Genomic DNA, 56559 nt, shown 5'->3' on the forward strand with positions numbered 1-56559 from the left:
CACGTCGGCCCAGGTGACGCTGCTGGCGGATGCGGTGGAGTGCGCCGGCGGGCGTATTTCGCTGGCCGACGTCGCAGTACGCGCGAAGGACGCCGGCATCGACCTGTCAGCACAGGGCCGCTGGGGCGGAACACCGCGCTCCGTAGCCTTCAATGTGCAGGGCTTCCGGGTGGGAGTGCACACCGGCACGGGTGAAATCCGGATTCTGCAGAGCGTGCATGCCGCGGACGCCGGAGTGGTCATGAATCCGCTGCAGTGCCGGGGCCAGATTGAGGGCGGTATTGCCCAGGCACTGGGTGCGGCTCTGTTTGAAAAGGTTCAGGTGAGCAGCACCGGCGAGGTGACGACGAAGATCCTGCGCGAATACCATGTGCCGGCTTTCGCGGATGTGCCGCGCACAGAGGTGTACTTTGCGCAGACCAACGACTCGCTGGGTCCCATGGGTGCCAAGTCCATGAGTGAGAGCCCGTTCAACCCCGTGGCACCGGCCCTGGCCAACGCCGTCCGGGATGCCACCGGGGTCCGGTTCAGCGTTCTTCCGCTGGCCCGCGACGTGGTCTTTCTTGCGCTGCGCGAGGCGCGGGCCTAAAGCCGTCCCGCCTCCGGGGATCCCTGCCGGGGGGGCTGAACTCCTCAGGCTCCGGACCAAAGCACGTAACCGCTCAGGTTGCTTAGCTGTGACATGTCATTCCAAGGCGTGCCATCATCAGCCGGCCGTACTTTATAGTCATCACCCATCCATCGCAGCGACATGCTCACGCGCATCAGATCGCCCTCCGCGGTTTCGAAGGCAAGGTCCATCTTTGCTTCCGAAGGGTTATAGGACTCGAGCGTGCAGCCACGAACTTGGATGCCGCTCTCCCCTGACGAATCCACGGCAGTGCCCGTGTCCCGGACTGCGGCATCCCGGCCGGGCCCTGGTACCAGAAGCTGTTCGGACATCTTCATCATGACTTCGGGCGATCCCGAAGATCCCAGGGCGATGACGTTCATAGCCGACTAGAGGGCGCCGCCGGTGAGCTGGCGAAGCACGGCCGGAAGCCGCTCTCCTCCATTATTCCCGGGCCAAGGGATATCGGATCACGAGGCGTTGCCATCCCATCCACCATCTTCCAGTTGGATATCGGCGCTGTATCCAGCGCCAGCTCATCGGTGGGCGGCAAGCCACACGCACTTTTCCGTTCAACGTTGTTGGTGCCGGTCGAGGCGGACGGGCCCGGAGCTTCAGAAGTGGAATTGCTGCTTCCGAAGGTTGGGGTTACAACAGACTGTGCACTGTCGTCTTTTGCAGGAAGCAGGAAGATGACAACGCCGGCAGCTATACAAGTGACCCCCAGCAAGACTGAGAGGACAAAGCCCGGCTTGGTGAACGGGGTGCTTTCAGGAGCGTTATCCGGGGACCTGTTCACGGAACCTCTCCTTAGTCACCGAGCCCTCCGCCTCCCGGGGCTCCCTGTCCGGCGGCGGCTGAACGCAGCTCGGCAATGCGCAGCCGCAGGAAGATGATCAGCAGCACCAGTGCCCAGACCGACAAAACCGCGACCGCCGCGACGATTAAGAAATAGAGGATGCCGAAAAGTGCGCCGATTCCGGACATAGCTGCCATTGATTCCCCCGATGAAAGCCGCCCGGAGCGGTGCCGCTCCGGGCTGGTGCCCCCGATCCTACACGGGCTCAGATGGCCTTGCCGGGGTTGAGGATGCCCAACGGATCCAGGGCCCGGCGGATGGAGTGCTGCACTCCCACCGATACGTCGCCCAGCTCGGCACCCACCCAGTCCCGTTTCAGCAGCCCCACGCCGTGTTCACCGGTCAAGGTGCCGCCGAGCCGGTTGGCCAGGAAGAACATCTGCCCCAGGGCATCCTTGGCCGGACCCTCAGTGACCGAATCCTCGGGATCCATCACGATCATGGGATGCAGGTTTCCGTCCGAGGCATGGGCGATGGTGAAAATCCTTACCCCGGTAGCAGCGGAAATCTCTTCAAGGCCGGTGACGGCTTCCGCCAGCCGTCCGCGCGGCACGCCGATGTCCCCGATCGAGACCCGCCCCATCTGCTCCAGGGAAGGAATTGCATCCCGGCGGGCACTCACCATCGCCGCTGCCTCGTCGTCGTCGGCCGCCTTCCCGCACGAGCCGGCGTAGGGGCGCACCGCTTCCAGCACTACGTCCTGTTCCAGGAACGCCCCGTAGCCGTCTGTCTGCACCAGGAGGAAAGATGCGCCTCGGGAGCGGTAATCGGAACCGGTGGCGGCGTCCACGGCTTCCAGGGTGGGCCCGTCCATCAGTTCCATCATGGACGGCTGGATCCGGGCGGCAACCACGGCCGACGCCGCGCGGGCCGCGCTTTCGACGTCGGGGAAGAAGGCGGCGACGGTGGCGGTGGCCACCGGCAGCGGCCGCAGGCGCAGCGTTGCCTCCACCACGATGCCGAGGGTTCCTTCGGAGCCGATAATCAGGGCGTTCAGGTCATAGCCGGTGACACCCTTGATGGTTTCCCTGCCCGTGCGCAGTTCGCGTCCGTCGGCCAGGATGACCCGAAGCGCCAGCACTGATTCGCGGGTGACACCGTACTTGGCGCAGCGCATGCCGCCGGCGTTGGTGGCAATGTTGCCGCCAATGGAACAGATGGCCGTACTTGCAGGATCAGGTGCATAAAACAGGCCGTACTCCGCGGCGGCCGCATTGATCTGAGCGTTCAGGACTCCGGGCTGGACCACTGCCAGCTGCTCCTGCGGGTCAATTCGCAGGATCTTGTTCATGCGGGAGACGTCCAGCACCACTTCGCCCGAGCGTGCTGATGACCCTCCGGCCAGTCCGGTTCCCGCACCTCGGGGCACCACCGGTACGCGGTGCCGGGTGGCAAGACGCAGGGTCTCCGCCACGTCCCCGGCGGATTCGGCGAACACAACGCCGTCCGGATGGGTTTGGGCCACGAATCCGGAACGGTCGGTGCTGGCCTGTTCACGGTGACCGGGCTCGAGGGAGGCGTTCGGAGCCTGGCCCAGCAGGGTCGCGGCAGGGGCCGGGTCCGGCAGCCCTACAGTGGAATCGGAGTCGGAGAAGATGCTCATCAGGGCACCATCCAGCCGAGGATGGACGTTGACTGCAGCCAGATCAGCAGCGTCATCATGACCAGCAGGCCAAGACTCCAGCCAATGAGTTTACGCAGCAGCGTGCTTTCAGCACCTTCCAGTCCCACGGCGGCTGAGGCGATGGCCAGATTCTGCAGCGACAGCATCTTGCCGAGCACTCCGGCGGAGGAGTTCGATGCCGCCATCAGGGTGGCGGACAGTCCCGTCTCGTTGGCCGCGGCCACCTGGAGCTGGCCGAACAGCGAGTTGGAGGAGGTGTCGGAACCCGTCAGCGCCACGCCAATCCAGCCCAGCAGCGGGGACAACAGGGCAAAGAATCCCCCGGCGGAGGCCAGGGCCACACCCAGTGTGGTGGTTTGGCCGGACAGATTCATGACAAAGGACAGAGCCAGCACGGCGCAGACGGTGACGATAGTCCAGCGCAGCTGCTTCAGGGTATCCCCGTACACGCGAACACCTTCGCGGGGCCGGATCCGGTACAGCAGCATGGTCAGGATCCCGGAGAACAGCAGGAGGGTTCCGGTGGCCCGGATGTGGTCGAACCGCAGGGTCTGCGCGGCAACCGCCGTCCCGTTGGAGTCCACCACGTCCAGCCCCGGCCAGTGGAAGGTGACACTGCCAATGGATGTCAGCCAGGTCTTGATCACCGGAATCTGGGCCAGCGAGAACACCACAATGATGATCAGGTACGGCGCTGTGGCCATCCATACGCTGCGGGCATCGGGGCGGGCGGTGTTGCTCGTGGAACCGGGGCCGCCGGGAGCGGTGCTGCCTGCTCCCCCGGAACCGGCCGCGGCACCTGCCGATTCGCCGGCCGAACGCCGGCCCCGCCCGGTTTTGACCGGTTCTGCGGGGCCGGCCCCGTCGAGGGTTTCCGTTGTACTGCCGGAACCAGCGGCGCCGACAGTTTCCCGCGGCGCTGCGGCAGCGTCCTGGTCTTCCTGCACCTGGCCGGACATGCCGATGATTTCTGCCGGCTGCCAAACGCGGAGCATCAGCAAAACCGCAATCACCGTGGCGACCGCCGCCACGACGTCGGTCAGTTCCACGACAAAGAAGTTGGAGGCGAAGAACTGGGCCAGTCCGAAGACAAAACCCGCCACCAGCGCCACGGGCCAGGTTTGTTTGAGGCCGCGTTTGCCGTCCACCAGGAACACCAGGATCAGCGGTACCACCAGGGCAATGAACGGGGTCTGCCGGCCGGTCATGGAGGACAACTCGTGCAGCGGAATTCCGGTGACGCCGTTCAGCGCAATGATCGGTGCGGCCATGGCTCCGAAGGCAACCGGAGCGGTGTTGGCCAGCAGGGCGACAATCGCCGATTTCAGGGGCTTCATGCCCGCTGCCATGAGCATGGCGGCCGCAATGGCTACCGGCGCACCAAACCCGGCCAGTGACTCCAGCAGCGCACCGAAGCAGAAAGCAATCAGGATGGACAGGATGCGCAGATCATCCGAGATGGAGCGGATGGTCCTGCCGAGGACTTCAAACCACGGGGTGGCCACCGTGAGCTTGTAGATCCACAGGGCGTTGATCAGGATCCAGAGAATGGGAAAGATTGCGTAGAACGCACCCAGCCCGGTTGCCGCCGCCACCTGGCCGATCGGCATCTGCCACCCGATCACCGCAAGCAGGATGGACAGCACCAGCGAGATGAGCCCGGCCTGGTAGGCCTTCATCCGGAAGACGCCCAGCAGGACAAACAACAGCAGCAGCGGCAAGGCCGCAAGAACCGCGGACAGTGCCAGCGAATCGGCGATGGGATCGAGCGGCTGTTGGAACGCGGCTAGCTGTGTCCTCACAAAAACTCCTTTGTCTTTGTTTCACATCCCTTCGCGCTGGGTAACCGAACCAGCCCCATCCGCGGTGACATTGGGTTGACCCTAGGCCCGAAGCCGCAAATAGGTCAACGGTGGCGGCGGGAGAACTGCGGCTGCTCATGTGAGAGGACACTTTTGCTCACATGATAAATTGAGCCGCACCTATCCGACCCAGGCCTCAGGTGGAACCATGAACAAGCTCAATTCCGCGTCCTTGTCCGGCCTTCCGGCCGGGCTTTCTGTTCCCGGGTATGACCGCTCCGAGCTGAGTGTGGGCATTGTCCATTTCGGGGTGGGAGGCTTCCACCGCGCGCACCAGGCAATGTACGTGGACCGTCTGATGAACGACGGCGGCGCCAGGGACTGGGCGATCTGCGGCGTGGGCGTCCTGCCGGGAGACTCGGCCATGAAGACGGTGATGGATGCCCAGGACTGCCTGTACACGCTGGTGCTGAAGAACCCGGACGGCACACGCGAGGGACGCGTCATCGGCTCCATGATCGAATACCTGCTGGCGCCCGAGGACCCGGAAGCCGTCATCGAGAAAATGGCCGCACCCGGTACCCGGATCGTTTCCCTGACCATCACCGAGGGCGGCTACAACTTTCATCACGTGACCGGCGAGTTTGATGCCGCGAACCCCGCGGTGGCGGCGGATCTGCTGCCGGACGCCGTGCCGGCCACCGTTTTCGGGCTGGTATGCGAGGCTTTGCAGCGCCGGAGGGACAGGGGGCTGCCGCCGTTCACGGTCATGTCCTGCGACAACATCCAGGGCAACGGGGATGTAGCCCGGAAGATGTTCACGGCCTTTGCCTCCCTGCGGGATCCGGAGCTGGGCGCCTGGATGCGGGAGAACGTAGCCTTTCCCAATTCCATGGTGGACCGGATTACGCCGGTCACCACGGATGCGGACCGGACGATGGTGGCCCGGGACTTTGAAGTGGAGGACGCCTGGCCGGTGGTCAGCGAGGACTTTGAGCAGTGGGTCCTGGAGGATCACTTTCCGCAGGGGCGCCCGCCCTTTGAAGACGCAGGGGTTCAGGTGGTGGAGGATGTGGAACCGTATGAACTCATGAAGCTGCGTCTGCTCAACGCCAGCCACCAGGGCCTGTGCTACTTCGGCTACCTGGCCGGCTACCGTTATGCCCACGAGGTCTGCCAGGATCCGTTGTTTTCCGGGTTCCTGCTGGATTACATGCTCCGGGAGGCAACCCCCACACTGGCGCCGCTGCCCGGGGTGGATCTGGACGCCTACCGGCACCGGCTGATCGAGCGGTTCTCCAATGAGCACGTCCGCGACACGCTGGCCCGGCTCTGTGCCGAAAGCTCGGACCGTATTCCCAAGTGGCTGCTGCCGGTGATCCGCGAGAATCTGGCCTCGGGAGGAGAAATCCACCGCTCGGCAGCAATTGTGGCAAGCTGGGCGCGCTACGCCGAGGGTACGGACGAGCAGGGCGCACCAATCGACGTCGTCGACCGGCTCCGCGGCCCCCTGATGGCCGCCGCCGCGCGGAACCGCACTGAGCCGCTCGCTTTTGTTACGGACCCGGATCTCTTCGGAGATCTCGCGTCCGAGGACCGCTTTGTCCAGTCCTACACGGCCGCCCTGGCCGCACTGCATGAGCACGGCGCCCGGGCAACTCTGGAGGAATTGGCCGCGGGGCGGCTGACCTAAGCCGTCCTGCTTGTCAGGCGGGAGCGCCGACGGACAGCGCCGCAGCGAGTTCTCCATCCACCAGCAGAGTGGTGACAAATCCGGCGGCCAGCACCGCCCGCACTGCATCCGCGCGGGCGGCACCCCGGGCCACTGCCACTACCAGGGGCGTGTGCTGAAGCTGGTCTATGGTCACGGCCAGCACGCGTTCATCCAGCTCCGAGACCACCGGTTGCCCGGCCGCGTCCAGCAGGCGGCCCGAGCATTCGGCAACGGCCCCGGCGCGGGCAGCCTCCAGACGCAGGCGGTTGTCCACCCGGTCCCAGACGGTGGAGAGCCCGGGCTGCCAGGCACCCACCGCAACGATTGCGGCATCCAGGGCGCCGGCCTGGGCGAGGGTCCCGCCAATCTCGGGCAGCCGGCGCAGACTCTGCGCGGTGGCGGCGTTTTCCACCACCAACGGAGCCCACAGCGGCCAGGTATCCACCCCGTCCAGCCGGCCCAGAGATTGAATCAGTTCCAGCGAATTGCCGCTGCCGGGAACCGGCAGCGCGCCTGCCAGCTGGACGATGCTGCAGGGCGGCAGGTCCGTCACATATCCGGCCGCAAGGTCCAGGGTCCGGGACCATGACACTCCCAGGGTGGCGCCGTCGAACGCCGCCGCCATCAGCTCCCCGGCCGCACTCCTGCCGAGGGCCTCCCGGGTGCTGCGGTCATCAGCGCCGTCGGCGAGATGCGGACGCGGCCCACGCCGAGTTCAGCCGCCAGCTGCTGAGGATCCGGGCCGGAAACAGCTTCGGGAAAACGGACGTCAATGCGCACAATGCCCAGCGCGCGTGCTTCTTCCAGATAGCGGGCTACCTGAAACCGGGAAATGCCGAACCGGCGGGCAATATCAACCTTCGAATGGTTGTGCAGGTAATAGTCTCTGCCAATCCTGGCCAGCAATTCCTCATGGGACGCATCTGTACCGGTAATGATTCGATCCCGCCTGTCTTCGAAAGATCGCAGCCTATTGCTCATTCGAGCCTATCTGTTTAGAGTTCCCCCCAAATGAGCAGAATGCAATTCTCAGATGAGCAAAGGTGAGGCATGAGAGCAGAACGCAGCACGCCCGGCCGCCGCAGGCGGAGTTCCGGAAGGAGCATGGCAGCGGGTGCTGCGGCCCTGGCTCTCGTACTGGCAGGATGCGGCAGTGACTCCGGCGACGGCCCCGAGGAGATTGTGGTGGCCATTGTCTCGAACCCGCAGATGACCGACGCCATTTCCCTCGAGGACGAATTCCGGGCCCGGTATCCGGACGTTGACCCCCAATTTGTCTCACTCCCGGAAAATGAGGCCCGTGCCAAGATCACGGCGTCGGTGGCCACCGGCGGCGGGGAGTTCGACGTCGTCATGATTTCCAACTATGAGACGCCCATGTGGGCGGAGAATGGCTGGATTACCAATCTGCAGGAGTATGCAGATAACACTCCCGGCTACGACCCTGATGATTTCATTCCGAATATCCGCGAGTCCCTCAGTTACGAAGGCGACATGTACTCCGTGCCCTTCTACGGGGAATCCTCTTTCCTCGCCTACCGCGAGGATCTGTTCGAGGAAGCCGGCCTGGTCATGCCGCCCAAGCCCACCTGGGCGGACATCAGCGCGTTCGCCGAGCGGCTCCATGACCCGGACAACGGCTTTTCCGGCATCTGCCTGCGCGGGCTGGCCGGCTGGGGCGAGGTCATGGCACCCCTGACCACCATGATGAACACCTACGGCGGAGGCTGGTTCGACCAGGACTGGAACGCCACCCTGGATTCGCCCGAGGTGGAGGCCGCCGTCACCGACTACGTGAACCTGGTCCGCAACTCGGGACAGCCGGGTGCGGCCACCTCCGGCTTCGGTGACTGCCTGACCCAGTACAGCCAGGGCAATGCGGCCATGTGGTACGACGCCACCTCCATGGTCTCCACCGTGGAAGATCCCGCCTCGTCCCTGGTGGTGGGCAAGACCGGATACGCGCAGGCCCCCGTGCAGGAAACCGACTCGTCCGGCTGGTTGTACAGCTGGTCCCTGGCCATTCCCGCCACCAGCGAAAAGAAGGATGCCGCCTGGGACTTTGTCTCCTGGATGACCAACAAGGACTACATCCAGCTGGTGGGGGACAAGATCAGCTGGGAGCGCGTACCGCCCGGCAGCCGGCTGTCGACTTATGAGATTCCCGAATTCGCGGACGTCGCCCGGGCCTACGCGGAACCCACGCTGACGGCCATGGCCGGGGCCTCGCAGGAGACCAGCATGACCGGTTCGGTGCCCTATCCGGGACTGCAGTTTGTGGGCATTCCGGAGTTCCAGGACCTTGGCACCCGCGTGGCCCAACAAATCTCCGCCGCGATCGCCGGACAGAAGACCGTGCCTGAAGCCCTTGAACAATCACAGCGCTATGCCGAAACCGTTGCGGAAAGCTACCAGTCAGGAGAGAACAAATGAGCGCCCTGGTAGACAAGCACCATGCCAAAGTCCGGCGGGAGGCTGAGCAGCGCCAGGCCCGCGGCATGTCCCGGGCCGAAGGGTGGCGGCGCCGCGGACCCCTCCTGCCGGCGCTGATCTTCACGCTTGTGGTGACGCAGGTTCCGTTCCTCTTCACCATTTGGTATTCACTGCAGAACTGGAACCTGCTCAATCCCGAGGGAGACCGTTTTGTGGGGCTCTCCAACTACGTCGAAATCTTCGCTGATTCCACCTTCCGCCAGGCCGCGCTGAATTCCGTGATCTTTACCCTGGGCTGTGTTTTCTTCGCGATGCTGCTGGGCATCGTGTTCGCCATCCTCCTGGACCGATCCTTTGCCGGCCGCGGGGTGGTCCGGACCCTGCTGATCACCCCCTTCCTGATCATGCCGGTGGCCGGTTCCCTGCTGTGGTCCGTATCCATCCTGAACCCCAGCTACGGACTGCTGAACTGGCTGATCGGACTGGTGGGAATCTCCCCGGTGGACTGGACCTCGGCGCATCCGATCGCGTCCATTCTCATGTCCCTGGTCTGGCAGTGGACACCGTTCATGATGCTGCTGGTCCTTGCCGGCCTGCAGTCGCAGCCCAAGGACGTGCTGGAGGCGGCGCAGGTTGACGGTGCGGGATGGTGGCGGACGTTCATTTCGGTCACCCTTCCGCAGCTGCGCCGGTACATCGAGCTGGGCGTCCTGCTCGGGGCCATCTACGTGGTGAACACCTTTGACCAGATTTACCTGATGACTGCCGGCGGTCCCGGGACCGCCAGCGCCAACCTGCCGTTCTACATCTACCAGCGGGCGTTCCTGGGCTTCGATATCGGCCAGGCGGCTGCCATGGGCGTGGTGGTGGTCATCGCGACCATTGTCATTGCCACCTTCGCCCTCCGCCTGATTTTCCGCAGCTTCGACGTAAAGGACTAGCCGTGAGCACGCAAACCGAACCGTCTCCCGCCCGGGGCGCTTCTTCCGCCTCCGGTTCCTCCTCCGCACGGCAGCGGAAAGGCAACCCCCGCACGGGAGCCTCCCTCCTGACCGCGCTGACCTGGATCCTGGCGATCGGGTTCTTCTCACCCGTGCTGTGGATGGTGCTGACCTCTTTCAAACAGGAATCCGCCGCCGCGTCCAATCCGCCCGTCTTCTTCTTCTCGCCCACGCTGGACCAGTACCGGGCAGTGCTCGACGCCGGAGCCGGCAGTTACTTCGTCAACTCCATGATCGCCACGGGCGTTTCCACGCTGCTGGTGGTGATCATGGCCGTTCCGGCGTCCTATGCGCTGAGCATCCGCCCGGTAAAAAAGACCTCCGACGTCCTGTTCTTTTTCATCTCCACCCGGATGCTCCCGGTAGTGGCGGTCATCATGCCCATCTACGTCATTGCCGGGCAGCTGAAGGTGCTGGACAACATCTGGACCCTGGTGGTCCTGTACACCTCCATGAACCTCCCGATTGCGGTGTGGATGATGCGTTCCTTCTTTCAGGAAGTACCAGCCGAAGTGCTTGAGGCCGCCCAGATGGACGGCGCCGGCCTGATGAAAACACTCTGGCGGGTCCTGATGCCCATGGTGGCGCCGGGGCTGGCGGCCACCGCCCTGATCTGCGTGATCTTTGCATGGAACGAGTTCTTCTTCGCCCTGAACCTCACGGCGGCCAAATCCGCCACGGTACCGGTGTTCCTGGTGTCCCAGATGACCAGCGAAGGCCTGTACCTGGCCCAGCTCTCCGCCGCCTCGGTCCTGGCTTCCCTGCCGGTGGTGATTGCCGGGTGGGTGGCCCAGAAGCAGCTGGTGCGCGGCTTGTCGATGGGTGCCGTGAAGTAGGAGGAACCGCTCAGGCGTTGGCTGCGGCGTCCTTGATGTCCTCGTCCTCGATGCCCAGCATTTCCAGTTTTCCGCTCTTGCGGTCCGCCAGGTACTGCTTCATTTCCCGCTTGATTACCGGAAGCAGGAGGTAGACGCCCAGCAGGTTCACAAAGGCGCAGACAAACAGTGCGGCGTCGGTGAATTGGATGACCTGGCTGAAGGACAGCACGCAGCCTGCAACGGTGAAGGTCAGGAAGATGACCTTGTAGGCGATTTCCCGGCGGCGCCCGCGGCCAAAGAGGTATTCCCAGGACTTCAGTCCGTAGTAGGACCAGGTGATGAGGGTGGAGTAGGCAAAGAGCACGACGGCGATGGACAGCACCACCGGGAACCACGGCAGGACGGTGGCAAAGGCATCGGAGGTGATGATTACGCCGTCGGCAGCGTCGCCGCCGCCCTGTACTTCAGCGATGCCTGCCTGCAGGCTCGGCGCACCTGCCATGATGATCGCCAGGGCGGTCATGGTGCAGATCAGGACCGTGTCCACCAGAGGCTCGTACATGGCCACAAAGCCTTCGCTGACGGGCCGGCGGGTCTTGACCGCCGAATGGGCAATGGCTGCGGAGCCCACCCCTGCTTCGTTGGAGAAGGAGGCCCGCTGGAACCCGATGATCATGACGCCGATAATGCCGCCGGCGAAACCTTCGGGCCGGAAAGCGCCCTCGATGATGGTGCCGAAGGCGGCAGGAACATTCTCGAAGTTCACCACGATGATAAACAGGCAGGCGAGGATATATACGCCGCCCATGGCCGGAACCAGCTTCGACGTAGTGGCCCCGATGGACTTGATGCCGCCCAGGATCACCACGGCCACCAGCGCGGCCAGGATTACCCCGAACAGCAGGGCAGCTCCGGCACTGCCCAGGATGCCGTCCTCGCCTCCGGTGACGTTCTGGACCTGGGCGAAGGTCTGGTTGGCCTGAAACATGTTTCCGCCGGCCACGCCGAAGAGCAGGATGGCGACGGCGAAGGTCCCGGTGAGGATTTTCGCGGGCCACCGCCCGAAACGCTTGAACGCCACGGGCAGGTACTTGAACGGGCCGCCGCTGATGGATCCGTCGTCGTGGACTTCGCGGTATTTCACTCCGAGGGTACATTCAGCGAATTTGGTGGCCATGCCCAGAAGGCCGGCCAGAATCATCCAGAACGTGGCGCCCGGGCCGCCAAGGGTAATGGCGGCACCGACGCCTGCGATGTTTCCCAGGCCTACGGTGCCGGACAGGGCCGACGTGAGGGCCTGGAAGTGCGGCACTTCCCCCGGGTCATCCTTTGAGGAGAACTTGCCGCGGACCACCTGGGCGGAAACTTTCATGCCGCGGAACTGGATGAAGCCGAAGTAAATCGTGAAGACAACGCCGGCGATAATCAGCCAGGCCACAACCGCCGGAAAGCTGAAGCCGCCAATCGTGATGGGAAAAAACACGATGGCGGAAAATGCGGCCGTTATGGGTTCGAAGAAGGAGTTAATGCCGGCATCAACCGATCCCAGCCACTCCTCTGATGCAGGTGCCATGGGAACTGCCCGTGTTATGTCCATTGTTCAATCCTCGGATAGAAGTAAGCCTGCTGCCGAATGAAGAAACCCAGCCTTACTTAACCCATGAAGGTAATCCAAATCACAAGTAGTTTCCTGCGCCGCCCGGACCGCCACCCACCAGCCCTTCGAGATGGCAGAAGGGACCCTTCCGGCCTGGCGGGTTCTAGTGTCGTTGCAATCACGTAAACGCTCGGCGGGGCTGTCTGTCCAAGCCGAGCGTTTTGGCCATCCGTTGAGCTTGTGGACCATGAACTCAAGATCCTCCAGACTATGCACGGACAAATCCGTGATTTTGGGGAAGTACTGACCCAGCAGCCCGTTGGTGTTCTCGTTGGATCCGCGCTGCCAGGGGTGGCCGGGTCACGGAAATAGACTGGCATCCCGGTCGCCATGCTGAAGGAGCGGTGCCCGGAGATTTCCGCTCCATGATCTCCGGGAAGGTGCACCAGCATCACGTACCGGGGGCTGCGCTCGACCAGGGCACCGATCACGGAGCGGTTAGGGGCCCGGTGATCAGGTCTCCTCCCCAGTGCCCGGGCGCCGCACGGTCCGTACCCTCTGCCGGACGTTCGGAAATCATCAACATTTCATCCACGCACCGGGCCCGGCGCTGAGCCGGTTCGCTACGGGTAACCCACTGGTCCCTGCCTGTAACGCCGAGGTCTTATGTCGTCCATGACTTGCTTCCACTGCTCCACAGTGCCCTCGCCCATGCCTCCGCTACCGACGGCAGCATGACGAGGATGTCAACGGCCCTTAGGAATGGATCCTCCGGGGTCGCTTGGTCATCCGCTTAGTCCTTGATGAGCTCTTCAAACCGGGTCGCGACATGCATGATGAGCAAGGCACTGAACTTCTTTTGGTCAACACTAGTAAAAATGCGGCCCGGATCACTCACGTACTGGTAGTAGCCGGCCCCGCGGACCATGACCCCAGCGGATCCACCGCGATGGGGGGTGCTTTTTTCATGCGAGACTGACGCGACCAGTGGCGGGGAGCGTTGCTCGTCTCCAGCAATGGTCCCCATGAACGTTTAAGCGTGGTGTACGTCGGATAACCTTGGGCGTGATGAGCGGCTGGTCCCGCCGCCACGCCTATGCTCGATCGCTCAAACCGAACGATCCGGGCCGTCTTATTGACCAGATTCCCTTAGGACATATTGCGGAACTAAGTGAAATTGCTAGTGCCGTGGATTGGCTGAGTTCCAGCGTGGCAGTATCGAAATTGCCTTGGACATCAACGGCGGTATGTGGATGGGCTGAGGGCAACACAGCCGGCCTAACCAATGCGATGTGCAGCCATAATGCTCTCTTCCTAGGACACCAATAACCATAAAAGTCCCAGGTCGAGTCGGACAGTGGCCGGCGGGGACCGCGACTCGGCCTGCAGGATTTCACAGTCGCTAGTCAGCATGCAAAGGACGACGACCTTTGACGTTCAGGACTTCATAAACGTCAAAGGTCATCATTCTGGAAAGCGAGGATCCCACCATCGGAGTAGATTTCTCGCTCACGTCCTCCGCCTCAAACAAAGGAAGCTTCAGACGAAACTTGTGACGGCTTCGCCATACTCCGCTACCAAACGATCTATGAGGGCGCCCACCGTTTCTCTCTTATGAAGCAGACCAACCCCCTGACCTGCGGGACTAATCATCAGTCGTGAGTTCTCTGATTTTAGGCCCGATACGACAGCGTTGGCCATCAGACGGCCCTGCAACGGTGATGGTAAGGGGTCTGGAGCGTCCTCGCGTTGCCAAGCATCCAGAATGTCGTTCTTCAACTGCCGAGATGGCTTACCACTTAGTGCGCGTGTTCGGTAAGTTTCATGTGTTCCGGCCTCAAGGAGTCGTTCTTTGAGTGTCTCGGGGAGCGAACTCTCTTCGGTCGGGAGCAATGCCGTTCCAATCCATACACCTTGTGCCCCTAGAGCCTGGGCCGCGGCGATCTGGCTCCCGTGTGACACGCCACCGGCCGCGAGAACGGGGATCGGAGCCATGGACTGCACGAGTTCCGGCACAAGCACGAAGGTGCTAACCGACCCAGTATGCCCGGCCGCCTCGTACCCTTGGGCAACGATGCAGTCAAAGCCGTCGTCTTTCAAACGTTCCGCGTGTCGCCTCGACCCGGCCAGGGCCACCATGATCGCGCCCATGTCGCGCGTTTGGTGCCTAACGGATTCGGGGGGGGCACCGAGCCCGAAACTCACGAGACGCGGAGACGCATTCGCACAGACATCCCAGAGCTCGAGTGCATGTTCGCGTGTCATTACGTCGCCACCGAAGGTGCGGTCGCTGACCCACTCATCCCCCGCCGGTAATCCAAGCTCTTCACACACGTCGGCGAAAAACTCCGTGTGCTCTTGGGGTATTGCGGACAAATCCTCTGCCGTCGCGGCTTTGGGCATCAGGAGGTTAACCCCATAGGGTGCTCCATTGATAGATTGCTCGATCTTTTTCAGATCTTCAGCAAGCTCATCAGGGTCGTACCGGTTGGTTCCCAGTACTCCCACTCCCCCTGCGGCAGATACCGCAGCGACAACTTCCCAGTCATGACTGAAGCCAAATACTGCATATCTCGCACCGAGCCGTTCAGCGAGTTCACTCTTCGGTCCTATATTAGTCATCATTAACTTTCCTTCCTCTGGTCAATCACTCGCCGAAGCTTGCCTGCAGCGGCAGCCCCTATGAGGTCACCCATAGACACAGTTTCGATCTGCGGGGTAATGGACGTGGCCTTCTGGACGACTCGCTGCACCCGGTCTACGAATGAATCTTTGTCAACAGACACGCTCTCGTGCGGCGCCACTCGAATTCGGAGCGAGTCAAGTCCGTCTTTATACTCAACGATCACCTGCATATCTTCGACTCCGGGAGTCTTGGACACGAGATCACACATGGCCGCTAAGTTCACGAGCGTGCCTTTGACCTTGACGATGTCTCCACTTCGAAAGGGGCCGGAGACCATCCGGGCGGATCCGGTTCGACCGCAGTGTGGACACGGTTCATGTGACAACACTGCACGGTCACCGACCGCGAATCGCAGGAGCGTGGTCCCCGATCGGTTTAGATGGGTAAAGGCGAGTTCACCTTCGACACCATCGGGGCACCGTTTTCCTGTCTCAGGGTCGAGAACTTCCATGAATACTGAGTCGGGCGCAAGATCGTGAAAACCGGATCCAGGCACACACTCGACCATCGCACTGCCCTGTTCAGTGGATCCGTAACGGTTCACCACGTTGTTGTCTTCTGCCCCTACCGCAGTCATCGCATCACGAATGTTCTGCTCCATCGCCTTGCTCAGTCCCTCTCCCGTCACCATCACAACACGCAGCCGATGCAGTTGCTGTCCGGTCGATGCAACCGACTTGAGGAATTTCAAAACGTAGCTCGGGATCCCCCACAAGATATGTGGTTGGTGCTCAAGCACCAGCTCCATGATCTCGGCGGTTCTCCTGTGTGGTGACACCAAGTCACCGGAATGTCCGGGATTGGTTTCCAATAATGCTGCGCCGCAGGCCGAAGCTTCTGCGATGGCTCGGCCTGCCGCCCCCATGGGGTACGGCGTCAGCGGGAAAAGGCTGACCATCAGGTCTCCTTTTCGAATATCGATGAAGTCACGTCGCCGAACCGACCGCAGCATGTAGTCGTAGTGATCGGCCGCGGTCACATAAACAGGCGCAGGCACACCAGTTGTGGAGCCCGTTGTGTAGATGATTCTTGACAGCGCCTGGTCCTCAACCGGAAGGTCATCAAGCTGCAGACGGAAGGCTTCGGGGTTCGCAACAAAGTCCGCTTTAGTCGTGACGGGAAAGTTCTCCAGGTCGTCGATCGTCTGGATGTCGTCGGGCGTGATTCCTTGTCTTTCCATTAGTTTTCGATAATGGGGGTGTCCTCGGAAGCAGCGTGAGACCGCCTCCCGCAGTCGCTTGCCCTGCAGTTCCTTAATGCGCTCAGGGGACCAGCGCAGTATGTCTTCGACAATGGTTTCCACGTTATTGCCCGCCTTCACTGCTGAGCTTCGACAACCGCGCGCTCGAGCGGAAGATTGTACAGGTCGATGGCGTTGTTACGGAGAAACTTTGCCATGCTCGTGGAACGGATGGGCAGTTCAGCAATTTCTCGTAGCGCCCTTTCCGGGTTAATAACAGGGAAATCAGTGCCGAACAGCACCTTGTCCTGACCCCAAGAGTCGATGTAGTGCACGAACTCCTTGGACCAGTGCTTCGGACCATACGCATCTGATCCGATATACACATTGGGGTGCTTGTAAGCCACCGCGATCATCTCCTCGGTCCAAGGCCACCCGATGTGGATGCCCACGAGCTTCAGCTCGGGGAAGTCGCACGCAATTCGATCCAGCGCCATCGGACGGGTCACACTCGCCAACGGCCGCTCCGCGGAATACCGCAGGCAGTGTCCCACCTGCATCTGAATCGGGATGTCCAGTTCGACGCACTTCGCATAGTAGGGATAATAGCGAGCAGCATCCGGGGATTCCTCGAACCAATGGGGATAGAGGTGCGCCCCAACGAAACCATGCTCCTTTACCGCAACCTCGAGCTCTCGAACGCCCCGCATTCCTCGAGTCGGGTCAATGCCCGCGAGACCACTAAACCGTGTTGGGTGAGCCTGAACGACTTTGGCGACCTGCTCATAGGTCACTTCGCGGCTCAATGTGTTTAAATATGAACCTGCTCGGACCGCAATCAGGAATGCATGCTCCACGCCTGCATCATCTAGGTAGTCAATAAAGTTCTCTGGGGTGAAGTCTTCAATCAGACGTGGGTCTGCACCAATCTTCTCGGTAATGAACTGGTGGGCCCATCCTGTGCGGCCGGCTCCTTCACCAGGGAACTCAAAATTGCATACTGTATCTATAGCGCGAACTAAATCTGACACGTCTCTCCTCTTGGGGGTTATAGCTGGGCATTTCGGATCTTTACTGTGCAATCCAAACTGTCTTCGTTTCGAGGTACTCCTCAAGCTGCTCTGAGCCGAGCTCTTTGCCATAGCCGCTCATTTTTCGGCCTCCGATCGGAACCGCAGGGTCGATGTTGCTTGAGTTCACGTGCACCGTGCCGAGCTTCAATCGCTGTGTCATCTCGTGGGCGGTCCGCAGCTTCTCGGTCCACACGTAACCTGATAGTCCATACTGCGTTGAGTTTGCTGACTGTACAGCTTCATCAATGGTGTCGAATGGCGTTACAGACAGTACGGGTCCGAATATCTCTTCCTGTGCGATCGCCATCTCGTTAGACACGTTCCCGAAAATTGTCGGTGTGACGAAGCATCCTTCTCTAAGGTCCCCGTCTGTGAGCTGTTCACCGCCGCTGATGAGCGTCGCGCCTTGTTCGCCACCGGTATGTATGTAGCTAAGTACTCGCTCAAGTTGCGATTGTGACGCGACAGGACCCATGTCAGTCGACTGATTGAGTGGGTCTCCAACCACGAGTGAACTTGTGATTTCCCGGATTCGCTCGACGAACTCATCCTGGATAGACCGCTCAACTAGCAACCGTGAACCAGCCGTACAAATTTGACCACTATTTCCGAAGATCGACTGAACAGCGGCAAGCGCAGCGGCCTCGAGATTCGCATCAGCGAAGACGACGTTAGGTGACTTTCCGCCCAGTTCGAGCGTAAGTCGCTTAATGTTCCCTGCGGAGGCGCGAATAATCGCTTGGCCAGTCTTCACCGACCCGGTAAAGGCAACCTTATCGACATCCAGATGTTCAGCGAGTGCCGCTCCAGCGACCCTTCCACCCGTGATCACGTTGACTACGCCCGCGGGAATTCCCGCCTCAAGGCAAAGCTCGCTGACCCGGAGCGAACTCAGCGATGAGTATTCCGCCGGTTTATGTACGAGCACCGAACCAGTCGCTATCACCGGACCCAGTTTCCAGGCCATCATTGTCAGGGGAACATTCCAAGGCGTGATCGCCCCGACTACACCAACAGGCTCACGAAGCGTATAGCTGAACCGTTCGGTTGGACGGTTATTCTCTATCGTGCGCCCGCTGATCGTCCTGGTCATTGCGGCGTACCATTCTAAATGCGCCGCCGCCGAGTCAACGGAGTTTCGGCTGCGAGTGATCGGCATACCCATCTCGAGTGAATCGAGGCGAGCAAGCTCATCACGATTGGCACGGATCAGGTCAGCGAGGTTGAGAAGCATCCGTTGGCGATCAGCAGGCCCAGTTCGGGACCACTCACCATCAAGCGCTGCACGAGCGGTCGATACCGCAAGATCAACATCCGACTCCGTCGATTCTGGCAGTGTCGCAACGACTGTACCGTCCGAGGGATTTATCGATTGAAATCGAAAACCATCAGAAGAATCCCTCTCGTCATTGCCGATTCGCATGCCGACATGCAAGGTTTCATTAATCATCCCTGGTGACCTACTTCAAATTCAATTACCCCACGGATATTTTTTCCATTTTTTAGATCTGCGATGGCTTCATTAATGCTCTCCAGTGAGTATGTCGCCGAAATCATTTCCTCAATTTCGAACAAGCCGTTTTTATGCATCTCTAGAAAAAGTGCCTGGTCTCCTTTGGGGTCGTAACTGCCATAAAGTGTACGAACCACTGTTTTACGGCCCATTGCTGACAAATCAAGGTTGGCTTGGCCAGCCCCGACAAGTACTGCGACCCCACCTTCCATCACAGCGCCTAGTACTTCAGCTACGTTTTCATCGCTAAGTTTGCCCACGCAATTGACTACCTTATCGACACCGAAGCCGTCCGTTAGTTCAACAACAGCGTCCACCCACCCCTCGTCACGGGCGTTGAAAGCGTGGGTTGCGCCGAACGACTTCGCCACCGCCAGTTTCTCTTCGCTCACATCAACAGCTATTACCCGAGATGCACCGGCTACCTTTGCGCCCTGAATTGCGGCGATTCCCACGCCACCTGTGCCCACCACGAGAACATTGTCTCCGGGCTTGGTTGGCAAAATATTGATCACTGAACCCGCGCCGGTCACAAATCCGCACGACATCAGAGCAGCAATTCTCATGTCCGTCGACGGATGAACAGCGACGACAGAATCACGATGGACCACCGTGCGCTCACTCCATGCGCCCAGCCTCACCATCTGTCCGACCTTTTCACCGGCTGTCGACCTAGCCTTGAACGTTCCGTCAAGAGCTCGGCCATCAGAACCGATTCCACTCCCCCTCGAGCAAGCTACACGCAACCCGCGGAGACAGGCTCGGCAACTTCCACAAGAGGGCACAAATGAGAGTCCAACTTTCTGCCCCAGATGGAGATCGGTTACTGCAGAACCGATCTGCTCCACAACACCAGCAGCTTCGTGGCCGAGAATCATCGGCAGGTGTGGAGCACCACTAGCAATGTTGTGGACATCCGAATGGCAGATGGACGCAGCGACTATACGAACAACCACATCAGAAGGCCCTGGGTCCGCAAAGGTTACCGTTTCGATTTCTAGTGGGCTTCCGGGATTCCGCAGTACTGCCGCGCGGGATTCAATCACAGGATATCTCCTTCAGTGAGATGGGATTCGAAAAATGCACGTCGTGATAACTACTAGCAACTGACCGACGAGGGCTGTTCACTAAGGAACCTTTTGATGGCGTCAGCAAATGCGGCAGGATCATCATCGGCGAGAAAGTCGGTCAAACCGTCGAGCGTCAACACGCTAGCTCCTGAAAGGATCTCAGCTCCACGCCCCTGTAAATCTGCGATGCAGTCCTCGGTTCCGTAGAGCAGCAGGACCGGCACCGACAGAGCAGATAACTCGGCAAGTTTGCGCTCTATCGGATATGTATATACGGCCGTATATGCTTCGATGTATGATTCCGGACCTGCACGGAGCTCGTCTGACAAATAACGAGTCGCAGTATCCAGGCTTAACCGCGGGTGTTTCTTTCTCGACCCATTCCAAGCGGAGGTCACATGTGATCCGGATTCGTCGAGCTCGACACTTTGCTTGCCCTCAAGCCGAGCCGCAGCCTGAGCTTCAGTGACGACAGGGACTCCACAAAGCACTAGAGCGCTCACATCGTCTGGATGCCGCAACGCGTATTCAATCGCGATGCTCGTACCCGTGTGTTGCCCGACAAGCGCTGGGCGCTTAAGACCAAGTTCGCTCACCAGATTGTGAACGACGTCGGAGTATTTCTCGATACTGGGCTTAGAGTCGAGACGATCCGAGCATCCAAATCCAGGAGTGTCAATCGCTATAGGGCGAATCGACTCGGCAAGCGGGATAAGTGCTTGCTCATATACGGCACTGGAAAGTGCGGTCATATGCAACAACAACACTGGCGTCCGGGTGTCGCCGTCGAGAGAACCCCGAATGTGAATCTGGCCCGACGGAAGATCGACGTATCGGCTCTTGATGGTCGTAGTTTCGTTTTCAGTCACAATTTGGTCCTCAATGCGAATGGTCAGTCTTGATCAGAGCGAGATACCGGGAAAAAGCTCTGGCAACGTTGACGTATCTGCCTCTAGGTGTCGAATTCAGGCACGTTTTCTGCCTTGCAGTACGGCATGTGATGCGGGTCTCAAGTCGTTAATCAATACGAACTTAGCCTGCCCGGTAAAAACTGTCAACAGTTGACTGTTGCCCAAAACGACTCCTAGGATGTGAGCAACGCAACAAAGGAGAGGTATGGCTGCAATGTCAATCACAGGAGCAAAGGTGCATCTGCCTGTTCAAGTTTTCAGGCAAAGGGATACCAGTCCGGATTACTACGCTTCGCATCACACTCGCCACGAATTGGTCACCCCAGTACTAGCACTAGCTGTTACGAAGTAACGCCATGAATCAAAAACCAAAAACCGTTTCTCGCGAAACTATCGCTGACCAAGCCGAAGCGCACATCCGTTCGATGGTGGCAGACGGCACACTGCAGCCAGGAGAGCGGCTCAATGAAGCTGCGATTGCGGAGTCCATTTTGATCAGTCGCGGACCTGTTCGCGAGGCAATCAAAAGGCTCGCAGGAGAGGGATACCTCACCATGCAGACACATCACGGTGCCTTCGTGAAGAGTTATGAACCCCGCGAAATCGTTGAACTCTACGAGCTTCGAAGCGCACTCGAGATGTTCGCGGTACGCCTGGCGGTTCGAAAAGCTACTGATGATCAGATCACGCAACTATCAACTGCGCTCGAAGCAGAACAACGCCGGCAAGAATCAGGCGCTTCTCCCTCCGACACGTTGACATCTGGTCCGTATGTCGCTGAGTTTGATTTCCATCAGCGGTTGGTTGAGCTCGGCGGAAACGAACTCATTCGCAAAGAGCTAATCGAGGCGAACCTCAAGCTGTACCTCGCGTTACGCCCGACTAAGCGGTCGGAAGATCGTAAACATCAGTCCGCCGTCTCCCACAACCATATCCTCAAGGCATTGCGTGAACGCGAAGAAGAAACCTGTGTGCGGCTAATCGGCGAACACCTTATGGATTCACTCCGTAACAGTCTCCAAGTAATGAACCTAGAAAGCACACTCAACGATGAAAGGACCCTAAGTTGATGGAAAAGTATGATTTAAGACTTACAGGTGGAGAGGTGTTTCTCGAAGGTCACGGCACATCGACGGTCGATATCCTGATTCGAGACGGCCGTATCGCCGCGCTTACCGAGCCTGACGCGGCCAATGACGCCACCGAAATTGTTGATATAACAGGAAAGCTTGTTCTGCCGGGCGGCATTGATCCCCACGTGCACCTCGGTAAGGACATCAGGGTTCCACGTGACCCCGACGATGCTGAAAGAGAGACCGCCTCCGCAGTCGCGGGTGGGGTCACCTCCATCCTCACATATCTCATGAGTTCGAATTCATACGTGAGCGAGTTCGAAGATGCTCAGGCCGTAATGTCTGGAAATTCGCACGCCAATTTTGGATTTCATTTTGTGCTCGGCACCCCAGAGCATCTCGAGGAATTCAAGGACTACATGAACCTTGGTGTTTCCTCATTCAAGTTCTTTATGAACTTCCGTGGGGATGAAGGCGCATACCTGGGTATGCCTGGCAATGATGACTCTTTCATGTATGAACTACTCAAGAAGAGTGCTGAGCACGGTGCGATGATCAACCCGCACCCAGAAAACATCGAACTCGTACGAATGCTGAGTGATAGCACACGGGACGACTCTCTCCCACCTCTTGAAGCATGGAACGCAGCTCGACCTCCCTTCGTTGAAGCTGACGCTGCTCAGCGGGTCGCCTACCTCGCAAGTGTGACTGGAGCTTCGGTGTACTGCGTTCACACAAGTAGCAATGAGGCTTTGCAAGCGATTGCGCGGCAACGGGCTGCGTACCCGAATCTCTTTATTGAGACATGCACGCAGTACCTGACTCTTGATACGTCCTCCGACGTAGGTGTCTACGCGAAAGTGAATCCCCCCGTGCGTCCGCGTGAGGATGTTGAAAGTCTCTGGACCGCATTCGCCAATGGACAAATCGACACAGTTGGTTCTGATCACAACGCTAGGCACCGAAGCAATAAGGACAAGAGTATTTGGGATGCTTCGGCAGGTTTCCCCGGCATGGGCACCTTAGTTCCGATGACCCTCGCCGAGGGTCTTCGCCGGAAAATCAGTCTGGCGACCATCGTCGACGCGATCAGCACTCGATCAGCAAAGTTATTTGGGATGTACCCCCAAAAAGGCTTAATTGCTGTTGGTTCAGATGCGGACCTGACCGTAATTGACCTCAATAAACCAACTAAAATCACCGCGGAAACGCAGCACTCTGCTGCGGATTACACTCCCTGGGAAGGGACCGAGATCCCTCTGTCGGTTGCCCACACGCTAGTTGGCGGAAGATTTGCGCTCCGGGACGGTGCGCTCACGGACATCTGCGCCGGCAAATACATTTCCCGACCGCACAGTGGTGCAGCAGCATTGGAAGGAAGACCCTCTTGACCATTTTCACCTCTGAATTCATCGATGAAACAACTCTGGATCGGTATAACCGAGCAGGGTTCGGACACCCGGTCGGCATGGGGGACCGCCCTGCCCTGCTCATCATTGATGTGCAATACCGGACTACAGGAACAAAACCGAGGCCGTTTGATGAAGCGATCAAGGAATTTTCTACGAGCGTGGGCGACGTAGCTTGGGATGCCGTTCAGAATATCTCCGCCCTGCTCAAGATGTTTCGTGAGAACGGCTGGCCTGTGCTGTACCCCCACGTTGCACCTAAGAAGGACTTTGACCAAGGAGCACTCGGCTCAAAGGTTCCGTCGATCATGCAGATTGCGGATTATGGGTATGACTTTGTCGAGGAGATCGCTCCGCAAGATGGCGACATCCTCGTACCAAAGCGCCATCCCAGCGCGTTCTTCGGCACACCCTTGGCCTCGTATCTCGTGCAGGCAGGAGTGGACTCCCTAGTCGTAACTGGCTGCTCAACTTCAGGATGCGTGCGTTCAACCGTCGTAGACGCATTCTCCTATAACTATCGCGTTACTGTCCCTGAGGACGCTGTTTACGACCGCAGCAAAATCATTCACGACGTAAATCTATTTGACATGTCGCAGAAATATGCCGATGTACAACCGACGCAGCAGGTCCTCGCTGCACTTGAGTTCAAGACCCCCGCCCCCTCGGCACCTGGCTCGTAGATACTCGAAGGAGAGAATGAATGAAGGCACGAAGCGCTCTACCCGCATTACCCCGCTTGACAACTTTGATCGCTGGGGTCTCAATCCTTTCCCTGGCCCTCACCGCCTGTGCCGGCAGCGCCGGAGGCAACGGCGCCGGAAGTAATGGATCCGTCGATACCGCCGGCTTTGAGTTCGGTGCGTCCCAAGAGGTGATCGACAAGGCACTGGCTGACCTCGACCCCGTTACCATCACTTACCAACCGGCCGCAGCCTCACCGGACTCCACCTTGGCCCCCTTCGTGACCGGGTTCAAAGAGATCATCGAAGAACGTTCCGGCGGCAAGATCAAGGTAGATATTGTCTACGGACAGGCCATCGCTGGTTACGGCGAAGTGCACGACGCCCTAGCCGATGGTCGTCTGGATATGGCCTACACCCTGCCGATTTATGAACCGGAAGAATTTCCCGCCTTCAATGATCTGGCCACCGTCATGGCCGCACTACCTAACTCTCCCTTTCAACAAGAATTAATCAACTATGTGATGGGCGCTGAACTCGGTTGGAATAACGAGTCCATTATCCAGGGCTATACGGATAAGAACCTCGTTCCTTTGACACCATTGGCGGCCCGAGGTATTTTCTACCCCATTTGCTCCACGCCCGTTACTAGCCTCGGCGACTTGAAAGGAAAACAGGCCCGTATAGGTTCCGCGGCCCAAGGCAAGCAGCTGAACGCTCTTGGTGGCTCTCCGGTGTCGCTGGAATACGCAGAAACTTATGAAGCTCTCCAACGCGGGACGGTTGACTGCACAATGTTCCAACTCGTTGCCGCAGTTGAGAGCGGCTTCCTGGAAGTTGCACCCAACATCGGTCACACAACAACCAGTACCTTCGCTAGTGCGCCCGGCGCCGTCCTGGCCGGCTCCAGTTTCCAAAACTTTCCGCTTCCGTACCAGCAGCTCATCTTTGATGCCAACCTAGAATCGGCCTTGGGTGGGATGGAAACCATCATGAAGGGCAAAGCCGAAGCGATTCAACAGGCCAAGGCTGCTGGCGGAAAGATCTCTGCTTTCGACAATGAAGTGCTCAAATCACTCGAAGACCAATCGAAAGTGCTCACGGAGGAAGCTGTAGCAAATGGACTCCTCGACGAGAACACCCTCAATACCATCAGCGAATCTCAATCGCATTGGGAGGAGACGTTTGAGGCTCTTGGCTACGTCGATGAGGGCTCCCTTGAGGAGCTGGATAAATGGTACGACAAGAATACCGACTTCAAGCCATACGTAGATGCAGCCATAGAACAGGGCACTGCACTAGAACACCGCCCCAATTGATGGACATAGGGTTCCTGATGCTGTGCGCAGGAATATGACTCCACCTCTGCTCATATGGATCGGTCTTGCGCACAATTAAAACGGGCTCCAGAACCAAGACTATCCGGATCGTGTGTAGGACCAGCACGTGTTGACCCGGTATCGAGCCCGGACTCAGGCACCTAGGTGGTCGCTAGCCGCAACCGCGAATAGCGACCACCTCTTTTCCGACACTCCATACTCACTACCCGGGACACTCGCCAATATCGCGGTATGAATGTGCGCACTCAAGCGGCACCTTTCAGGAGACGAGGACTGGCGTTGTATCCGGTATAAAACCGAGAGGAAGGCGGGGCTCCCGCTGATTCCCAAACGAAAGCGAGGTGACTTCGATGAACCGACTGACCGAAGGTCTCAAAAGGGTGTTGTTGGTACTGACCGCGATTGCGGTGGTGACGACGATGCTGCACGTGGTCGCTCACGGACTACTGCGTTTTTTCTTCAACGCTCCGATTCATGGCACGACCGAAATTGTATCGTTCTGGTACATGCCCGTGATCGCGTTGCTGGGCATTCCTGCGGCTCATCTTCAGAAGGAACACATCACCGTCACGCTGTTGGTAGAGAACGTCGGCTGGCGGATTCAGAGAATCTTCCTCGTCTTCGCTTGCGTGATGGGGGCAATGGTAAGCGTTGGATTCAGCGTCTTCGGTTTCCAGAAGGCCCTGGACAAAATGTCAGTGGGAGCAACCGCCGGTGTGACCGACATTATTTCGTGGCCGGTGTACTTCCTCGTTCCGTTGGTCTTCGTCGTTCTGGCCGTCCTGTACGTAAACGACATCGTCGTTGCTTGCAGCAACGGCCCAGAGGTCGTTAGCCCCCGTGAGCCGGTTAAGGCAAAACCGTCCACTGAACCGCTCTCTGAGGCACCAGTCTCCTAACGAAGGGCCCTATGATGACAGCTTCGACCAGCACCACCCATGACGATGGCGGCGTAATCGTGAACGGCCAACAGCCATCCCTCCTAACATCCGGGAAGTTGCTGCCGTCGGGCAACCGACGCAAGCCCGGTAAGATCGCACTGACCGTCTGCTTCATCCTTCTGGGCATTTGCGTGGCCGGACTCTTCACCAGCACCTCCGGGCCTATAGCCGGCATGTGGTGCGTAGCACTGATGATTCTGCTGCTATTCATGTCCGTGCCCGTCGCGTTCTCGTTGTCGATCCCCAGCATCCTTGGCGCCTATGCACTTTCCGGTGTTCCCGCAACGATAAATATTCTCGGCACATCCCCTTTCAATGCAGTCTCGTCCTGGACGTACTCCGTGCTGCCCATGTTCATCTTCATGGGTATGCTGTTATCCCATTCCGGCATGGCTACCCGTATCTACCGGGCCACTGACCGGTGGTTGTCCTGGTTACCTGGCGGCAGCGGAATCGGTACCGTTGCCGCCGGCGCTGGGTTAGCATCGGTATCTGGCTCCACCATCGGCATGACCTATACGCTTGGCCGCACGGGTATCCCGGAGATGCTTCGAGCTGGCTATGACAAGCGCATTGCCGTTGGCACCGTCCTCGTCGCAGGTCTGCCCGGCGCACTCATCCCGCCTTCGATGCTGATGGTGGTCTATGCTGGAATCGCATCAGTCCCGGTCGGCCCTCAGCTCATGGCAGGCGCGGTGCCGGGTGTTCTCATCGCAGTCACTTTCAGTATCTTCATCTTCTGCCTAAGCCTCTTTGCCCCCTCGCTGGTCGGTCGTAGTAAGAATTCCGCTGCCCGGAGGACCCCCGCCACATGGCGCCAGCGCTTCCAGTCCCTTGGTGAAATTTGGGGCTTCCCGCTCATCATGGTTGTTCTCTTCGGCGGTATGTTCTCTGGTGCCTTCACACCCACGGAAGCTGGCGCCGCCGCCGCTCTAACTGCGATGCTGCTGACGTTATGGTACAAAAGGAATGATGACCCGCTCGGCAGTGTCTCCCGTGCCGCCGTATCCACCGTCTCGGCGACCGCCTCGATCTTCTTTATCCTCATCGGCGCGGCAATGCTCACAAAAATGCTGGCTATCACCGGTCTTGCAACGCTCCTCACGGACTACATCACCGGACTTGGGCTGAACCGCATCGGGTTCCTCCTCGTGCTCGTCCTGCTCTATCTCATCATGGGGATGTTCTTCGACACCCTGTCAATGATGCTTCTGACCATTCCGATTCTTTTGCCTACCCTGGCAGCGATGGACATCAGCGCTCTCTGGTTTGGTGTTTTCGTCATCCTGCTGGCGGAAATCGGTATGATCACCCCGCCCGTGGGCATCCTGTCCTTCGTCGTCCACAACATCACGAAGAACCCCGAGGTTAACCTTGGCCAGAGCATTACTCTCAAGGACATCTTTACCTCTCTGCTGTGGTTCCTACCCGTTGCGGTCCTCTTCATCATCCTCATGATTGCCGTGCCACAGATGGCCGAATGGCTACCCGATCTCCTCGAACGGGCCGCCGGGGCCTAGTTCAATAAGATTCTCCGGCAGCTTCTCATCTGCGTTCTTCGGACCTCAGCAGATCAACGGGACATGCTTCCCCGCATACGCCTCCGACGGTGATGAACGACCTATAGCAAGAGGTTATGGGCACGCACTCATAAGGGTGCCACCTGGGGTGTCTCAGTTCCTCAGAATTGAGACACCCACCAGGATTTTCTCACCCCACCTTTGGAGAACATGTGGGGCGGCGCGATGTGGATCTTAACCAATTCTTTTTGTTTGGGGTAAGTGCTGAAGGAGTTTGATGAACCTGTTTTCACCTCGGGGTGCCGGGCTGCGGCACTCAGTGGTGTTATGCGTTAAGGAACCATGCTTGTGGGTTGCCTGGGTCTGGCCAGGAATGTGACGGGACCTAATGTTGACTTTGGTGAACTGTGATCGGGTGCGGGAGAGTTTTCCATGGTCCAAGACTTGCCGCTGCCGTGTCGTCGACCAGTGCGGTTAGTTTCTTTCAGCCATGTCGACACTGAATTGTGGAGCGGGGCACCTGGCGCAGCCACGGGGTTGGCCCTTCAAGCGCACCTGGGGTTCCGCCGAGGTGTTTAACGCCTTGCCCCACATCCCCGCACGCCGACCCAGAAAACACCAAAATTTTCTAAAATAAATCAAAGACCTGCCCTGCCGAGATGACCAGCGAAGGCCTGTACCTGGCGCAGCAGTAGGTGGCCTCGGTCCTCACATCGCTGCCGCTGGTCCTGGCTGGATGGGTGCCCCAGAAGCGGTTGGTCCGTGGCCTGTCGATGGGTGCCGTGAAGTAAGCGCCAAGCGGCAGCCTAGTTTTCCCGGGACTTCCGCGTTTCCCTGTCATTGGCCTTCTGGATGGCTTTGACCAATTCGGGCTTGGTCATGCTGGAGCGGCCGGAAATGTCCAGCTTCGAGGCGATCTCATAAAGGTGTTTCTTGGTGGCCTTGGCATTCACCCCGCCGGCGGTTTCCGCGGCGGAGTCCCTGCCTCGTTCAGCCCTCTCATCCGAGGGTCCGGACCCGTCTTTGGGCTCCCACCGGTCGCCGACTTTTTCATAGGTGCGCTTCAGTGCTGCATAGGCCGTACGCGCAGCGCGTTCCTCATCGCCGTACTCGTCAACCGCGGAATCGTAGGTCTTTGCGAACGTATCCTGCGCCTTCTTATCCGAACGCTGCAGAGTTGAAGGCAGTTCACTCTTCTTGGCGGAATCATTCTTTCCGGTCTTGGGCATTGCTCTTCCTTTCCGGCAGGTGCAGTACTAAGTACCCTTACTGTCTACCAAAGGAGGGGCAGCGGCTCAACCCGCTGCAGACCCGAAACTCAGCACTCCACCACGTTGACGGCCAATCCGCCAAGTGCGGTTTCCTTGTACTTTGAGCTCATGTCGCGGCCGGTTTCCCGCATAGTCACGATGACTTCATCGAGGGAGACACGGTGGTCGCCGTCGCCCCAGAGCGCCATCTTCGCCGCGTTCACGGCCTTGGCCGCGCCGATGGCGTTGCGCTCGATGCACGGAACCTGCACCAACCCGCCAATGGGATCACAGGTCAGGCCCAGGTTGTGCTCCATCGCGATTTCGGCGGCGTTTTCCACCTGCTCCGGGGTGCCGCCAAGAATTTCGGCCAGCCCGGCTGCGGCCATGGAGGACGCCGATCCCACCTCGCCCTGGCAGCCCACCTCCGCGCCGGAGATGGAGGCCTGCTCCTTGTAAAGCACGCCCACGGCAGCGGCCGCGAGCAGGAACCGCACGACGACGTCGTCCTTCTGTTCCTGCGTGGCGTTTTCCATCCCGGGACCGTAGTGGGTGGCATAAAACATGACGGCGGGAATGATGCCGGCGGCGCCGTTGGTGGGTGCGGTGACCACCCGCCCGCCGGAGGCGTTTTCCTCGTTGACGGCCAGCGCCACGAGGTTCACCCATTCCTGCCAGAATTTCGGATCCCGGTTCGGGTCTTCGGCGCGCAGCCGGGTGTGCCAGGCCGGTGCACGACGGCGGACCTTTAGTCCGCCGGGCAGCAGGCCGGTGCGGCGGATGGCTGAGTTTTTGCACTCTTCCATCACGTCGCGGATGTGCAGCAGGCCGGAGCGGATTTCTTCTTCGGTCCGGGACGCTTTTTCGTTGGCGAGCATGACCTCGGAGATGCTCAGCCCGTTGTTCGTGCAGTGTTTCAGGAGGCCGACGGCGGTGCGGAAGGGGAACGGAAGCTGCGCCTTGGTGGACTCCAGCTCCTCGCGGGCGGCGTCTTCTTCTCCCTCGCGCACAATGAACCCGCCGCCCACGGAGAAGAACGTTGCCGCGTGCAGCACCGACCCGTCGGCAGCGGAAGCGGCGAACTTCATGCCGTTGGTGTGGCGCGGCAGGACGGTGAGCGGATGCAGGACGATGTCCGCTTCCCCGTACTCCAGCACGCAGGCGCCGGCACCGGGGACCTGCGAGCACAGCTGCAGTTTTCGGGTTGATTCAATGGCTGCGAGGCGTTCCTCAACCTCTTCGGGCAGGATTTTTTCCGGGGCGAAGCCTTCCAGTCCCAGCAGCACCGCAGTCATGGTGCCGTGGCCGCGGCCGGTCGCCGCGAGTGACCCGTACAGATCAACACGGAGACCGGCCACGGAATCCAGGATGCCGGCGTCGACCAGTTCCGCCGCGAAGACGGCAGCGGCACGCATCGGGCCCACGGTGTGTGAGCTCGACGGGCCGATGCCCACGGAGAACAGGTCAAAAACGCCAACAGCCATGGAGATTCCTTAGACGCGTGCGGGTGAGGAGGCCAGGTCGGCTACCTCGGTGTACATCGGATGCGCTTCGGCCAGCGCGGTGACGCGTGCCTTCAGCTCTGAAAGGTCATCATCCGCGCCGGCAACCAGTGCCAGCGCGATAATGTCCGCCACTTCACGGAAGGCGTCTTCATCAAAGCCGCGGGTGGCCAGGGCCGGGGTGCCGATCCGCAGGCCCGAGGTCACCATCGGCGGCCGCGGGTCGAACGGAACAGCGTTGCGGTTCACGGTGATGTCGATCTGCGCCAGCCGGTCTTCGGCTTCCTGCCCGTTGAGCTCGGCGTTGCGCAGGTCCACCAGCACCAGGTGCACGTCGGTGCCGCCGGAGACCACGGAGATACCCTTGGCGGCGACGTCGTCGGCCAGCAGCCGCCCGGCGAGGATGCGGGCACCGGCGAGGGTGCGCTCCTGGCGTTCCTTGAACTCAGGCGTGCCGGCGATCTTCAGCGCGGTGGCCTTGCCTGCGATGACGTGCTCCAGCGGTCCGCCCTGCTGTCCGGGGAACACTGCCGAGTTGATCTTCTTGGCAATGTCCGCGTCGTTGGAGAGGATGATGCCGCCGCGCGGACCCGCGAGGGTTTTGTGCGTGGTGGAGGTGACCACGTGAGCGTGGGGCACCGGGCTGGGATGCAGTCCGGCGGCCACCAGGCCGGCGAAGTGGGCCATGTCCACCATCAGGTAGGCACCTACTTCATCGGCGATGCGGCGGAATTCCGCGAAGTCCAGCTGGCGGGCGTATGCGGACCAGCCGGCCACGATCAGCTTCGGCCGGTGCTCGCGGGCGAGGCGCTCCACCTCGGTCATGTCCACCTGGTGGGTGTCTTCGGCAACGTTGTACGGGACCACGTTGTACAGGCGGCCGGAGAAGTTGATCTTCATGCCGTGCGTGAGGTGCCCGCCGTGCGCCAGGGACAGGCCCAGGATGGTGTCGCCGGGACGGATCAGGGCGTGCATCACCGAGGCGTTGGCCTGCGCGCCGGAGTGCGGCTGCACATTCGCGAAGTTTGCGCCGAACAGGTCCTTGGCGCGGTCGATGGCCAGCTGCTCAATGACATCCACGTATTCGCAGCCGCCGTAGTAGCGGCGTCCCGGGTAGCCTTCGGCGTACTTGTTGGTCAGCACCGAACCCTGGGCTTCCATGATGGCTACGGAGGTGTGGTTTTCCGAGGCGATCATTTCCAGGCCGGACTGCTGGCGGCGGCGCTCGTTGTCGATCTGCTCCGCCACCTCCGGATCAATCTGCGCGAGGTGGGAATTCAGGTAATCGGTCACAGCTCGCCGCCGTTCTTTTCTGCGTACTCCTCGGCGCTGAGCAGTTCACCCTCGGACGTGGTGTTGACCGTGAAGAGCCAGCCGGCGCCGTACGGGTCCTCGTTCAGCAGGGCCGGGTTGTCGATGGCGTCCTGGTTGACCTCAACGATTTCGCCGGAGACCGGTGCGTACAGGTCGGACACGGACTTGGTGGACTCGACCTCGCCGCAGGTCTCGCCGGCGGTGACGACGGACCCAACCTCGGGCAGGTCCACGTACACCACGTCGCCCAGGGCGTCGGCTGCGACGGCGGAGATGCCAACCTTCACGGGGCTGGAACCGTCCACCCACTCGTGCTCTGCCGAATAACGGAGTCCTGCGTTCACTTTGCTCATGGGGTTGCCTTTCGGTGCATGTGGAGTTCTGCGGGTTAGTTCAAAGTCTAGGTCGGCACTGCGGCAGCACGGCATTTTGCCGTGCTGCCGGCGGGGAAGTTACTGTCCGCGCTTGTAGAACGGCAGCGCGACGACGGTGAAGGGCTCAGGCTTGCCGCGCAGGTCCACCTGAACTTCGGTGCCGGGCTCCGTGAAGGCGTTGTCCACATAGGCCAGGGCGATCGGATAGCCCAGTGTGGGGCTCGGCGCACCGGACGTGACCTCGCCGATCACGGCGCCGTCGGAAAGGACCGGATAGTGCGAGCGGCCGGCGCGGCGGCCGGAGCCCTTAAGACCCACGAGGCGGCGGGCCGGAGCCTGCTGCTTCTTGGTTTCCAGCGCGGCGCGGCCAACAAAGTCCCCCTCCTTGGAGAGGGCGACAACGGGGCCCAGGCCTGCGGCGTAGGGATCCAGCTCCAGGGTGAGTTCATTGCCGTACAGCGGCATGCCCGCCTCCAGCCGCAGCGAGTCGCGGCAGGCCAGACCGGCGGGGATCAGCCCCCGGTCCGCTCCGGCGTCGAGCAGTGCAGCCCAGAGGATGGGGGCGGCGTCGTTGGGAACGTAGATTTCGAAGCCGTCCTCGCCGGTGTAGCCGGTGCGGGCCACCAGCAGGTCTGCGCTCCAGGCGCCCAGCGCCATCGGTACCTTCGCGGCGGCGTAGTACTTCATCTCCGTCACCAGGTCCCGGTCCGCGGCCGGGACCAGGGCCAGCAGGATGGCCTCCGCATTGGGTCCCTGCACAGCCACCAGTGAGGTGTCGTCGGAGATGTTGTTGACGGTGACGTCAAAGCCCCCGGCCCGGGCCGCCAGTTCCGCGGCAACCACCGGTGCATTGCCGGCGTTGGGCACCACCAGGTAGGTGTCGTCGTCGAGCCGGTAGCTGATCAGGTCATCGATGATCCCGCCGTCGGCGTTTGTGATCAGCGAGTACTTGGCACGGCCTACCTTCACGGCGGACAGCTTGCCCACCAGCGCATAGTCCAGGAAGGCGCCGGCATCGGGGCCCGTGACCTTCACCTCACCCATGTGGGAGAGGTCAAACAGGCCCGCGGCTTTGCGGACGGCGTGGTGTTCGGCCAGTTCCGAGCTGTATTTCAGCGGCATCTGCCAGCCGCCGAAGTCAGTGAAAGAAGCGCCGAGGCGTTTGTGCTCTTCGTAGAGCGCGGTGAATTTCTCAGTCATTGTTCTTGGCCTTTGCGCTCTAGTTTTCGAAGTCTTCAATGGGCGGGCAGGAGCAGATGAGGTTGCGGTCCCCGGCTGCGCCGTCGATCCGGCCCACCGGCGGGAAGTACTTGTCCATCCGCTGGCTGCGCATCGGGAAGGCTGCCTGTTCGCGCGGGTAGGCGCGGTCCCACTCATTGCCGGCCAGCACGACGGCGGTGTGCGGCGCGTTGCGCAGCGGGCTGCCTTCCAGGGTGAAGTCCCCGGCGGCCACCTGGTCGATTTCGGCACGGATGGCAATCATGGCGTCAATAAACCGGTCAATTTCACCCAGGTCCTCGGACTCGGTGGGCTCCACCATCAGGGTGCCGGCCACCGGGAAGGACAGCGTGGGGGCGTGGAATCCGTAGTCCACCAGGCGCTTGGCCACGTCTTCGGCGCTGACACCGGTCTTGGCGGTGAGGTCGCGCAGGTCCAGGATGCATTCGTGCGCCACGAGACCGCCGCGGCCGGTGTACAGCACCGGGAAGTACTCGTTGAGCCGGGTTGCCACATAGTTGGCGGCCAGCAGTGCGCTCTTGGTGGCTTCGGTAAGGCCAACGCCCCCCATGAGGTTTACGTAGGCCCAGGAGATGGGCAGGACGCCGGCGGAGCCGAACCGGGAGGCGGAGACGGGGATGTCCTCACCTTCGGTCCAGGTGGCTGCGTCGCCGGGCAGGAACGGTGCCAGGTGGGACTTCACAGCCACCGGGCCGACGCCGGGACCGCCGCCGCCGTGCGGGATGCAGAAGGTCTTGTGCAGGTTCAGGTGCGAGACGTCGCCGCCGAATTCGCCCGGCTGCGCCAGGCCCACCAGCGCGTTGAGGTTGGCACCGTCGATGTATACCTGGCCGCCCGCCTCATGGACGGCGTCGCAAACGTCCCGGACGTCGTCGTCGAACACGCCGTGGGTGGAGGGGTACGTGATCATGATGGCAGCCAGATTGTCCCGGTGCGCATCGATCTTGGCGCGCAGGTCAGCGTGGTCAATGGCGCCGTCACCGGCGGTGGCAACCACCACCACCTTCATTCCGGCCAGGACTGCGGAGGCCGCGTTGGTGCCGTGCGCGGAGGCGGGGATCAGGCAGACGGTGCGCTGGTCATCGCCGCGGGAGTGGTGGTAGCCGCGGATGGCCAGCAGACCGGCCAGTTCACCCTGCGAGCCGGCGTTGGGCTGGATGGACACCTTGTCATAACCGGTGATGACCGCGAGCTTCTCTTCGAGGTCCGCGATCAGTTCGCGCCAGCCTTCGGTCTGGGAATCCGGGGCGAAGGGGTGGATGGAGGCGAACTCCGGCCAGGTCATGGCCTGCATTTCAGCGGTGGCGTTGAGCTTCATGGTGCACGAGCCCAGCGGGATCATGGTGCGGTCCAGGGCCAGGTCCCGGTCCGAGAGGCGGCGAAGGTAGCGCAGCATCTGGGTTTCGGAGCGGTAGGAGGAGAACACCGGGTGGGTCATGAAGTCCGAGGTGCGCAGGACGTCGTCGGCCAGCTCGAAGCCTTCCGGCTCTGCGGCGGAGTCAAGAGCGGCACCGAAGGCGGCGGCAACGTCGACAAGGACAGCCGGCGTCGTGGTCTCATCGCAGGAGATGCCCACGGTGTCCGCATCGATGCTGCGCAGGTTGATGCCGCGGGCCTCGGCTGCGGCAACAATCTCGGCGGCGCGGCCGGGAACGCGGGCCGTGACGGTGTCGAAGAAGCTGGTGTGCAGGAGCTCGATGCCGGCGGCCTGCAGGGCGGCCGCGAGGGTCCGGGCGGAGTTGTGGGCGCGGCGGGCAATCCGCGTCAGGCCTTCGGGGCCGTGGTACACGGCGTACATGGAGGCCACGATGGCCAGCAGCGCCTGTGCGGTGCAGATGTTGGAGGTGGCCTTCTCGCGGCGGATGTGCTGCTCGCGGGTCTGCAGTGCCAGCCGGTAGGCCGGGGTGCCGGCTGAGTCCTTGGACACACCCACCAGGCGGCCGGGCAGCGAACGCTCCAGGCCCTTGCGGACGGCCATGTAGGCGGCGTGCGGGCCGCCGAAGAAGAGCGGAACGCCGAAACGCTGCACGGAACCGACGGCAATGTCAGCGCCCTGCTCGCCGGGAGGCGTGATGAGGGTCAGGGCCAGCAGGTCCGCGGCCACGGTGACCAGTGCGCCGCGTTCCTTGGCTTCTGCAATCAGGGCTTCCTGGTTGCGGACCACGCCGGAAACGCCCGGCTGCTGCAGGACCAGGCCGGTGATGTCGCCCTCGGGCAGTCCGTTGGCCAGATCGGCAACGATCACGTCGAAGCCCAGGGCCTTGGCCCGGCCCTTCACCACGGCGATGGTCTGCGGCAGGGTTTCCGAGTCCAGCACGATGGCACCGTTTGACTTGGACTTGTTGGAGCGGCGCATCAGCAGCACCGCCTCTGCCACGGCGGTGGCTTCGTCCAGGAGGGACGCGTTGGCGATGGGCAGGGCGGTGAGGTCCTGGACCATGGTCTGGAAGTTCAGCAGCGCTTCGAGCCGGCCCTGGGAGATTTCGGGCTGGTAGGGAGTGTAGGCGGTGTACCAGGCGGGGTCCTCGACGACGTTGCGCAGGATCACCGGCGGGGTGTGGGTGCCGTAGTAGCCCTGGCCGATCATCTGCACGGCCGTCTTGTTCTTGCCGGCGATGGCGCGCAGCTGCGCCAGCGTCTCTTCTTCGGAGCGGGCGGGATCCAGCACCAGCGGGCTGGCCTGACGGATGGCCGCGGGAACGGCCATGTCTGCCAGTGCATTCAGGGAGTCGTATCCCACAGCCTTGAGCATGGCCTCTGCGGAGCCGGCGCGGGCACCGATGTGGCGGTCAACAAAGCCCTCGGCAACAGGTGCGGACTGGGCGGAGCCGAGGTGGTTCGCGGCGGCTGTGGCGGGGGTTTCGGCAGTGGACAGATCAGCAGTCATTCTGGGCTCCTGGAAAGGCAGACGGGGTACGCCAACTAACGTTGGGTCCTCCCCGCTCTGTATTGGACCTGAGAGATTCCGCGGAGACTAGCCGCTTGCACCGTCGGTGAGTTCCGCACGCAGGGTGCGGAAACTGCTTTCCAGAGTTGCCTCGCCATGGCGGTACAGGGGCCTGAGAGATTCCCGGGGAGGGTTTGCTCCTACGGCGCCCGCCGATGCATTACCCCCGAGAGGAGGCTGCAGGTAACGGGACTCTCCCGCCACGGCTGATAAAGGCATATTCACTTATGTGTTTCCACCTGTGACCCTACCCTCCCGCAGGTGGGCCATCAAGAATGTGACGCCCGCCGCACCCTGTTTGACGCCGACAGGTGCTCTTCGGCACCTATTTGCCGGTGGAGGGGCACCAAATTGACATCACGCGGCGGGGAATTCCACACTGGAATGTCGGCGGTGGCGCCAGCATCTTTCTTACGGCCTGGGTACGATCCTTCCGTGCGCGTGGCGACGCCACGCGCGCCGGCGGGTGCCTAATCAAGAAAGATCCCCATGTCCGACCGCCTGACCCGCCCCACCTCCGCCGAGAATTCTCCCGGCATAAAAAGCTCTTCAGAGCCGGAACTCTCCCGCTCCCTCTCCAGCCGCCACATCCAGCTCCTGGCCATCGGCGGCGCCATTGGAACGGGCCTGTTCATGGGCTCCGGAAAAACCATTTCAGTGGCCGGACCCTCCGTGATCTTCGTCTACATGGCCATCGGCTTCATGCTGTTCTTTGTCATGCGGGCTATGGGCGAGCTGCTGCTCTCCAATCTCAAGTACAAGTCCTTCACCGATTTCTCCGCCGACCTCCTGGGCCCCTGGGCCGGATTCTTCACCGGCTGGACCTACTGGTTCTGCTGGGTGGTCACCGGCATAGCGGACGTGGTGGCCATTGCGCACTACGTCACCTTCTGGTGGGCGGACGCCCCGCTGTGGATACCCGCGCTGGCCTGCATCCTAGTGCTGGTGGCGCTGAACCTTCCCACGGTGAAGGCCTTCGGCGAGACCGAATTCTGGTTTGCCCTGATCAAGATCCTGGCCATCGTCACCCTCATTGTGGTGGGCCTGGTGATGATCTTCACCCGCTTCAACTCCGGCGACGGCAACGTGGCCGGCTTCAACAACCTCTGGGAGCACGGCGGCTTGTTCCCCACCGGCCCCATGGGCTTTGTGGCCGGGTTCCAGATTGCCGTCTTCGCCTTCGTGGGCATTGAGCTGGTGGGCACGGCGGCAGCCGAAACCAAGGATCCGGAAAAGAACCTTCCCCGCGCCATCAACTCCATCCCGCTGCGCATCATGCTCTTCTATGTAGGCGCCCTGGTGGTCCTGATTTCCGTGGTGCCGTGGGATGAATTCAGTGCGGATGAAAGCCCGTTTGTGGGCATGTTTGCCCTGGCCGGACTGGGCGCCGCAGCTGCCGTGGTGAACTTCGTGGTCCTGACCTCCGCCGCCAGTTCGGCAAATTCCGGGATATATTCCACCTCCCGCATGGTTTTCGGCCTGGCGCACGACGGCGACGCCCCCCGGGCGTTCGGCCGCCTGTCACGGCGCAAGGTGCCCCAGAACGCACTGTTCTTCTCCTGCACCTTCCTGCTCGGCGGCGTCGTCCTGCTCTATGCCGGCGAATCGGTCAGCGCGGCCTTCACCCTGGTGACCACCATCTCGGCACTGTGCTTCATGTTTGTCTGGACCATCATCCTGCTCAGCTACCTGGCGTACCGGAAGCGCCGGCCGCAGCTGCACGAAGCGTCGACGTTCAAGCTGCCCGGCGGCGTGGTGATGGTCTACGTGGTGCTGGCATTCTTCGCCTTCATCCTCTGGGCACTGACCACCCAGGCTGACACCCTGCAGGCCCTGCTGGTGACCCCCATCTGGTTTGCGCTGCTGGGCGTTGTCTACGCATTCCTGCGCCGCACTCCGCTGCACCAGGCACGGGTGGCGGAGTACCAGGCCATGGCGGCAGCCGAGCGGGGTGCGCTGCAGCGGGAGACCGCCGAGTAACCCTCAGTGGCACCGGAGCGGTGAGCACCCTGAACGCCGGACGGCAGGTGCTCACCGCTCCGCTGCAGGCAGCCCCCGTCAGGCTGCGGGCCCCGCGTCAGGATTCAGCAGGGACCCTGCTGAAGAGCAGGTACCCGCCGTCCCGGCCCGCAGGCTGATAACCCGCGGCCTCATAGAGCAGACGGGCCGGGTTGTTTCGGTGAACACCCAGCTTGAGCACACGGACTCCGCGTGCGGCTGCCTCCTGCTCGAACGTCTCCAGCAGAAGCCGGCCGATTCCCTGCCGGCGGCGGCCGCCCAGAACATGGATCGATGCCAGGGTGGCGCAGTCATCCTTGAGGGTCCACATCGCGTACCCGAGCGGCTTCCCGGAATCGTCAACGGAAAAGACCGTGCGCGGGAGGCAGTCAATCCAGTCTGCGAGGTTCAGCTCAAGGGCTGCCATCCACCCCTGGAGCGCTTCCGGCTCGTTGGTCTCCATGTACTCGCGCTCTTTGCTGAAGATAAACGGCAGATCGTTCACTTCGGCGGGACGGAGGTGTGCGGGAGAGCTCATGGACTAGAGCATCTCACGTGTGTTCACCCTGCTGCGGGACGGGGTGGCTAGGCTATGGGGATGGCAACAGTAATCCTCGTGCGGCACGGCCGCACCACTGCAAACGCCTCCGGGCTGCTCGCCGGACGGACCCCCGGCGTCGAACTGGACGAGGCCGGCCGCGGCCAGGCCGCCGTGACCGGGGACCGGCTCGCCGTCGTGCCCCTTGCGGGTGTGGTGTCGAGTCCGCTCGAACGGTGCCGGCAGACAGCACAGTTCATTCTGGACCGCCAGGCCGGCACCCCGCATGCTCCGGTGGAGCAGGAGTTGACCGAGTGCGATTACGGCCGGTGGCAGGGCCGGATGCTTGGGGACCTGGCGAAGGAGGAGCTGTGGAAGACCGTGCAGTCCCAGCCCTCCGCCGTCACCTTCCCCGGCGGTGAATCCATGGCGGCGATGCAGGCGCGTTCGGTCGCGGCGATCCGCCGCCATGATGCCGCGTTCGAGGCCGAGCACGGTCCCGGTGCCGTCTGGGCGGCGGTGAGCCACGGGGACATCATCAAGTCTGTCCTGGCCGACGCGCTCGGCATGCATCTGGATTTGTTCCAGCGCCTTACGGTGGGCCCGGCCTCCGTATCAATCGTGCATTACGGCAAGGGCCGACCCACCGTTTTTGCCACCAATACCGACGCCGGAGACCTCTCCTGGCTGGCCGTTCCCCCGGCATCAGAGGATGCGCCGGTGGGCGGAGGCGCAGGACATGCGGCGCCTCCGGCCGAAGGAGCCTAAAGTAGTCCTATGCCTACAACCGTTCACGAGTTCGCCTGGCCTGACCGCGTCGTCGTCGGCACTGTCGGCGTTCCGGGACAGCGCACGTTCTACCTGCAGGTGCGCACCGGAAAACAGCTCGTCAGCATTGCCCTGGAGAAACAGCAGTCGGCCCAGCTCGCCGAGAAGATCGATGAGATCCTCGACCAGCTCATGACCGTCGACGGCAATCCCTTCCACGTTCCCGCCAGCACTCCCCTGGAACTCGTCGACAATGACGACCTTGAGGCCGTGCAGGAACAGTTCCGCGCCGGAGTGATGAGCCTGGGCTGGGACCCGACGACGGCGCAGCTTGTCATCGAGGCTTACCCGCTCGAAGAGGTGGATGAGGACGATGACGGGTTCCTCGAGGAGGACGACGACGCCGACCCCGCCGAGGTGCTCCGGGTCAGCATGCCGGTGGGCGCCGCCCGCGCCTTTGCCAAGCGCACACGGGAGATCGTGGGTGCCGGGCGTCCAATCTGCGTGATCTGCGGCCAGCCGATCGACGCCGGCGGACACACCTGCACGTTCCCCGGAGCCTGATGCCCGCGCAGGACCCGGTCACCGCGGAGCTGACCCTCACCGGCCGCATTACGACGGCGTCCAACGCCACCTTCCTGGGCAGCATCGGCGATGCCGCCGTGGTCTACAAACCGATGGCAGGCGAGAAGCCGCTGTGGGATTTTCCCGACGGGTTCCTCGCCCACAGGGAGGTGGCCGCCTATCTGGTCTCGGAGGCGACAGGATGGAACCTCGTGCCGCGCACCTGGCTGCGGGACGGTCCGCTGGGTGCCGGCATGGTGCAGCTCTGGCAGGACACCGATCCGGAGCAGACGGCCGTGGACCTGGTTCCTGCAGCTGATATGCCCGAAACCGGCTGGAAAGAGGTGCTCGAAGGCGAGGACCAAAGCGGGCAGATTGTTGCCCTCATTCACGAAGACACTCCGGCGCTCCGCCGGATGGCCGTGTTTGACGTCCTGGTCAACAATGCCGACCGCAAGGGCGACCACGTCCTCGCCATGCCCGGCGGGCACCGGTACGGAGTGGACCACGGGCTGACCTTCCACAGCGAGCACAAACTGCGGACGGTGCTGTGGGGATGGATCGGGGAGGCACTGAGCGCCGAGGAACTCGCAGGTATTGACCGGGTTCTCGAAGGATTGCAGGGCGGACTCGGCCGGCGGCTGGCGGACCTGCTCACCGCCGAGGAGCTTGCGGCCTTTGCAGCGCGCTGCGCCCGGCTGCGTTCAGCAGGGCAGTTCCCCGCTCCCGGCGGCGGGATGCCTGCAGTGCCCTGGCCGCTGTTCTAAGAACAGAGGGAAAACCGGGGTGCGGCGATCCGCGCAGAGGGGAGGTCCGGTTCGGACGGCACGGCCCTAATAAACCACAGTTCCGCCCGAGGTCACCGGACCGCCGGAAAGCCCCTGTTTGTTACTCGCCTCCAGCTGGACTCCCAGACTGTGCAGCGGATTCTCCAGCGCCATCGCCAGGTGGGGCACCACGGCTCCCTCAATCCGGTCCATGACTTCGCGGATGTCCGCCCAGGCATTGACCGTGACCTTGAGCGTCAGGTCCGGCGCCTCGGCGGTTCCGCGCAGCAGTGCCGTGGAGCCAACCACCCCGGGAATCCGGTCCGTGTCATCCTGCACAGCCGCTGCCAGCACCGACGGATTGCAGGCGGTGATGCCGCGCGCAGGATTCTCCTGCAGCCTGAAGGTATCCGCCGCAACGCGCCGCGGAATCTGGGTCAGCATCCACCACAGCCCCAGGGTTCCCAGGATCAGACCGGCAATCAGGACTGCTCCGGGCGCATAGCCGGCCCCCGTGACCTCCTCCGGCGGCCCGGACAGGACCGGGCTTTCGGATGCTCCCGCTGTTCCCGAAGCCAGCAGCAGGAGATAGGCACCTGCCGCCAGGCAAAGCAGCGCAAGGATGGTCAGCCAAACACGGTTGGCGGTACCGGCATGCTGGCGCATGGTGTTCCCCTTCAGTTGTCAGCGGCCCTTCAGCGGCCGGACCGGATAGAAACGCTAATGTTCGGCACCGGGTCCAGGCCGGACGCCTGAAGCCGGGAGCGGACGCCGTCGGTGACCCAGTGCTGCAGGTCGGCGGTGTCGTGCAGCGGCGTGTAAACGGACACATGCACGGCTTTGTCCGAGGCCGTTGCCGAGGCCGAGCCAACGCCGTCGATATGTTCACAGGTGGCCGCTGCCAGCCGTGCAACAGCGCGGCGCGACATCACCGCACGGCTGTCTCCGCTGACCTCCCGGATGGGGTCCAGCCGCAGCGGAAGCGCGTGAAACTTTCCGGGAACCAGCACTGTCAGCAGCAGCACCAGCCCAATGGCGGCGAGGATGATGCCGACGGTCCAGGTTCCGGCGCTGTTCCAGTTCAGCGTGGCAAGCCAGTCCGAAACCGCTGTGAAGAATGGCGGCCACAGCCCCGTCGTCAGCCGGGCAACGGCGGCCCACACCAGCATTACTCCCGCAGCCAGCAGCACCAGGGCGCAGATGACGGCGGGGACCGCCCGGCTGGGCCGGGGCCGCAGGGACACCGGCAGGTTCCCGCTCACAGCAGCCTCCGGCGTCCGTCATCGGGTTCCGCCGGCCGCAGCCATGAGATGGTGACATCCACCTGGCGCACCTCCACACCGGTCATCTCGCTGACCCGGCTGGAAATCCGGTCTCGCAGCTGGTTCGTGGCCTGCCGCAGGGGCACCGGATAGGGCAGTCCCACTTCCACCTTGAGCGAGGCAACGTTGCCGGCCAGTTCCACCTTGGCGTCGGGACGGGCGGTGAGGTCCGCCCGTGCGCCGATGCCCAGAAAACCGCCTGAGCTGCCGCCGGCAAAGGTTTCATCCACCACTATTTGGGCGGCCACCTTTTCAAGGACCTTTCGGGACAGAACGGTGCGCCCGCGGTCGCCGGCGTCGAGGTGCTGCCGGCGTGCGGCAGTAGACCTCACATCCTGGATTCCGGCTGTAGTCATCTGCTCGACGCTCTGCCAAACATGGCCTGGACATCAAGCTTGCCGTCGGCAGCCATGCCCACCAGCAGCCCCACCAGACCGAACAACACTGTCAGCAGGAGGGCGTACCACCCGCCAAAAGCCAGCACGACTCCCAGGACCAGGCCCACTGCCAGGCACCATTTAGTTGCGGACATGTTGTCCTCCTTTGCTAATTTTCCGGCGGCACCGCAGCACCTGTCCGGCGGATTTCTTGCACCGAAGCGTTATTCCAACCGGTCCGACGGCTTCTTGCTCACGTCCTGATCGTCGTCGGAATCGTCGTCCGGCAGGTGCACGTCAGTGACGTTGACGTTTACTTCAAGCACTTCCAGTCCGGTGGCATTTTCAACGGAGCGGATCACGTTGCGCCGGATTCCCTGGCTGACCTCCACGATCGAGTAGCCGTACTCCACGACGATGCTGACGTCGATTGCTGCCTGCCGTTCGCCCTTTTCCACACTGATCCCGTTGCTGACGTTGGTCTGGGAACCTGGAATCCGTTCAGTCACGGAGCTGAATACGCGGCGTGCCGCATTACCCATGGCATAGACACCGGGCACCTCGCGGGTGGCCATCCCGGCAAGCTTCTGGACCACCGTTTCCTCGATGGTGGTGTCACCGTGCGGCGTGTGCAGCGGGCCTGTTTTGCGGGCTTGTTCCGTGTCGCCGGTGCCGGCCATGGTGCCCGACGGCGAGGGGACGGCGCCCACGCCCGAGGATTGTCCGCTGCCCGGTGAAGAGGGCACGGGTCCTGACGATGGTCCTGATGATTTCTGAGCATCTGCCATGGTGTTCATCTCCTGCTTGGAACTGGTCCCGTTGGGGAACGCTTGCGAGCTTAAAGACGCAGGGCCGGGGCAATCGTCACACCGTTTGGCAAACTTCCCTCCACTGCCCTCCGATGGGCCCGGACACTGTTCCGCCGGCGCTGACGCTCTGGGATATTGGGGAGGGACCGGCGCATGCCGGACCGACAGGGGCGCCCATGGCTGCGGCTGAATCGCCGGACGAGTCCGGCGCTGTGACTTGGTCACGCGCCGCTGCGCCTGCCGCCGGGTTCAGGGGATTCGATGAGCCCACAGTGGTGGCGCGGGCCCAGGACGGTGATCTTTCCGCCTTCGAGTGCCTGGTGGAGTCTTATCAGGGACGCCTTTTCCGTTTGGCGTACCGGCTGCTCAATGACCGGGGTGACGCGGAAGACGTTGTCCAGGACACCCTGACCGCCAGCTGGCGTGCCCTTCCCGGGCTGGACCGTTCAGGCGCGTTCGGCAGCTGGGTCTATCGGACGGCTACCAACCGGTGCCTCGATGTTCTCCGCCGCCGCGCCGCCCACCCTGAAGACAGCGTCGACTCCACCACCCTTTGGCCTGCCGTCGGTTCCCTGTCCGGCGATCCGCACCGGACGGCAGAACTGGCGGCGCAGTTCGAGTGTTTGTCACGGGCGCTTGCGGAGCTTCCTCCCGACCAGCGTGCCTGCTGGCTGTTGCGGGAAATGCACGGCCAGAGCTACGCGGAAATCGGCGCAGCACTGGGAATTGGGGCGGGCACGGTGCGCGGCCGGCTGGCCCGCGCACGGGAAAAACTTGCGGAGGCGATGAGCCAATGGCATTAGAAATGCACGCTGACCAAGTTGGCTGCGGGCGTACGGTCAACCGTATCTGGCAGGACCTGGTGCAGCCGCCGGACGGGCACACCCGGACCTGCCCGGACTGCCGGACGGTCCGTGCCAATCTGGAGCCGCTGTTCACTGCCACGGCCGTGCTGCGGGACCACGACCTGCGGCACCCGGGCATGAGGCCGCCGTACACGCTGAAAGACAGGGTGCTGGAGGCAGCCTTCCGGCAGATGCGGCGCAGCCCCCGGCTGGTCCTGTGCGGCGCTGCGGACGGAAGGGTGGAAATCAGCGAAGCGGCCCTCGCCGCCGTCGTGCACGACGCAGCGCGCACCATCGGCGGAGTGCGCGCCCGCCGCTGCCGGATTCACCATGAGCCGGAGACAGGCTCCGGACTGCTGATCCATCTGCGCACTGCAGTGGCTCCGGGAGTCGACATCCGCCGGGCCATGGACTCCCTGCGCCTGACCATTCACGACGCCGTGGAAACATCCGTGGGGATTGCGCCGCGGGCGGTCCATCTGACGGTAGAGGATCTGTACGATGACTGAGCGGCCGCTGCACGGCAAGTTGATCGGCAGTTCGGTAATAGCCTCGGTAGCCGCCCGGGCTGCACGCGAGACGCCCGGCATCCTTCGGCTGGGCCCGCCGCTGGGGCAGCTGCTGGCCCGGGTCCGCTCGGCAGCCCGCAACACCCTGCGCCGGGTTCCGGACGCAGGCTACCGGACGGGCCGGGACGGGGTTTTTGCCGCAGTCTCGGGGGGCTGTGCGACCGTTGACGTGGGGGTGGCCACGGATGCCCGGTTCAACGCTCTGGAGGTTGCGGCTGACCTTCAGGAACGCATCCGCGAGGCCCTGCACAGAACCGGAGTCTCCGTGGGCTCCGTGAACGTCACCATCCTCGCCATTGAGGAACCTCCGTCCCCTGCCGCCCCGGGGCGGTGAAACGCGGTTGGGGACGTGGAAAAGCAACTTCACGCAATGGGCACCGGTGTGGGCGGCCGTGCGCGGACTGGAGAGCACCCTGAACGGGGACGCGGTGCTCATGGCTCCTGCCGGCGGGGGCGCACCGCAGTACGTGGTGACCTGGCCCGGGCGGAACACGCCGGGGGCCGCCGCGGAGGTCTCCGCAACACCCGGCGCCCGGCTCACGCTGGTGACCGATGATACGGATACGGCAAGGGAGTTCGCGGCCGGGCAGGGGCTCGCTTCCCTTTCCTCGCTGGCACTGATGAGTGCTGATCCCGCAGACCTTCCGCAGGTTCCGCAGCTGCCCGAAGATGCAGACCTCACCCTCACGGAATCCCGGGACTATTCGGTGGATGAAATTAACGCCTTCGGGGAACCGGTGGCACGCGGGCGGATTGCCGGCGGCGAGGGGTTTGCCGTATTCGGCGGCATGGACATCCGCCGGCCGGACCCTGACCACACCATGGAGACTGCGGTACTGGCGGCCCTGGCCGAGGAAGCAGCAGCGCGGGACCTGCCGCTGATCCTGATGCCGGCCCTGCCCAAGTCCGGTTTCTGGTACGCCCGCCAGGGTTGGACTGCGGAGGCGGAAGTGCTTACCTTCATGCGCACGCTGGATGCCTAAACTTTTCGTCATGTTTTCACTGAATAGACAAAAATATCCACGATGCGGAAGTGTTAGTCGGGAAAGCGTGTAAGCTCCAACGCATCGATGCATCGGCTGGCAACCCAGCCGTCTCACGACACGTAGGGAGAAACACCATGGCCATTGATGTGAGCGACATGTCCCCCGCCCCCGGGGCTGAAAAGATTCTGACCCCGGACGCACTGGCGTTTGTCGAGGAGCTGCACCAGCGGTTCCGCCCCACCCGGGACAATCTGCTGGAAACCCGGACCGAGCGCCGCAACCGCGTCGCGGCCGGAGACAGCCTGGATTTCCTGCCCGAAACCGCCGGCATCCGTGAGGGCAGCTGGAAGGTGGCTCCTGCCCCTGCCGCCCTGACCGACCGCCGCGTGGAGATGACCGGCCCGGCATCGCCGGCCAAGATGGCCATCAACGCACTCAACTCCGGAGCGAAGGTCTGGCTGGCGGACCTGGAGGACGCCCACACGCCCACCTGGCACAACGTGGTGGACGCCGAATACAACCTGTACCGGGCGGCGAGGGGGGACCTGTCCTTCACCTCACCCGAGGGCAAGGAATACGCTCTGCGCACAGACGCGCCCCTCGCCGTGCCCGTGGTGCGGCCCCGCGGCTGGCACCTTCCGGAAAAGCATGTAACGGTCGACGGCGAACCCGCCGTGGGAGCGCTCGTTGACTTTGGCCTGCACTTCTTCCACAACGCAAAACAGCTCCTCGACAACGGACAGGGCCCCTACTACTACCTGCCGAAGATGGAGAGCCATCTGGAGGCCCGGCTCTGGAATGACATCTTCACCTTCTCCGAGGAGTACGTGGGCATCCCGCAGGGTACGGTCCGCGCCACCGTCCTTATCGAGACCATCCCGGCGGCTTTCGAGATGGACGAAATCCTTTACGAACTGCGCGACCACGCCTCCGGCCTCAACGCGGGCCGGTGGGACTATCTCTTCAGCATGATCAAAGTCTTCCGTGACTCCGGCAAGGATTTCCTGCTGCCGGACCGCGCCGACGTCGCCATGACCGCACCGTTCATGCGCGCCTACACGGAGCTGCTGGTCAGCACCTGCCACCGCCGCGGCGCCTTTGCCATGGGCGGCATGGCCGCCTTCATCCCGAACCGGCGGGAACCGGAAGTCACGGCCAAGGCGTTCGAAAAGGTGACCGCGGACAAGACGCGGGAAGCCAATGACGGCTTCGACGGTTCCTGGGTGGCCCATCCGGACATGGTGGATACCTGCCGAGAGGTGTTCGACTCCGTCCTTGGGGACAAGCCCAACCAGGTGGACAAGCTGCGTGACGACGTTTCCGTCACAGCCAAGGACCTGCTGGATGTCTCCACGGCGGAAGGCGCCATTACCGAGGCCGGTCTGCGTTCCAACCTGTATGTGGCAGTGGCCTATACGGCCGTCTGGCTCTCCGGCAACGGTGCCGTGGCCATCCACAACCTGATGGAGGACGCAGCCACCGCTGAAATCTCCCGCTCACAGGTGTGGCAGCAGGTGCATAACGGCGTTGTCCTGGAGGACACCGGCGCCACCGTGACCCCGGAACTGGTGGAGCGCCTGCTGGCCGAAGAAACCGAGCGTCTGCGCAGCGAGGTTCCCGAGGAGCAGTTCACCCGCTTCTACGCTCCGGCAAGCCGGCTGATTGCAGACATCAGCCTGTCCGAGGACTATGTGGACTTCCTGACCCAGCCTGCCTATGAGCTGATCGGCTGAGAACCCGCCCGCAGCTTCGGGGACACTTCCGGGGCTGCGGGCAGGTAACCCCGCGCCCACTGGTCCACCACCGCGTAGGCGCGCCGGCGCACCGGCTTTGCGGACAGGAAAACGTCGTGCAGGGCGTCCGGCACCCGTGCCACCGTTACACAGGTTCCAAGTGACAGGGCCCGGCGGGCCACCACGTCCACATCCAGGGCAACATCGGCCTTTTCGGCGTCGGCTGACCACCGGGGCTGCAGATAGCTCTTGTCGGAGAGCAGCACGAGCACAGGCAGGTCAAGGCGGAGCCCCTGCGCGACCACAGCCTGGGCACGGAACACCGCGTTGAGGAACGCGACGGTGCCCGGAAACCCCCGCAGCGGACGCCACATCAGGTTGTAGGTCCACTCTCCGCCGAAGGCGGAGAAGACGGCGCGGGCATAGTTTCCGGCGTCCACCGAAGGCAGCTGGGCCAGAGGGCGCCGCTGCGCTTCCCTGCCGATCAGCGGCGAGATGATCCGCCTGCCCAGCTCCGTAGCCTGGAATTCGAGCCACGGACTGTTCAGCACCAGGGCCGAGGCCGCTCCCGGATGCCGGGACGCCCAGAGACTCAGGGTGAGCCCGCCGGTGGAATGCCCCAGCAGGATCAGAGGCCGCGCAGGTGTCGCCGGACCGGAGGGCTGGCCGGCGGCCGCCGGGACCGGCCGCCCCATCGCGGCGAGCGCCGCGGCAATGTCGGCGTCGTATTCGGTCAGATCCGTGGTGAATCCCGGGCTTTGCCCCGGACGGAGGCTCCGGCCGTAGTTGTGCAGGTCCAGCGCAAAGAAGCGCATCCCGGCCTGCGCCCAGTACCGGGCAAGCTCGGTCTGGAAAAAGTAGTCCGACCATCCGTGCACGTAAAGGACATCACCGGCGGCGGCATGCTCCCCGCCGGGAGGAGCATCCGGCGGCGAGTAGCGGACCAGAGTTGCCGGAGCGCCGTCGGGCAGGTCGAGCGTCAGCTGTTCAAAGCCTTCACCGAGAATGTCGGGCTGCCAGGCCCCGGGAGGGGGGTTCAGTTCCTGCAAGGCAAAAGTTCCCTTCGGGCCGCGTGTCCGGAGGCCGGACGGCGTCCGTGCGGCTACCGTCCATGCTCCCGTGCCGCCGAGCCTGCGGTCAACGCAGCCGGGCCCCAGCGCCGCCCGGCCGGCGCACAGAGCCGGTGAGGTTATTGCCGCGGATCTTTGGCAAGATGGCAGCATGACCGCGACCCCTCTTCATACATCTCCACTCCCTGCCGCTGAGGTGCGGGCGCTGTCCCGTGCACTTTCCGCGGGTGACGTGACCGTTTTTGTTGACGGGACTGCGCTGCGCCTGCCCGCTGCCGCCCGCGACGCGGTGCTGGACCTGCTCGCACGGCTGGGCCGGGGTGAAGACGTTGTGGTGGCATCCGGCGACGGGGCCGGGCCGGCGGCAGCCCAGCCGGCCGCGGCACCGCCCTCCACGGCGCCCTCCGGCCCGGCAGCCCCGTCCGCCCGGAGCGGGTCCGGCATCCCCCTCCTGACGACGTCGCAGGCTGCGGCTGCAGCGGGAATTTCCCACACGTATCTGCGCAACCTCACGGACGCCGGCGTCATCCCCGTTGAATACCGCGGCACGCACCGCCGCATCCGCCTGTCCGACGTCGAAGCCTGGCTGCAGGCGCAGCAGGCGGCCAAGTCCGCGCGGACACAGGGAGGCGGGGCCCAAGTTGAGGAGTGAGGGGATCACTCCCCTATGCTGGGGAGAACCCCGGCGGTTGCCCGCCTCACCTGCAATGCAACGGAGCTAGCTGTGATTATCGGTATCCCCAAGGAAATCAAGAACAATGAATTCCGGGTGGCCATAACGGCCTCCGGCGTCCATGAGTTCAGGACGCGCGGACACGAGGTGCTGGTGGAATCCGGCGCGGGCACAGGTTCCAGTATCAGCGATGCCGAATATGCCGGGGCGGGCGCCACAATTCTGGAGTCGGCCGATGACGTCTGGAACCAGGCAGATCTCATCCTGAAGGTCAAGGAACCGGTGGAAGCGGAGTACCGGTACTTCCGTTCCGATCTGGTGCTGTTTACCTACCTGCATCTGGCCGCCGCACCCGAACTGACGAAGGCCCTGCTGGCCTCCGGAATGACCGCCATTGCCTATGAAACAGTGCAGGAAGGACGGGCACTGCCGCTGCTGGCACCCATGTCCGAGGTGGCCGGCCGCCTCTCCGTCCAGGTGGGCGCACAGTGCCTGATGTCCCCGGCCGGAGGTCCCGGACTGCTCCTTGGCGGTGTTCCCGGCGTCCGCCCGGCAAAGGTGGTGGTCCTGGGCGCCGGAGTGGCCGGCACCAATGCGGTGGCTGCGGCAGTGGGTGCCCACGCCGACGTCTCGGTCCTGGACATCAACATTGACCGCCTGCGCCAGCTCGACGCCCAGTACGCCGGCCGGATCCGCACCATCGCGTCCAACGCTTTTGAAATCGAGCGTGCGATGGCAGACGCTGACCTCGTCATTGGATCGGTGCTGATTCCGGGGGCCCGGGCCCCGAAGCTGGTCACCAATGACATGGTCTCGCGGATGAAGCCCGGCAGCGTCCTGGTGGACATCGCCGTGGACCAGGGCGGCTGCTTCGAGGACTCCCGGCCCACCACCCACGAGGATCCGACCTACCGGGTCCATGGTTCGCTGTTCTACTGCGTGGCCAATATGCCCGGAGCGGTGCCCAACACCTCCACGTATGCGCTGACCAACGTCACCCTGCCCTACGCCGTCGCACTCGCAGACCGCGGTGTGCGCGGTGCGTTTGACGCCTCTCCGGCACTGGCACGCGGGCTGAACATTGCCGGCGGCAAGGTAGCCCATGCCTCGGTGTCCACCGCCCTCGGCCTGGAACTGACGGAGGACTGGTCCGCGCTCGTCCCGGCCTGATGCGCGGAAAGCGCGGACGGCGGAACATGCCGGCCGTCCGCGCCCGGGGCCGTTAACCTTCGGTGAAATGGGTGGCTGCGGGTTTACCGTTCAGCCGCTCGACTATTTCCCCGGCCAGATCCCGGACCTTGACGTTGCGGCTGTTGGAGGCCCGCCGCAGGGTGTCGAAGGCCTCCTGCTGGGTGCAGCGGTTCTGTCCCATGATGATGCCCACGGCCAGATCTATGCTGGTCCGTGAGGCGAGTACGCCCTGCAGGTCCTCTACAGTGGCCGCGTGCTGCGAGACCCGCACCGCCAGCAGCAGGGCCTGTGAGGCTTCGGCGGCATAGGTACGGGCGACGCGGCGGAAGTCCTCGTCGAAAACATCCGGACTCTTGGCGTACAGGTTCATTGCTGCTTTGGCATGTCCGCCCAGCTTGAGCGGAACGGCGTACATGGACCGGATGCCGTAGTTTCGGATGCAGTCCATGTACTCCGGCCAGCGGTTGTCGGTGGCAGCATTGCCCACGTGCACCTCGGCCTGGACCCGGATCGCGTGCAGGCACGGCCCGTCCCCGAACGCGTACTGGAGTTCGTCCATCTGCAGCGCTTCGCTGTCGCTGCTGGCCACCGTGAACTGATGGTCCCGCGAACGCTGGAAGGTGATGCCGCAGTAGGTGGTTCCCCGAAGGGAAAGCGATGACGCCGTGAGAACGGCAAGTTCCGAGAGAAAGTCCTGCACGTCCTCGTGGTGAACAAGGAGATCCTGCAGGTGTGCCCACGGGGCACTTATGGTGCTTGAGTCGTTCATGATTCCTCTGCCGGCGCACGCCGCACCGGAGAGGACCGCGGCAGTATGCGCAATGACGGGCGGTATGCCCGGGCACGGAATTGTCTGCCGTGCGGTTTGATATTACGATAAAAAAATCACGGTCAAGACGCGGCCATGGCTTTCTGCGCACCCTCCAGCAGAGGATATCCATGGATCCTGCAGTTCAAATTCCCGTCTGTCACCAGTGCGGTGTAGACGATTTTCTCATTTTTGAGTCCTTCACCCCCGCGGCCGGCGATACGCCCGCTATGGCCAACTACACATGTTCCGTCTGCGAGTCTTTCGCCGGGCACTTTGTTCCTGCCGGCTGGCTCCCTCCCGGACAGGGCAAATGAGCGCTCCGGCTGACCGGCCCGCTCCCGGATATGTTCCCCGGCTGCTCTCCGCCGCAGCATTCATCACCAACCGCGCCACCGAAGAATCCCTGACAGAGCTGCGCCTTACCCATGAACGCACGCTCATCCTGCGGCTGCTAACCCATTCCGAGACTACGGAGGATCAGCTCTCCGCGAGTTCCGGACTGCCCGCTGCCTGTGTCCGCGACTGCCTGGCCGACCTTCAGCACTGCGGCTACATCACTTCAGGCGCCGGAGGTCTGTGGACCATCACTGCCTCCGGAGAGAGCATCAGCGCCCGGGCCACCCGCGCCGAAACCCAGCTCCTGCTCCTCTCCGACACCGACGTCGACAGCCTGCGGGGTGATCTGCACTCTCTCATCAGGGCACTGACGCCGCCCGCCAGTGACAACCCCGGTTACTAAGCACAACCCCGGCCAAGGAAAAAGGGGAAGCCCGGCGCTACTGCCGCCGGGCTTCCCCTTTTAAGCTGCTGCACGGTGTCCGCGCAGCGTCTTGAAGCTACGGAACCATCGTCGGGAAACGCTCCCAGACACGGTGGCTTGCCAGCAGTCCGCTGACACCGGCTGTTGCCTCGGCAGGAGTACCCACCACAACGCCGGGGGCGTCCACGGGCACTCCTGCGGCCATGAGGACGGAGCCGTCACCCAGGGCACCAATGGCCTTGGCATGGCGGAAGGCCTCCGCCAGGAGCATGGTGACGCGCGGGTCAAGGGAAGGGTGGCCCTCGGGGTTGCCTGCCTTGGCGTCCAGGCTGTCGACGGCATCGGGGGCCGGGTTACCCGTTGCCGCCACCACAATGGCGTCAAACTCGGTGGAGCGGGCCGTGAGGTAGGTCCGCTGGATGGTCACTTCGCCCCCCAGCTTGCCGCCGTGCGGAGCAATCACCAGCGGAACCATGCCCTCGGCGGTGACAGCGGAGAGCACTTCATTCAGCGCACCCAAGTCCGTCGCGTCATCGGCGACAACACCGACCAGACGGCCTGCCACGGGCCACGTCCCGCCGAGCTGGCTCAGCGCCGGGCTCGGCTGGGTGTCTTCAACGACGACATTCGGCGCCGGCGCTTCAAGGCCAAGACCAGTGGCCACCTCAGCGGCAAGGCGCTCGTCGATATTGGCCAGGGACTGGAGCTGACGCAGCCGGATGTTCTCCTCGTAGCACTTGCCGAGTTCAAACGTGTAGGCCTGCACCACATGGTCCTGTTCCACGGGAGTCAGGGAGCGGAAGAACATCCGTGTCTGGCTGTAGTGGTCATCGAAGGTTGCCGGGTTTTCGCGGACCTTCCGTGAGGCCGGCACCTCGGTGGGGACATCGATGAAGGCGCCCATGTCCGCTCCGGCCATGAACGGGCAGCCGCCGTCGAGGGAGTTGGGCTGGTACGGAGCAACCCCCGAGTGGTCCGCGTCCTGGTGGAAACCGTCCCGGAGCATGTCATTGACCGGGGCGTGCGGACGGTTGATCGGAATCTGGGCAAAGTTGGGGCCGCCCAGGCGGGTCAGCTGCGTGTCAATGTAGGAGAACAGCCGGCCCTGCAGCAGCGGATCATTGGTGACGTCGATGCCCGGCACCAGGTGGCCGGGGTGGAAGGCAACCTGCTCCGTCTCCGCGAAGTAGTTCGTGACGTTGGCGTTCAGGGTCATGGTGCCGATGAGCTGCACCGGAGCCAGTTCCTCGGGGACCAGCTTGGTGGGATCGAGGAGATCGATGCCCTCGAACATTTCATCTTCGGTGTCCGGGAAAACCTGGATGCCGAGGTCCCACTGCGGGAAGGCGCCGGCTTCAATGGAGTCTGCCAGGTCACGGCGGTGGAAGTCGGGGTCCATGCCGTTGATGATCTGCGCTTCTTCCCAGACCAGCGAATGCACGCCCTGCCGGGGCTTCCAATGGAACTTCACCAGCGTGGTTTCGCCGGCGGCGTTCACCAGACGGAAGGTGTGGACGCCGAAGCCCTCCATGGTGCGGTAGGAGCGCGGGATACCGCGGTCCGACATGTTCCACATGGTGTGGTGCTGGGCCTCAGTGTGCAGGGAAACAAAATCCCAGAACGTGTCATGGGCGCTCTGCGCCTGCGGAATTTCACGGTCCGGGTGCGGCTTGCCGGCGTGGATGACATCGGGGAACTTGATGGCGTCCTGAATGAAGAACACCGGAATGTTGTTGGCAACCAGGTCATAGTTGCCCTCGTCGGTGTAAAACTTGGTGCTGAAACCGCGGGTGTCACGGACTGTGTCCGCGGAACCTCGGGAACCCAGCACCGTGGAAAACCGCACGAATACCGGCGTTTCAGCGCCCTTGGCGAGGAACCCGGCCCGTGTGACGCCTTCTGCGGCGCCGTTGGCCACAAACACGCCGTGGGCCGCAGCGCCGCGGGCGTGGACGACGCGCTCCGGGATGCGCTCATGGTCAAAGTGAGTGATTTTTTCCCGGAGGTGATGGTCCTGCAGGAGGACCGGTCCGCGGGGACCTGCCTTCAGCGAATGGTCAGTGTCGCGGAGCCGGGCGCCCTGTGCAGTGGTCAGGTACCGGCCGCTCTGCGCGTTGGAGGACTTCGGTGCTCCGGTGGGAACGCCGGTGGGGGAGACCGTTTCGGGTCCGTCCTGGTCAGGCTTCGGAGGCAGCGGTTCCCGCGGCTGGGTTGGCTCGGCCAGCTCCGGAGCCTGCGGCCCCGGGACGCCCGGTACGGATGTGCTCTTGTCAGACATGTAGCCTCCATCATCGTTCGAACCAGGTGCCGTCCAAATGCGACGGCCCATAGCCACCCTACTAAATTAGTAAGCCTGCTGACACTTATTTGCCGTTGGCGGGTCCGCCGAAGCCGGCCAGCCCCCGGTTATCCGCAGCCGTAGCACCGGAAAACGGTTCCCTTCCCCACACCGGCACCGTTGGCAGGAGGGTCCATGGCGGATGCCGGCGTGCCCAGCCCGGACACCATGTCCAGCACTGTGCGCAGCGGCAGACTGCGGTTCCCTGCTGCGTCCACAGGCCCGCCTCCGCTGCCTGCAACCCCTCAGCCGGCTGCCTGCAGGCCCGACCGTGCGGTCACCGCGGAACAGAAACCGACCACGGTCCGCTTGTAGTCTTAGGTGTAATACCTGTGCCGCAAAACCGGCACGGTTCCTGATAGGAGTTTTCTTGAGCACCAAAGTACTTACCCTGGTCGGCAGCCTTCGGGCTGGTTCCGTCAACCGCCAACTCGCCGAAACGGCCGTCGTGAACGCCCCCGAGGACGTTGAGATTGTCATCCACGAGGGCATCGGAACCATCCCGTTCTACAACGAAGACATCGACGTCGAGGGCACTGTCCCCGAAGCCGCTGCGGCGCTGCGCAAGGCAGCCGCTTCCTCCGACGCCCTGCTCCTGGTGTGCCCGGAATACAACGGAACAATGCCCGCCGTGCTGAAGAACGCCATTGACTGGCTGTCGCGCCCGTTCGGCACCGGCGCCATTGTTGGCACCCCTGCCGCCGTGATCGGATCCGCCTTTGGCCAGTTCGGCGGAGTCTGGGCCCATGATGACGCCCGCAAGTCCCTGGGTATTGCCGGCGCCCATCTGGTGGAGGACGTCCGCCTGTCCATCGGCGGCTCCGTGACCCGCTTCGCCGAGGTCCACCCCAAGGATGATGCCGAGGTTGTGGAGCAGATCCGCAGCGTGGTTTCCTCGCTTGCCGGGGCTTCCACCTCCAGCGCTGCTTAACAGCCCCGAATCACATCAGGACGGACCCCGCTGCTGCCGCAGCTGGGTCCGTCCTGATGTATTTGTCTGAAGTCCCTAACCTGGTTGCCTAATCCCAGAAGCCGCCGGCCCAGGCCGCATCCCGCAGGTAGTCGCGCGCCGGGCCTACATCCCAAAGTTCTCCGCTGGAGGCAACAATCCCCTTGTCCCGCAGGTCTTCAACAACGTCCTCCGAACATCCCAGAACCTCCGAGAGGTCTTGGGAACTCGACGCGACTATGAACTCGTTGCGGCTCGTCACGGGGTCTCCTTCTGGTAGGGCTTGATGGTTGCCTAGTGCCGGCCCAGCAGTGCCGCTTCGCGTTCAGTGCTCCAACTGCGGGCGTACAGCCCCAGTGCCGCCTCTTCCCGCAGGGACAGTCCGAGCCGGTTCAGCAGCATGTGCGCCTGATACACCGTCAAATGCTGTGCGCTCCTGCTCAGCCGGGCCTTGTCCGCACGGTAGAGATAGTTATCAACGCTCCTGAACCAGCGGCGGCGCCAGTTCTCCACGGCGTTTTCGGCAGCGGTGGCGGCCATCAGGCGGTGGGTGGGCGTCACCTTAGCCGCAACCTGAATGGTCATCGCTTCCCGGACACTTGCTGCCCGCTGCCCAAAGCCCGCAGTGCAGCTGCGCAAATGGCTGTCCCAGTAGTAGTCCCAGGAGATTCGCCGGCGGTCCGGCCAGCTTGCCGAGTGGGGGCCCTTCATCATGGCGCGGGCGGAATCAAACAACAGGAGCGATCCGAAGGCCCACCTGTTCTGAATCTTGGGGAACCGCACCGTAGCCCAGGCAGCCAGCTCTGAGGAGAGTTCAAAAACCTCTTCAGCCAGTGACAACCCCTCCAGACCGCCGTATTTGGCCAGGTCTGCCTCGAGCCGGGGGTTCTGGTGGTCCGCTCCGCCGGGACCCAGCCGGTCCGTGGCCCGATCACTGATCTGCTGGGTCATTTCCAGATGGCCAATGACACCGCTGGCCTGTTGCCGCAGTGCACCCAGCAGCGGCGT

55 protein-coding genes, 1 pseudogene and 1 riboswitch (2 of these 57 cut by a window edge) are annotated in these 56559 nt (G+C 62.6%); of the genes and pseudogenes, 24 read left to right on the top strand and 32 right to left on the bottom strand.

The window, feature by feature from the left end:
* Positions 1 to 589, top strand: the 3' portion of a protein-coding gene (locus QMA10_RS01655; RefSeq protein ID WP_290165538.1) for a molybdopterin cofactor-binding domain-containing protein. The gene continues 2141 nt to the left of window position 1, outside the view; 589 of the gene's 2730 nt are visible here — the last part of the coding sequence; its start codon lies off the left edge, out of view; the stop codon is at positions 587 to 589.
* A 44-nt stretch (positions 590 to 633) separates the two neighbouring features.
* Here the strand turns inward: QMA10_RS01655 and QMA10_RS01660 are convergent, their stop codons facing one another.
* The 4 genes from QMA10_RS01660 to QMA10_RS01675 form a co-directional block, all read right to left on the bottom strand.
* Positions 634 to 993: a hypothetical protein gene (locus QMA10_RS01660; protein ID WP_290165540.1), complete on the bottom strand. Its 360-nt coding sequence runs from the start codon at positions 991 to 993 to the stop codon at positions 634 to 636.
* Positions 994 to 1420: 427 nt separating this feature from the next.
* Complete coding sequence (locus QMA10_RS01665; RefSeq protein ID WP_290165542.1) at positions 1421 to 1606, bottom strand: hypothetical protein; 186 nt, start codon at positions 1604 to 1606, stop codon at positions 1421 to 1423.
* Between the two features lie 68 nt (positions 1607 to 1674).
* On the bottom strand, positions 1675 to 3072 hold the full coding sequence (locus tag QMA10_RS01670; protein ID WP_290165544.1) for an FAD-linked oxidase C-terminal domain-containing protein: 1398 nt from the start codon (positions 3070 to 3072) through the stop codon (positions 1675 to 1677).
* A complete protein-coding gene (locus tag QMA10_RS01675) occupies positions 3072 to 4895 on the bottom strand; it encodes an L-lactate permease (RefSeq protein WP_290165546.1) in 1824 nt (607 codons plus the stop codon). Before QMA10_RS01675 ends, QMA10_RS01670 begins: the two co-directional genes overlap by 1 nt.
* Positions 4896 to 5103: 208 nt before the next feature.
* Here QMA10_RS01675 and QMA10_RS01680 point away from each other — a divergent pair, with 208 nt between their 5' ends.
* Entirely contained in the window at positions 5104 to 6588 is a 1485-nt protein-coding gene (locus QMA10_RS01680; RefSeq protein ID WP_290165548.1) for a mannitol dehydrogenase family protein, read from the top strand.
* Positions 6589 to 6601: 13 nt separating this feature from the next.
* Here the strand turns inward: QMA10_RS01680 and QMA10_RS01685 are convergent, their stop codons facing one another.
* Both QMA10_RS01685 and QMA10_RS01690 read right to left on the bottom strand, forming a co-directional pair.
* Complete coding sequence (locus QMA10_RS01685; protein WP_290165550.1) at positions 6602 to 7234, bottom strand: sugar-binding domain-containing protein; 633 nt, start codon at positions 7232 to 7234, stop codon at positions 6602 to 6604.
* On the bottom strand, positions 7234 to 7590 hold the full coding sequence (locus tag QMA10_RS01690; RefSeq protein ID WP_290165552.1) for a hypothetical protein: 357 nt from the start codon (positions 7588 to 7590) through the stop codon (positions 7234 to 7236). The genes QMA10_RS01685 and QMA10_RS01690 overlap by 1 nt, the downstream gene beginning before the upstream one ends.
* Positions 7591 to 7713: 123 nt before the next feature.
* Between QMA10_RS01690 and QMA10_RS01695 the strand changes: the two genes are divergently transcribed.
* From QMA10_RS01695 to QMA10_RS01705, 3 genes are all read left to right on the top strand, one after another.
* Positions 7714 to 9042, top strand: a complete 1329-nt coding sequence (locus QMA10_RS01695; RefSeq protein WP_290165554.1) for a sugar ABC transporter substrate-binding protein — start codon at positions 7714 to 7716, stop codon at positions 9040 to 9042.
* A complete protein-coding gene (locus QMA10_RS01700) occupies positions 9039 to 9983 on the top strand; it encodes a sugar ABC transporter permease (RefSeq protein ID WP_290165555.1) in 945 nt (314 codons plus the stop codon). Before QMA10_RS01695 ends, QMA10_RS01700 begins: the two co-directional genes overlap by 4 nt.
* A gap of 107 nt (positions 9984 to 10090) precedes the next feature.
* On the top strand, positions 10091 to 10879 hold the full coding sequence (locus QMA10_RS01705; RefSeq protein WP_290165749.1) for a carbohydrate ABC transporter permease: 789 nt from the start codon (positions 10091 to 10093) through the stop codon (positions 10877 to 10879).
* A gap of 10 nt (positions 10880 to 10889) precedes the next feature.
* On the opposite strand, the gene QMA10_RS01710 is transcribed toward QMA10_RS01705, so the two are convergent.
* The 8 genes and pseudogenes from QMA10_RS01710 to QMA10_RS01745 all read right to left on the bottom strand — a co-directional run bounded on the left by QMA10_RS01710 (position 10890) and on the right by QMA10_RS01745 (position 20849).
* Positions 10890 to 12458: an alanine/glycine:cation symporter family protein gene (locus tag QMA10_RS01710; RefSeq protein WP_290165556.1), complete on the bottom strand. Its 1569-nt coding sequence runs from the start codon at positions 12456 to 12458 to the stop codon at positions 10890 to 10892.
* Positions 12459 to 12641: 183 nt separating this feature from the next.
* Positions 12642 to 13068, bottom strand: a pseudogene (locus QMA10_RS01715) (IS30 family transposase); the annotation flags it as partial.
* A 929-nt stretch (positions 13069 to 13997) separates the two neighbouring features.
* Positions 13998 to 15083: a nitronate monooxygenase gene (locus QMA10_RS01720; protein WP_290165559.1), complete on the bottom strand. Its 1086-nt coding sequence runs from the start codon at positions 15081 to 15083 to the stop codon at positions 13998 to 14000.
* On the bottom strand, positions 15083 to 16447 hold the full coding sequence (locus QMA10_RS01725) for an AMP-binding protein (RefSeq protein WP_290165561.1): 1365 nt from the start codon (positions 16445 to 16447) through the stop codon (positions 15083 to 15085). Before QMA10_RS01725 ends, QMA10_RS01720 begins: the two co-directional genes overlap by 1 nt.
* 14 nt (positions 16448 to 16461) lie before the next feature.
* Positions 16462 to 17355, bottom strand: coding sequence for an amidohydrolase family protein (locus QMA10_RS01730; protein WP_290165563.1), 894 nt, complete (start codon positions 17353 to 17355; stop codon positions 16462 to 16464).
* Positions 17356 to 17395: 40 nt separating this feature from the next.
* Positions 17396 to 18847: an aldehyde dehydrogenase family protein gene (locus tag QMA10_RS01735; protein ID WP_290165565.1), complete on the bottom strand. Its 1452-nt coding sequence runs from the start codon at positions 18845 to 18847 to the stop codon at positions 17396 to 17398.
* Positions 18844 to 19956 (bottom strand): zinc-binding dehydrogenase, encoded by a 1113-nt coding sequence (locus QMA10_RS01740; RefSeq protein WP_290165567.1) that lies wholly within the window; start codon positions 19954 to 19956, stop codon positions 18844 to 18846. The genes QMA10_RS01735 and QMA10_RS01740 overlap by 4 nt, the downstream gene beginning before the upstream one ends.
* Before the next feature lie 53 nt (positions 19957 to 20009).
* The gene (locus QMA10_RS01745; protein ID WP_290165568.1) at positions 20010 to 20849 is read right to left on the bottom strand and encodes an alpha/beta hydrolase; all 840 of its coding nucleotides are present in this window, start codon (positions 20847 to 20849) and stop codon (positions 20010 to 20012) included.
* 398 nt (positions 20850 to 21247) lie between these two features.
* On the opposite strand from QMA10_RS01745, the gene QMA10_RS01750 reads away from it, so the two are divergent.
* The 6 genes from QMA10_RS01750 (at position 21248) to QMA10_RS01775 (ending at position 27857) form a co-directional block, all read left to right on the top strand.
* Positions 21248 to 21961: a GntR family transcriptional regulator gene (locus QMA10_RS01750; RefSeq protein WP_290165569.1), complete on the top strand. Its 714-nt coding sequence runs from the start codon at positions 21248 to 21250 to the stop codon at positions 21959 to 21961.
* Positions 21961 to 23355, top strand: a complete 1395-nt coding sequence (locus QMA10_RS01755; RefSeq protein WP_290165572.1) for an amidohydrolase family protein — start codon at positions 21961 to 21963, stop codon at positions 23353 to 23355. The genes QMA10_RS01750 and QMA10_RS01755 overlap by 1 nt, the downstream gene beginning before the upstream one ends.
* The gene (locus tag QMA10_RS01760; protein WP_290165574.1) at positions 23352 to 24056 is read left to right on the top strand and encodes an isochorismatase family protein; all 705 of its coding nucleotides are present in this window, start codon (positions 23352 to 23354) and stop codon (positions 24054 to 24056) included. The genes QMA10_RS01755 and QMA10_RS01760 overlap by 4 nt, the downstream gene beginning before the upstream one ends.
* A gap of 20 nt (positions 24057 to 24076) precedes the next feature.
* Entirely contained in the window at positions 24077 to 25375 is a 1299-nt protein-coding gene (dctP, locus tag QMA10_RS01765) for a TRAP transporter substrate-binding protein DctP (RefSeq protein WP_290165576.1), read from the top strand.
* 371 nt (positions 25376 to 25746) lie between these two features.
* Complete coding sequence (locus tag QMA10_RS01770; protein ID WP_290165578.1) at positions 25747 to 26295, top strand: TRAP transporter small permease; 549 nt, start codon at positions 25747 to 25749, stop codon at positions 26293 to 26295.
* An 11-nt stretch (positions 26296 to 26306) separates the two neighbouring features.
* Positions 26307 to 27857, top strand: coding sequence for a TRAP transporter large permease (locus QMA10_RS01775; protein ID WP_290165580.1), 1551 nt, complete (start codon positions 26307 to 26309; stop codon positions 27855 to 27857).
* Between the two features lie 806 nt (positions 27858 to 28663).
* Here QMA10_RS01775 and QMA10_RS01785 read toward each other — a convergent pair.
* The 6 genes from QMA10_RS01785 to gcvP all read right to left on the bottom strand — a co-directional run bounded on the left by QMA10_RS01785 (position 28664) and on the right by gcvP (position 36423).
* A complete protein-coding gene (locus QMA10_RS01785; RefSeq protein WP_290165582.1) occupies positions 28664 to 29086 on the bottom strand; it encodes a ChaB family protein in 423 nt (140 codons plus the stop codon).
* Between the two features lie 89 nt (positions 29087 to 29175).
* Positions 29176 to 30591 (bottom strand): L-serine ammonia-lyase, encoded by a 1416-nt coding sequence (locus QMA10_RS01790; RefSeq protein ID WP_290165584.1) that lies wholly within the window; start codon positions 30589 to 30591, stop codon positions 29176 to 29178.
* 9 nt (positions 30592 to 30600) lie between these two features.
* Complete coding sequence (gene glyA / locus QMA10_RS01795) at positions 30601 to 31902, bottom strand: serine hydroxymethyltransferase (protein ID WP_290165586.1); 1302 nt, start codon at positions 31900 to 31902, stop codon at positions 30601 to 30603.
* On the bottom strand, positions 31899 to 32276 hold the full coding sequence (gene gcvH / locus QMA10_RS01800) for a glycine cleavage system protein GcvH (protein WP_290165587.1): 378 nt from the start codon (positions 32274 to 32276) through the stop codon (positions 31899 to 31901). The genes glyA and gcvH overlap by 4 nt, the downstream gene beginning before the upstream one ends.
* Positions 32277 to 32375: 99 nt before the next feature.
* A complete protein-coding gene (gcvT, locus tag QMA10_RS01805; RefSeq protein ID WP_290165589.1) occupies positions 32376 to 33497 on the bottom strand; it encodes a glycine cleavage system aminomethyltransferase GcvT in 1122 nt (373 codons plus the stop codon).
* A 19-nt stretch (positions 33498 to 33516) separates the two neighbouring features.
* Positions 33517 to 36423 (bottom strand): aminomethyl-transferring glycine dehydrogenase, encoded by a 2907-nt coding sequence (gene gcvP, locus QMA10_RS01810; protein WP_290165590.1) that lies wholly within the window; start codon positions 36421 to 36423, stop codon positions 33517 to 33519.
* Between the two features lie 150 nt (positions 36424 to 36573).
* A riboswitch (glycine riboswitch) is annotated at positions 36574 to 36693 on the bottom strand.
* A 279-nt stretch (positions 36694 to 36972) separates the two neighbouring features.
* Here gcvP and cycA point away from each other — a divergent pair.
* Positions 36973 to 38463 (top strand): D-serine/D-alanine/glycine transporter, encoded by a 1491-nt coding sequence (gene cycA / locus QMA10_RS01815; RefSeq protein ID WP_290165592.1) that lies wholly within the window; start codon positions 36973 to 36975, stop codon positions 38461 to 38463.
* A 97-nt stretch (positions 38464 to 38560) separates the two neighbouring features.
* Here cycA and QMA10_RS01820 read toward each other — a convergent pair whose 3' ends face one another.
* A complete protein-coding gene (locus tag QMA10_RS01820; RefSeq protein WP_290165594.1) occupies positions 38561 to 39019 on the bottom strand; it encodes a GNAT family N-acetyltransferase in 459 nt (152 codons plus the stop codon).
* Positions 39020 to 39079: 60 nt separating this feature from the next.
* On the opposite strand from QMA10_RS01820, the gene QMA10_RS01825 reads away from it, so the two are divergent.
* From QMA10_RS01825 to QMA10_RS01835, 3 genes are read left to right on the top strand one after another with little or no spacing between them, the layout of a single operon-like run.
* Positions 39080 to 39787, top strand: coding sequence for a histidine phosphatase family protein (locus QMA10_RS01825; protein WP_290165596.1), 708 nt, complete (start codon positions 39080 to 39082; stop codon positions 39785 to 39787).
* A 9-nt stretch (positions 39788 to 39796) separates the two neighbouring features.
* Positions 39797 to 40351, top strand: coding sequence for a DUF3090 family protein (locus QMA10_RS01830; protein ID WP_290165598.1), 555 nt, complete (start codon positions 39797 to 39799; stop codon positions 40349 to 40351).
* Positions 40351 to 41118 (top strand): SCO1664 family protein, encoded by a 768-nt coding sequence (locus QMA10_RS01835; protein WP_290165600.1) that lies wholly within the window; start codon positions 40351 to 40353, stop codon positions 41116 to 41118. Before QMA10_RS01830 ends, QMA10_RS01835 begins: the two co-directional genes overlap by 1 nt.
* A 66-nt stretch (positions 41119 to 41184) precedes the next feature.
* On the opposite strand, the gene QMA10_RS01840 is transcribed toward QMA10_RS01835, so the two are convergent.
* From QMA10_RS01840 to QMA10_RS01860, 5 genes are all read right to left on the bottom strand, one after another.
* Positions 41185 to 41784: a hypothetical protein gene (locus tag QMA10_RS01840; protein ID WP_290165601.1), complete on the bottom strand. Its 600-nt coding sequence runs from the start codon at positions 41782 to 41784 to the stop codon at positions 41185 to 41187.
* A 29-nt stretch (positions 41785 to 41813) separates the two neighbouring features.
* The gene (locus QMA10_RS01845) at positions 41814 to 42380 is read right to left on the bottom strand and encodes a DUF6286 domain-containing protein (protein WP_290165603.1); all 567 of its coding nucleotides are present in this window, start codon (positions 42378 to 42380) and stop codon (positions 41814 to 41816) included.
* Entirely contained in the window at positions 42377 to 42796 is a 420-nt protein-coding gene (locus tag QMA10_RS01850) for an Asp23/Gls24 family envelope stress response protein (protein ID WP_290165605.1), read from the bottom strand. The genes QMA10_RS01845 and QMA10_RS01850 overlap by 4 nt, the downstream gene beginning before the upstream one ends.
* The gene (locus QMA10_RS01855) at positions 42793 to 42972 is read right to left on the bottom strand and encodes a hypothetical protein (protein WP_290165607.1); all 180 of its coding nucleotides are present in this window, start codon (positions 42970 to 42972) and stop codon (positions 42793 to 42795) included. Before QMA10_RS01855 ends, QMA10_RS01850 begins: the two co-directional genes overlap by 4 nt.
* 69 nt (positions 42973 to 43041) lie before the next feature.
* Entirely contained in the window at positions 43042 to 43497 is a 456-nt protein-coding gene (locus QMA10_RS01860) for an Asp23/Gls24 family envelope stress response protein (RefSeq protein WP_290165751.1), read from the bottom strand.
* A gap of 221 nt (positions 43498 to 43718) precedes the next feature.
* Between QMA10_RS01860 and QMA10_RS01865 the strand changes: the two genes are divergently transcribed.
* The 5 genes from QMA10_RS01865 to aceB all read left to right on the top strand — a co-directional run bounded on the left by QMA10_RS01865 (position 43719) and on the right by aceB (position 47759).
* Positions 43719 to 44429 carry an RNA polymerase sigma factor gene (locus tag QMA10_RS01865; RefSeq protein ID WP_290165609.1) on the top strand — a complete coding sequence of 237 codons (711 nt, stop codon included), beginning with the start codon at positions 43719 to 43721 and terminating at the stop codon, positions 44427 to 44429.
* Positions 44420 to 44980, top strand: a complete 561-nt coding sequence (locus QMA10_RS01870) for a hypothetical protein (protein ID WP_290165611.1) — start codon at positions 44420 to 44422, stop codon at positions 44978 to 44980. Before QMA10_RS01865 ends, QMA10_RS01870 begins: the two co-directional genes overlap by 10 nt.
* The gene (locus QMA10_RS01875; RefSeq protein ID WP_290165613.1) at positions 44973 to 45374 is read left to right on the top strand and encodes an Asp23/Gls24 family envelope stress response protein; all 402 of its coding nucleotides are present in this window, start codon (positions 44973 to 44975) and stop codon (positions 45372 to 45374) included. The genes QMA10_RS01870 and QMA10_RS01875 overlap by 8 nt, the downstream gene beginning before the upstream one ends.
* 7 nt (positions 45375 to 45381) lie before the next feature.
* Positions 45382 to 46023: a hypothetical protein gene (locus tag QMA10_RS01880; protein WP_290165615.1), complete on the top strand. Its 642-nt coding sequence runs from the start codon at positions 45382 to 45384 to the stop codon at positions 46021 to 46023.
* A gap of 137 nt (positions 46024 to 46160) precedes the next feature.
* Positions 46161 to 47759 carry a malate synthase A gene (aceB, locus tag QMA10_RS01885; protein WP_290165617.1) on the top strand — a complete coding sequence of 533 codons (1599 nt, stop codon included), beginning with the start codon at positions 46161 to 46163 and terminating at the stop codon, positions 47757 to 47759.
* On the opposite strand, the gene QMA10_RS01890 is transcribed toward aceB, so the two are convergent.
* Positions 47741 to 48808: an alpha/beta hydrolase gene (locus tag QMA10_RS01890; RefSeq protein ID WP_290165619.1), complete on the bottom strand. Its 1068-nt coding sequence runs from the start codon at positions 48806 to 48808 to the stop codon at positions 47741 to 47743. The two genes, aceB and QMA10_RS01890, sit on opposite strands and share 19 nt — an antisense overlap.
* Before the next feature lie 172 nt (positions 48809 to 48980).
* Here QMA10_RS01890 and QMA10_RS01895 point away from each other — a divergent pair, with 172 nt between their 5' ends.
* Positions 48981 to 49481, top strand: a complete 501-nt coding sequence (locus tag QMA10_RS01895; protein WP_290165621.1) for a helix-turn-helix domain-containing protein — start codon at positions 48981 to 48983, stop codon at positions 49479 to 49481.
* Positions 49482 to 49553: 72 nt separating this feature from the next.
* Positions 49554 to 50672 (top strand): alanine dehydrogenase, encoded by a 1119-nt coding sequence (gene ald / locus QMA10_RS01900; protein ID WP_290165622.1) that lies wholly within the window; start codon positions 49554 to 49556, stop codon positions 50670 to 50672.
* Positions 50673 to 50724: 52 nt separating this feature from the next.
* Here the strand turns inward: ald and QMA10_RS01905 are convergent, their stop codons facing one another.
* Entirely contained in the window at positions 50725 to 51462 is a 738-nt protein-coding gene (locus QMA10_RS01905; RefSeq protein WP_290165625.1) for a GAF and ANTAR domain-containing protein, read from the bottom strand.
* 352 nt (positions 51463 to 51814) lie between these two features.
* Between QMA10_RS01905 and QMA10_RS01910 the strand changes: the two genes are divergently transcribed.
* Positions 51815 to 52243 (top strand): hypothetical protein, encoded by a 429-nt coding sequence (locus QMA10_RS01910; protein ID WP_290165626.1) that lies wholly within the window; start codon positions 51815 to 51817, stop codon positions 52241 to 52243.
* A 97-nt stretch (positions 52244 to 52340) separates the two neighbouring features.
* On the opposite strand, the gene QMA10_RS01915 is transcribed toward QMA10_RS01910, so the two are convergent.
* The gene (locus QMA10_RS01915) at positions 52341 to 54542 is read right to left on the bottom strand and encodes a catalase (protein WP_290165628.1); all 2202 of its coding nucleotides are present in this window, start codon (positions 54540 to 54542) and stop codon (positions 52341 to 52343) included.
* A 128-nt stretch (positions 54543 to 54670) separates the two neighbouring features.
* Positions 54671 to 54820, bottom strand: a complete 150-nt coding sequence (locus QMA10_RS01920) for a hypothetical protein (RefSeq protein WP_290165630.1) — start codon at positions 54818 to 54820, stop codon at positions 54671 to 54673.
* A 152-nt stretch (positions 54821 to 54972) separates the two neighbouring features.
* Between QMA10_RS01920 and QMA10_RS01925 the strand changes: the two genes are divergently transcribed.
* Positions 54973 to 55533, top strand: a complete 561-nt coding sequence (locus tag QMA10_RS01925) for an NADPH-dependent FMN reductase (RefSeq protein WP_290165632.1) — start codon at positions 54973 to 54975, stop codon at positions 55531 to 55533.
* 88 nt (positions 55534 to 55621) lie between these two features.
* Here the strand turns inward: QMA10_RS01925 and QMA10_RS01930 are convergent, their stop codons facing one another.
* Positions 55622 to 55813: a hypothetical protein gene (locus QMA10_RS01930; RefSeq protein ID WP_290165635.1), complete on the bottom strand. Its 192-nt coding sequence runs from the start codon at positions 55811 to 55813 to the stop codon at positions 55622 to 55624.
* Positions 55814 to 55845: 32 nt separating this feature from the next.
* A protein-coding gene (locus QMA10_RS01935) for a lantibiotic dehydratase C-terminal domain-containing protein (protein ID WP_290165637.1) crosses the window boundary here: on the bottom strand, positions 55846 to 56559 show its 3' portion. It continues 246 nt past the right edge of the window; only the last 714 of its 960 coding nucleotides appear in the window; its start codon lies beyond the right edge, outside the window; its stop codon occupies positions 55846 to 55848.

It is taken from the genome of Arthrobacter sp. APC 3897 (genome assembly GCF_030407495.1).
In the GTDB taxonomy this organism is placed as follows: Bacteria; Actinomycetota; Actinomycetes; order Actinomycetales; family Micrococcaceae; genus Arthrobacter_B.

What these genes read in the sequence shown, in the direction of transcription:
- QMA10_RS01660 (WP_290165540.1), bottom strand. Translation starts at nt 993, where the DNA reads ATGAACGTCATCGCCCTGGGATCTTCGGGATCGCCCGAAGTCATGATG.
- QMA10_RS01665 (WP_290165542.1), bottom strand. Translation starts at nt 1,606, where the DNA reads ATGGCAGCTATGTCCGGAATCGGCGCACTTTTCGGCATCCTCTATTTC.
- QMA10_RS01670 (WP_290165544.1), bottom strand. Translation starts at nt 3,072, where the DNA reads ATGAGCATCTTCTCCGACTCCGATTCCACTGTAGGGCTGCCGGACCCG.
- QMA10_RS01680 (WP_290165548.1), top strand. Translation starts at nt 5,104, where the DNA reads ATGAACAAGCTCAATTCCGCGTCCTTGTCCGGCCTTCCGGCCGGGCTT.
- QMA10_RS01685 (WP_290165550.1), bottom strand. Translation starts at nt 7,234, where the DNA reads ATGGCGGCGGCGTTCGACGGCGCCACCCTGGGAGTGTCATGGTCCCGG.
- QMA10_RS01690 (WP_290165552.1), bottom strand. Translation starts at nt 7,590, where the DNA reads ATGAGCAATAGGCTGCGATCTTTCGAAGACAGGCGGGATCGAATCATT.
- QMA10_RS01695 (WP_290165554.1), top strand. Translation starts at nt 7,714, where the DNA reads ATGGCAGCGGGTGCTGCGGCCCTGGCTCTCGTACTGGCAGGATGCGGC.
- QMA10_RS01700 (WP_290165555.1), top strand. Translation starts at nt 9,039, where the DNA reads ATGAGCGCCCTGGTAGACAAGCACCATGCCAAAGTCCGGCGGGAGGCT.
- QMA10_RS01710 (WP_290165556.1), bottom strand. Translation starts at nt 12,458, where the DNA reads ATGGACATAACACGGGCAGTTCCCATGGCACCTGCATCAGAGGAGTGG.
- QMA10_RS01720 (WP_290165559.1), bottom strand. Translation starts at nt 15,083, where the DNA reads ATGATGACTAATATAGGACCGAAGAGTGAACTCGCTGAACGGCTCGGT.
- QMA10_RS01735 (WP_290165565.1), bottom strand. Translation starts at nt 18,847, where the DNA reads ATGATTAATGAAACCTTGCATGTCGGCATGCGAATCGGCAATGACGAG.
- QMA10_RS01750 (WP_290165569.1), top strand. Translation starts at nt 21,248, where the DNA reads ATGAATCAAAAACCAAAAACCGTTTCTCGCGAAACTATCGCTGACCAA.
- QMA10_RS01755 (WP_290165572.1), top strand. Translation starts at nt 21,961, where the DNA reads ATGGAAAAGTATGATTTAAGACTTACAGGTGGAGAGGTGTTTCTCGAA.
- dctP (WP_290165576.1), top strand. Translation starts at nt 24,077, where the DNA reads ATGAAGGCACGAAGCGCTCTACCCGCATTACCCCGCTTGACAACTTTG.
- QMA10_RS01770 (WP_290165578.1), top strand. Translation starts at nt 25,747, where the DNA reads ATGAACCGACTGACCGAAGGTCTCAAAAGGGTGTTGTTGGTACTGACC.
- QMA10_RS01775 (WP_290165580.1), top strand. Translation starts at nt 26,307, where the DNA reads ATGATGACAGCTTCGACCAGCACCACCCATGACGATGGCGGCGTAATC.
- QMA10_RS01785 (WP_290165582.1), bottom strand. Translation starts at nt 29,086, where the DNA reads ATGCCCAAGACCGGAAAGAATGATTCCGCCAAGAAGAGTGAACTGCCT.
- QMA10_RS01790 (WP_290165584.1), bottom strand. Translation starts at nt 30,591, where the DNA reads ATGGCTGTTGGCGTTTTTGACCTGTTCTCCGTGGGCATCGGCCCGTCG.
- gcvH (WP_290165587.1), bottom strand. Translation starts at nt 32,276, where the DNA reads ATGAGCAAAGTGAACGCAGGACTCCGTTATTCGGCAGAGCACGAGTGG.
- gcvT (WP_290165589.1), bottom strand. Translation starts at nt 33,497, where the DNA reads ATGACTGAGAAATTCACCGCGCTCTACGAAGAGCACAAACGCCTCGGC.
- gcvP (WP_290165590.1), bottom strand. Translation starts at nt 36,423, where the DNA reads ATGACTGCTGATCTGTCCACTGCCGAAACCCCCGCCACAGCCGCCGCG.
- cycA (WP_290165592.1), top strand. Translation starts at nt 36,973, where the DNA reads ATGTCCGACCGCCTGACCCGCCCCACCTCCGCCGAGAATTCTCCCGGC.
- QMA10_RS01820 (WP_290165594.1), bottom strand. Translation starts at nt 39,019, where the DNA reads ATGAGCTCTCCCGCACACCTCCGTCCCGCCGAAGTGAACGATCTGCCG.
- QMA10_RS01825 (WP_290165596.1), top strand. Translation starts at nt 39,080, where the DNA reads ATGGCAACAGTAATCCTCGTGCGGCACGGCCGCACCACTGCAAACGCC.
- QMA10_RS01830 (WP_290165598.1), top strand. Translation starts at nt 39,797, where the DNA reads ATGCCTACAACCGTTCACGAGTTCGCCTGGCCTGACCGCGTCGTCGTC.
- QMA10_RS01835 (WP_290165600.1), top strand. Translation starts at nt 40,351, where the DNA reads ATGCCCGCGCAGGACCCGGTCACCGCGGAGCTGACCCTCACCGGCCGC.
- QMA10_RS01840 (WP_290165601.1), bottom strand. Translation starts at nt 41,784, where the DNA reads ATGCGCCAGCATGCCGGTACCGCCAACCGTGTTTGGCTGACCATCCTT.
- QMA10_RS01850 (WP_290165605.1), bottom strand. Translation starts at nt 42,796, where the DNA reads ATGACTACAGCCGGAATCCAGGATGTGAGGTCTACTGCCGCACGCCGG.
- QMA10_RS01855 (WP_290165607.1), bottom strand. Translation starts at nt 42,972, where the DNA reads ATGTCCGCAACTAAATGGTGCCTGGCAGTGGGCCTGGTCCTGGGAGTC.
- QMA10_RS01860 (WP_290165751.1), bottom strand. Translation starts at nt 43,497, where the DNA reads ATGGCCGGCACCGGCGACACGGAACAAGCCCGCAAAACAGGCCCGCTG.
- QMA10_RS01865 (WP_290165609.1), top strand. Translation starts at nt 43,719, where the DNA reads ATGGGCCCGGACACTGTTCCGCCGGCGCTGACGCTCTGGGATATTGGG.
- QMA10_RS01870 (WP_290165611.1), top strand. Translation starts at nt 44,420, where the DNA reads ATGGCATTAGAAATGCACGCTGACCAAGTTGGCTGCGGGCGTACGGTC.
- QMA10_RS01875 (WP_290165613.1), top strand. Translation starts at nt 44,973, where the DNA reads ATGACTGAGCGGCCGCTGCACGGCAAGTTGATCGGCAGTTCGGTAATA.
- aceB (WP_290165617.1), top strand. Translation starts at nt 46,161, where the DNA reads ATGGCCATTGATGTGAGCGACATGTCCCCCGCCCCCGGGGCTGAAAAG.
- QMA10_RS01895 (WP_290165621.1), top strand. Translation starts at nt 48,981, where the DNA reads ATGACCGCGACCCCTCTTCATACATCTCCACTCCCTGCCGCTGAGGTG.
- QMA10_RS01905 (WP_290165625.1), bottom strand. Translation starts at nt 51,462, where the DNA reads ATGAACGACTCAAGCACCATAAGTGCCCCGTGGGCACACCTGCAGGAT.
- QMA10_RS01910 (WP_290165626.1), top strand. Translation starts at nt 51,815, where the DNA reads ATGAGCGCTCCGGCTGACCGGCCCGCTCCCGGATATGTTCCCCGGCTG.
- QMA10_RS01915 (WP_290165628.1), bottom strand. Translation starts at nt 54,542, where the DNA reads ATGTCTGACAAGAGCACATCCGTACCGGGCGTCCCGGGGCCGCAGGCT.